The 47,792-nt window shown below is 70.1% G+C and carries 40 protein-coding genes (1 of these 40 cut by a window edge); 22 read left to right on the top strand and 18 right to left on the bottom strand.

All coding sequences use genetic code 11. The annotated features are described in order from the left end of the window. Positions 1-260: 260 nt before the first annotated feature. The 3 genes from istA (at position 261) to ACWD0F_RS30065 (ending at position 4,381) form a co-directional block, all read left to right on the top strand. The gene (istA, locus tag ACWD0F_RS30075) at positions 261-1,739 is read left to right on the top strand and encodes an IS21 family transposase (protein WP_449881151.1); all 1,479 of its coding nucleotides are present in this window, start codon (positions 261-263) and stop codon (positions 1,737-1,739) included. Then, positions 1,736-2,515 carry an IS21-like element helper ATPase IstB gene (gene istB, locus ACWD0F_RS30070; RefSeq protein ID WP_449881149.1) on the top strand — a complete coding sequence of 260 codons (780 nt, stop codon included), beginning with the start codon at positions 1,736-1,738 and terminating at the stop codon, positions 2,513-2,515. Before istA ends, istB begins: the two co-directional genes overlap by 4 nt. A gap of 528 nt (positions 2,516-3,043) precedes the next feature. Next, complete coding sequence (locus ACWD0F_RS30065) at positions 3,044-4,381, top strand: helix-turn-helix domain-containing protein (protein WP_449881147.1); 1,338 nt, start codon at positions 3,044-3,046, stop codon at positions 4,379-4,381. A 64-nt stretch (positions 4,382-4,445) separates the two neighbouring features. Here ACWD0F_RS30065 and ACWD0F_RS30060 read toward each other — a convergent pair whose 3' ends face one another. Further along, entirely contained in the window at positions 4,446-5,591 is a 1,146-nt protein-coding gene (locus tag ACWD0F_RS30060) for an RNA polymerase sigma factor (RefSeq protein WP_449881165.1), read from the bottom strand. 6 nt (positions 5,592-5,597) lie between these two features. Further along, positions 5,598-6,005, bottom strand: coding sequence for a YciI family protein (locus ACWD0F_RS30055; RefSeq protein ID WP_449881163.1), 408 nt, complete (start codon positions 6,003-6,005; stop codon positions 5,598-5,600). Positions 6,006-6,229: 224 nt separating this feature from the next. On the opposite strand from ACWD0F_RS30055, the gene ACWD0F_RS30050 reads away from it, so the two are divergent. After that, positions 6,230-7,222 carry a magnesium and cobalt transport protein CorA gene (locus tag ACWD0F_RS30050; RefSeq protein WP_449881145.1) on the top strand — a complete coding sequence of 331 codons (993 nt, stop codon included), beginning with the start codon at positions 6,230-6,232 and terminating at the stop codon, positions 7,220-7,222. A gap of 389 nt (positions 7,223-7,611) precedes the next feature. Beyond that, complete coding sequence (locus ACWD0F_RS30045) at positions 7,612-8,739, top strand: methyltransferase domain-containing protein (protein ID WP_449881143.1); 1,128 nt, start codon at positions 7,612-7,614, stop codon at positions 8,737-8,739. Positions 8,740-8,892: 153 nt separating this feature from the next. On the opposite strand, the gene ACWD0F_RS30040 is transcribed toward ACWD0F_RS30045, so the two are convergent. Beyond that, positions 8,893-9,495 carry a flavoprotein gene (locus ACWD0F_RS30040; protein ID WP_449881141.1) on the bottom strand — a complete coding sequence of 201 codons (603 nt, stop codon included), beginning with the start codon at positions 9,493-9,495 and terminating at the stop codon, positions 8,893-8,895. Positions 9,496-9,499: 4 nt separating this feature from the next. Between ACWD0F_RS30040 and ACWD0F_RS30035 the strand changes: the two genes are divergently transcribed. Together ACWD0F_RS30035 and ACWD0F_RS30030 are read left to right on the top strand one after the other, a co-directional pair. Then, on the top strand, positions 9,500-10,291 hold the full coding sequence (locus tag ACWD0F_RS30035) for an integrase (protein ID WP_449881139.1): 792 nt from the start codon (positions 9,500-9,502) through the stop codon (positions 10,289-10,291). 132 nt (positions 10,292-10,423) lie between these two features. After that, on the top strand, positions 10,424-11,251 hold the full coding sequence (locus ACWD0F_RS30030) for a phosphotransferase (protein ID WP_449881137.1): 828 nt from the start codon (positions 10,424-10,426) through the stop codon (positions 11,249-11,251). A gap of 36 nt (positions 11,252-11,287) precedes the next feature. Here ACWD0F_RS30030 and ACWD0F_RS30025 read toward each other — a convergent pair whose 3' ends face one another. Continuing rightward, a complete protein-coding gene (locus tag ACWD0F_RS30025; protein ID WP_449881135.1) occupies positions 11,288-13,225 on the bottom strand; it encodes a class I SAM-dependent methyltransferase in 1,938 nt (645 codons plus the stop codon). A gap of 36 nt (positions 13,226-13,261) precedes the next feature. Continuing rightward, on the bottom strand, positions 13,262-14,050 hold the full coding sequence (locus ACWD0F_RS30020; protein WP_449881133.1) for a maleylpyruvate isomerase family mycothiol-dependent enzyme: 789 nt from the start codon (positions 14,048-14,050) through the stop codon (positions 13,262-13,264). 206 nt (positions 14,051-14,256) lie between these two features. Between ACWD0F_RS30020 and ACWD0F_RS30015 the strand changes: the two genes are divergently transcribed. Then, positions 14,257-15,936, top strand: a complete 1,680-nt coding sequence (locus ACWD0F_RS30015) for a PQQ-dependent sugar dehydrogenase (protein WP_449881131.1) — start codon at positions 14,257-14,259, stop codon at positions 15,934-15,936. Position 15,937: 1 nt separating this feature from the next. Here ACWD0F_RS30015 and ACWD0F_RS30010 read toward each other — a convergent pair whose 3' ends face one another. The 5 genes from ACWD0F_RS30010 to ACWD0F_RS29990 form a co-directional block, all read right to left on the bottom strand. Beyond that, positions 15,938-16,183 carry a hypothetical protein gene (locus ACWD0F_RS30010; protein ID WP_449881129.1) on the bottom strand — a complete coding sequence of 82 codons (246 nt, stop codon included), beginning with the start codon at positions 16,181-16,183 and terminating at the stop codon, positions 15,938-15,940. A gap of 315 nt (positions 16,184-16,498) precedes the next feature. Beyond that, positions 16,499-16,972 carry a VOC family protein gene (locus ACWD0F_RS30005; RefSeq protein WP_449881127.1) on the bottom strand — a complete coding sequence of 158 codons (474 nt, stop codon included), beginning with the start codon at positions 16,970-16,972 and terminating at the stop codon, positions 16,499-16,501. A gap of 85 nt (positions 16,973-17,057) precedes the next feature. Next, positions 17,058-19,736, bottom strand: coding sequence for an MGH1-like glycoside hydrolase domain-containing protein (locus tag ACWD0F_RS30000; RefSeq protein WP_449881125.1), 2,679 nt, complete (start codon positions 19,734-19,736; stop codon positions 17,058-17,060). A gap of 34 nt (positions 19,737-19,770) precedes the next feature. Further along, positions 19,771-20,220 (bottom strand): GNAT family N-acetyltransferase, encoded by a 450-nt coding sequence (locus tag ACWD0F_RS29995; protein WP_449881123.1) that lies wholly within the window; start codon positions 20,218-20,220, stop codon positions 19,771-19,773. Positions 20,221-20,260: 40 nt separating this feature from the next. Further along, entirely contained in the window at positions 20,261-21,373 is a 1,113-nt protein-coding gene (locus ACWD0F_RS29990) for an ROK family protein (RefSeq protein WP_449881121.1), read from the bottom strand. Between the two features lie 90 nt (positions 21,374-21,463). Here ACWD0F_RS29990 and xylA point away from each other — a divergent pair, with 90 nt between their 5' ends. The 7 genes from xylA (at position 21,464) to ACWD0F_RS29955 (ending at position 29,690) form a co-directional block, all read left to right on the top strand. Then, positions 21,464-22,615, top strand: a complete 1,152-nt coding sequence (gene xylA, locus ACWD0F_RS29985; RefSeq protein WP_449881119.1) for a xylose isomerase — start codon at positions 21,464-21,466, stop codon at positions 22,613-22,615. Continuing rightward, on the top strand, positions 22,612-23,355 hold the full coding sequence (locus ACWD0F_RS29980; protein ID WP_449881117.1) for a sugar phosphate isomerase/epimerase family protein: 744 nt from the start codon (positions 22,612-22,614) through the stop codon (positions 23,353-23,355). The genes xylA and ACWD0F_RS29980 overlap by 4 nt, the downstream gene beginning before the upstream one ends. Further along, positions 23,352-24,455: a Gfo/Idh/MocA family protein gene (locus ACWD0F_RS29975; RefSeq protein ID WP_449881115.1), complete on the top strand. Its 1,104-nt coding sequence runs from the start codon at positions 23,352-23,354 to the stop codon at positions 24,453-24,455. The genes ACWD0F_RS29980 and ACWD0F_RS29975 overlap by 4 nt, the downstream gene beginning before the upstream one ends. Before the next feature lie 161 nt (positions 24,456-24,616). Next, positions 24,617-25,954, top strand: coding sequence for a S8 family serine peptidase (locus ACWD0F_RS29970; RefSeq protein WP_449881113.1), 1,338 nt, complete (start codon positions 24,617-24,619; stop codon positions 25,952-25,954). Between the two features lie 51 nt (positions 25,955-26,005). Then, on the top strand, positions 26,006-27,607 hold the full coding sequence (gene lysS / locus ACWD0F_RS29965) for a lysine--tRNA ligase (protein ID WP_449881111.1): 1,602 nt from the start codon (positions 26,006-26,008) through the stop codon (positions 27,605-27,607). Positions 27,608-27,979: 372 nt separating this feature from the next. After that, positions 27,980-28,708, top strand: a complete 729-nt coding sequence (locus tag ACWD0F_RS29960) for a glycosyltransferase family 2 protein (RefSeq protein ID WP_449881109.1) — start codon at positions 27,980-27,982, stop codon at positions 28,706-28,708. A 19-nt stretch (positions 28,709-28,727) separates the two neighbouring features. Beyond that, complete coding sequence (locus tag ACWD0F_RS29955) at positions 28,728-29,690, top strand: ketopantoate reductase family protein (RefSeq protein ID WP_449881108.1); 963 nt, start codon at positions 28,728-28,730, stop codon at positions 29,688-29,690. A gap of 66 nt (positions 29,691-29,756) precedes the next feature. On the opposite strand, the gene ACWD0F_RS29950 is transcribed toward ACWD0F_RS29955, so the two are convergent. Beyond that, complete coding sequence (locus ACWD0F_RS29950; protein ID WP_449881106.1) at positions 29,757-30,284, bottom strand: DUF6886 family protein; 528 nt, start codon at positions 30,282-30,284, stop codon at positions 29,757-29,759. Between ACWD0F_RS29950 and ACWD0F_RS29945 the strand changes: the two genes are divergently transcribed. Beyond that, entirely contained in the window at positions 30,283-30,759 is a 477-nt protein-coding gene (locus ACWD0F_RS29945; protein WP_449881104.1) for a hypothetical protein, read from the top strand. The two genes, ACWD0F_RS29950 and ACWD0F_RS29945, sit on opposite strands and share 2 nt — an antisense overlap. Before the next feature lies 1 nt (position 30,760). Here the strand turns inward: ACWD0F_RS29945 and ACWD0F_RS29940 are convergent, their stop codons facing one another. After that, complete coding sequence (locus tag ACWD0F_RS29940; protein ID WP_449881102.1) at positions 30,761-31,189, bottom strand: hypothetical protein; 429 nt, start codon at positions 31,187-31,189, stop codon at positions 30,761-30,763. Positions 31,190-31,251: 62 nt separating this feature from the next. On the opposite strand from ACWD0F_RS29940, the gene ACWD0F_RS29935 reads away from it, so the two are divergent. Continuing rightward, complete coding sequence (locus tag ACWD0F_RS29935; protein ID WP_449881100.1) at positions 31,252-33,153, top strand: sensor histidine kinase; 1,902 nt, start codon at positions 31,252-31,254, stop codon at positions 33,151-33,153. Here the strand turns inward: ACWD0F_RS29935 and ACWD0F_RS29930 are convergent. From ACWD0F_RS29930 to ACWD0F_RS29915, 4 genes are read right to left on the bottom strand one after another with little or no spacing between them, the layout of a single operon-like run. Then, the gene (locus tag ACWD0F_RS29930; protein WP_449881098.1) at positions 33,112-33,594 is read right to left on the bottom strand and encodes an NUDIX domain-containing protein; all 483 of its coding nucleotides are present in this window, start codon (positions 33,592-33,594) and stop codon (positions 33,112-33,114) included. The genes ACWD0F_RS29935 and ACWD0F_RS29930 overlap by 42 nt on opposite strands. Before the next feature lie 7 nt (positions 33,595-33,601). Further along, positions 33,602-34,465 carry a hypothetical protein gene (locus ACWD0F_RS29925; protein WP_449881096.1) on the bottom strand — a complete coding sequence of 288 codons (864 nt, stop codon included), beginning with the start codon at positions 34,463-34,465 and terminating at the stop codon, positions 33,602-33,604. A gap of 36 nt (positions 34,466-34,501) precedes the next feature. Continuing rightward, on the bottom strand, positions 34,502-35,242 hold the full coding sequence (locus tag ACWD0F_RS29920) for an MBL fold metallo-hydrolase (RefSeq protein WP_449881095.1): 741 nt from the start codon (positions 35,240-35,242) through the stop codon (positions 34,502-34,504). Positions 35,243-35,251: 9 nt separating this feature from the next. Next, on the bottom strand, positions 35,252-35,395 hold the full coding sequence (locus tag ACWD0F_RS29915) for a hypothetical protein (RefSeq protein WP_449881093.1): 144 nt from the start codon (positions 35,393-35,395) through the stop codon (positions 35,252-35,254). A gap of 336 nt (positions 35,396-35,731) precedes the next feature. On the opposite strand from ACWD0F_RS29915, the gene rho reads away from it, so the two are divergent. From rho to ACWD0F_RS29900, 3 genes are all read left to right on the top strand, one after another. Further along, positions 35,732-36,898 (top strand): transcription termination factor Rho, encoded by a 1,167-nt coding sequence (gene rho / locus ACWD0F_RS29910; RefSeq protein WP_449881091.1) that lies wholly within the window; start codon positions 35,732-35,734, stop codon positions 36,896-36,898. An 85-nt stretch (positions 36,899-36,983) separates the two neighbouring features. Next, on the top strand, positions 36,984-38,027 hold the full coding sequence (locus ACWD0F_RS29905; RefSeq protein ID WP_449881089.1) for a putative RNA methyltransferase: 1,044 nt from the start codon (positions 36,984-36,986) through the stop codon (positions 38,025-38,027). Between the two features lie 146 nt (positions 38,028-38,173). Then, the gene (locus ACWD0F_RS29900; RefSeq protein WP_449881088.1) at positions 38,174-39,940 is read left to right on the top strand and encodes a prolyl oligopeptidase family serine peptidase; all 1,767 of its coding nucleotides are present in this window, start codon (positions 38,174-38,176) and stop codon (positions 39,938-39,940) included. 212 nt (positions 39,941-40,152) lie between these two features. On the opposite strand, the gene ACWD0F_RS29895 is transcribed toward ACWD0F_RS29900, so the two are convergent. Continuing rightward, positions 40,153-41,355: a PP2C family protein-serine/threonine phosphatase gene (locus tag ACWD0F_RS29895; protein ID WP_449881086.1), complete on the bottom strand. Its 1,203-nt coding sequence runs from the start codon at positions 41,353-41,355 to the stop codon at positions 40,153-40,155. Between the two features lie 462 nt (positions 41,356-41,817). Between ACWD0F_RS29895 and ACWD0F_RS29890 the strand changes: the two genes are divergently transcribed. Further along, entirely contained in the window at positions 41,818-45,996 is a 4,179-nt protein-coding gene (locus tag ACWD0F_RS29890; protein WP_449881084.1) for a HAMP domain-containing protein, read from the top strand. Positions 45,997-45,999: 3 nt separating this feature from the next. Further along, positions 46,000-46,629: a response regulator gene (locus tag ACWD0F_RS29885; RefSeq protein ID WP_449881082.1), complete on the top strand. Its 630-nt coding sequence runs from the start codon at positions 46,000-46,002 to the stop codon at positions 46,627-46,629. A 230-nt stretch (positions 46,630-46,859) separates the two neighbouring features. Here the strand turns inward: ACWD0F_RS29885 and ACWD0F_RS29880 are convergent, their stop codons facing one another. Then, on the bottom strand, positions 46,860-47,792 hold the 3' portion of the coding sequence (locus ACWD0F_RS29880; RefSeq protein ID WP_449881080.1) for an NYN domain-containing protein. Its footprint extends 315 nt past the window's final position; 933 of the gene's 1,248 nt are visible here — the last part of the coding sequence; its start codon lies off the right edge, out of view; the stop codon is at positions 46,860-46,862.

Here is a 47,792-nt window from a genome sequence, read left to right as displayed (position 1 = left end):
CTTTACGAAGCGGCCGCCCTCATGCGCGGTCAGTTGCGGAACCGCGACCGTGATCACGCGCTGTCACGGCATCACGATCTTTGTGCCAGAGCCGTAAAAGTCCCCACAGGTGGCCAGTTCGAGGTCACCACTGATGGCCGGGTTAGGTCCCCATTTCTCCTTCGTGCTGTTCGCGTGTCGTGAGGAGGGGTGTGCCCTGAGCGGTGATCGTGACGGTGTCAGCCAGTCACGAGATCACCGCTCAGGGGGTCTGCCCGGCCATGAAGTCTTCGGGGGAAGTCATGGACATCATCGCCGCCTACCGCGAGGTAGGCACCTATCGCGGGGCCGCCGAGATGTGCGGCACCACGCACAAGACCGTCAGACGCATCATCGAGCGGGCGCTGGCCGGGGACAAGCCGCCGGGCCGCAGACGACGGGAGCACAACTTCGATGCGGTCGCCGATCTGGTGGCCGAGAAGGTCAGAAGCACGGCAGGGAAGATTTCCGCCAAACGGCTGCTGCCGCTGGCCCAGGCCGCTGGGTATGCCGGGTCGGCGCGTAACTTCCGGCGTCTGGTCGCCGAGGCGAAGAAGACGTGGCGGCGCGGTCATCATCGCGGGCGGCGGCCGGCGGTCTGGACGCCGGGCGAGATGCTGGTCATCGACTGGGGCGATGCGGGCGGCGGGCTTCATGTGTTCTGCGCGGTGCTGGCCTGGTCAAGGGTGCGGTTCGTCCGCTTCGCCGACAACGAGCGGGCCGCCACCACGCTGGCCTTGCTGGCCGAATGCTTCGAGGAACTCGGTGGGGTGCCCAAGATGGTGCTGGCCGATCGGATGGGCTGTCTGAAGGGCGGCGTGGTCGCCAACAAGGTCATCCCCACCAGCGACTACGTGCGCTTCGCCACCCACTACGCGTTCCGGCCCGACTGGTGCGAGGCGGCTGACCCGGAATCGAAGGGCATCGTGGAGAACCTGGTCGGCTACGCCAAACGTGATCTGGTCGTGCCGCAGGCGCCGTTCGACGACCTGATCGCCGCCAACGTGGCCGCCCGCCAGTGGTGCGCCGAGGTCAACACGGTGACGCATTCGGAGATCTGCGCCATCCCGGCCGAACGGCTGGCCGGCGAGCGCGGGCTGCTGACCGCGCTGCCATCGCTGCGGCCGGCGATCGGCAAGCCTGCGGTCACCCGCAAGGTCGACCGGCTCTCCTGCGTGCGATTCGGCTCGGCCCGCTACTCGGTGCCCACCCGGCTGATCGGCACCCGGGTAGCGGTGAGCGAGGAAAGCGGCAAGCTACTCATCTGCGACCTGGCCACCGGCGAGATCGTCGCCGACCACCTGGCGGTCGCGCCCGGCGAGGCATCGGTGGCCGATGAGCACTACGGCGGCCCCCGGCCCGCGCCCCGCCGCGCCGCCCGGCCCCGCACCAGCGCGGAGAAGACGTTCCTGGCGCTCGGCCCTGCGGCCGAATCGTTCCTGACCGGCTCGGCCGCCTCCGGCAACACCCGACTGGCCGGCGACCTGACCGAGCTGGCCGGCCTGCAGGCCGCGCACGGTGAGCAGGCGCTGATCGCGGCGCTGGAGCGGGCGGTGAGCTTTCGCCGCTGGCGGGCCGAGGACGTGCGCTCGATCCTGGCCGCCGGCACCGGAACGCCACAGCCGACGCTCGCCGGCGAAGCGCTGGTCCTGGAACTGCCGCCGGTCCCGACCCGATCGCTGACCGAATACACCATGGACAAGATCGGACAGGTGTCATGACCGCGCCCGCACCTGCCCCGCTGCCCGCCGACCTGGATGGCGGCTTGCGCCGGCTGAAGCTGTCCACGATCCGCCGACTGGCGCCCGAGTTGCTGGTCACCGCCCGCACGCAGCGCTGGAATCCTGAGGAGTTCCTGCGCACGCTCATCGACGCCGAATTGGCGGCGCGTGATGCTTCCAACGCCCGCGCCCGGATGAAGGCCGCCGCCTTCCCGATGCTCAAAACGGTGGAGGAGTTCGACGTCGCGGCCTCCTCCATCCCGAAGGCGACGTTCGACTACCTCGCCTCGCTGGAGTGGATCCGGGCGGCGGAGAACTACTGCGCGGTCGGCCCGGCCGGCACCGGCAAGTCCCACAGCCTCATCGCGCTCGGCGTCGCCGCCATCCAGGCCGGGCACAAGGTCCGCTACTTCACCGCCGCCGAACTGGTCGAAACCCTCTATCGCGGGCTGGCCGACAACTCCGTCGGCCGGGTCATCGAGAACCTGCTCCGCGCCGACCTGGTCATCATCGACGAGGTCGGATTCGCCCCGCTCGACGACACCGGCGCCCAGTTGCTGTTTCGGTTCGTCGCCGCCGCATATGAGCGGCGCGCGCTCGGCATCGGCTCGCACTGGCCCTTCGACCAATGGGGACGCTTCCTGCCCGAACACACCACCGCCGTCAGCCTGCTGGACCGACTCCTGCACCACAGCATCGTCGTGGTCACCGAAGGCGAATCCTTCCGGATGAAACAGGCACGAACCAGGACACCAGCACGCCTGATCAAGAAGTAGTCAACTACGAAGAGGTGGGGACATCTACATGGCCACCAGCGGCGACACGCACTTGGCCGTTGACATAGGGCGTCAGTCCGCCCGAGCACATCTCGGGCGTGACGTCATGGCATAGGCGCGCCGTCCACCACCACACGCCTCCCGTGAGATCTCTGACGCGCTCGACATACCATAAGGGATAGGTGTTGCGAAGCACCGATAGTTGCCGTTCCGTCCAGTCCCGCACGAGCATCGCCTGAGCGACAATTCTGCCCAGCTCTTGGTCGGCCGGTATTAGCGCATATGCGTTCGTATCATTCAGTACCATATCGGCTATCACCCCGTGAGCCCATTCGTGTCGGTTGAATTACGGTCGATATCGGGAATCACTTCGCGGCCTCCCTGAACAGGGGTCAAGCATCGTCCAGCGGTTTCGCGGATCCGCGGACCGCGCAATGTCATAGTGAAAGAGTCCGGGGACGACATCCAAGAGGCCGGTTGGTGGATCCCGACTTTCCACCAACCCCACCGACGAGGAGACAGATCGCGATGCCCCGCCGCCCTGACGCCGTCGATCCGGCAGCGTCGCCCTGGCACTTGCTGGGCGCTGATCTGCGGTACTGGCGCGATGAGATCTGCGACCTCAACCAACGCGACGCGGCGGCGCGGGCGCTGTGCGACCATGGCGACCTGTCCAAGTGGGAACGCGGTCTCGCGCGTATGCAACCGGACGTGATCGCACGCTTGGATGAGGTGTACGGAGCCAATGGTCGGCTTACGGCGCTCCATGCCGCCATGACCGAGTTGGACTCTTACCGCAAGGGTAATGTTGTTAGTCCAGATCCCTCATCTCGTGACGAGGATGACGATATGGAACGGCGTGCTGTCATGCAGATCTTCGCCGCTCTCGGCGCGGGTGCTGCTATATCGCCTGATACTTGGGATTCTCTGTTTTCCGGCGTTGAACGCACTATTGCCGGGCGCAGCGGCCTCGGCGTGGACGACTGGGCGGAGATCGCCTGGGAGCATGATTTCGCCTACTACACCAACCCGCCCGGCACGGTGTTCCGAACCATCGCCGCGGACTTCGCCGAAGTCTCCACCCTCCTCAAGCGCACGTCCACGGCCACGGCCCGCTCCGGCCTGCTGAGAGTCAGCGCACAACTCGCGGTCCTCATGGGCATGGAGCTGTCCGACATCGGCGATCACGGGTCGTCGCTGCGATCCTGGCGGCTGGCCCGCCGCGCCGCCGACGCCACCGGTGACCGCGAACTGCGGGTGTGGGTGCGAGGCTGGGAAGCCGAGTACGGGTATTGGGTGGGGCGGCCGGCGCCGGTGGTGGCCCGGCTGGCGAACGAGGCCATCGAGATCGCCGGCGGCGTGCCGAGCCGGAGCCTCGCCGAGGCGCACATGGTGAAGGCGTTCCTCCTGGCCTCGCAGGGCGACGTGCAGAGAACGCATGCGGTGCTCGGCGACTTGCGGAGGACGTTCGACGGGCTTCCGGACGCGGTCGACAGTGACGAGACGTCACCCCTGTGGTCGTTCCGTACGTGGGCGCAGTCGTGGGCGCTCGCCTACCCGTACGCGCTGATCGGCGAGACGCGGCAGGCGTTCGAGGCGGCCGAGCACGCCCGGGCACTGTGCCCGCCCGCCTTCCACGGCAACATGGCGAACCTGTCGCTTGTGCACGCCCTCACGCAAACCCGGGACCGCGACGTCGACCACGGTCTTCAGCAAGCCGTCACGACGGCTCAGGCGTGGCCGGTCAGCACGATCCGGACGCGCATCATCGGCCAGCTGCTCGACGGCCTGCCGGAGAGCGGCCGCGAACTGGAGTCCGCCCAGGAGCTGCGCACCCTGACGGCAGGGCCTGCCGGCGACGCCTAGCGGCGGCGATCCACAAGAGCAGTTGACGGGTCCATCGAAGCAGCAGGCGGTGAATACCCGCCGCTCAACCGCGCAACCGCGCGTTGAGCCGGGCGGCCTGGCGCGTGAGGTGGTCGCGTTCGGGGAGGCTGGGCGCCGATCGGGCGGCTTCGGCGTAGAGCCGTGCTGCCGTCACCGGGTCGCCGTCGCGTTCACGCAGGTACGCCGCGACGGCGGTGTGGCGGGGCAGGGCGGGGTCGAGTGCCGCCAGGGCGGCCAGGCCGGCCCGAGGGCCGTCGGCCTCGCCGACCGCGACGGCCCGGTTGAGACGGGCCACCGGGCTGTCGGTGAGGCGCACCAGTTCGTCGTACCACTCGACGATCTGCACCCAGTCGGTCTCCTCGGCCGTCTGGGCGTCGGCGTGCAGCGCGGCGATGGCCGCCTGGGCCTGGAACTCGCCCAGGCGGTCGCGGGCGAGGGCCGCCTGGAGCACGTCGACGCCCTCGGCGATCAGGCGGGTGTTCCACAGGCCGCGGTCCTGCTCGGCGAGAGGCACGAGCCTGCCGTCGGGGCCGGTACGTGCCGGGCGCCGGGCGTGGTGGAGCAGCATGAGTGCGAGCAGGCCCGCGGCCTCCTCATGGGCGGTCTTGGCCGCTATCTGGCGCGTGAGCCGGATCGCCTCACCGGCCAGGTCCACGTCGCCGGAGTAGCCCTCGTTGAAGACCAGGTAGAGCACGCGCAGCACCGTGGCGACGTCACCGGGCTGGTCGAACCGGACACCCGAGACGGTCCGCTTGGCCCGGCTGATCCGCTGGGCCATGGTCGCTTCCGGCACGAGGTATGCCTGCGCGATCTGCCGCGTGGTCAGGCCGCCGACCGCGCGCAGCGTGAGCGCGACGGCCGACGCCGGTGTCAGGGACGGGTGGGCGCACAGGAAGTACAGATGGAGCGTGTCGTCCACCGCCTCTGCCTGGCCGGGCACGGGCTCGCCCTCGACGCGTACCTCGCGGTGCCGCCGTGAGGTGTCGGCGCGGGCGGCGTCGAGGAACTTGCGCCAGGCCACGGTGACCAGCCAGCCCTGCGGGTCGCGCGGCGGGTCGTCGGACCACCCGCGTACGGCCTCGATCAGGGCGTCCTGCACGGCGTCCTCGGCCGCCGCGAAGTCGGCTCCGCGGCGGACGAGGATGCTGATCACGGTGGGGGTGAGGGTCCGCAGCAGGGCCTCGTCCACCATGCGTCACTCCGTGATGGTGTGGGACGCGGTCAGGAACGGGCGCACCTCAAGCCACTCGTGGATCGGCTTCCCGCCCGCACCCGGAGCCGCGGACAACTCGCCGGCCAGCTCCAGCGCCCGCTCGTAGGTCTCGACGTCGATCACCATCCAGCCGGCGATCAGGTCCTTGGTCTCCGCGAACGGGCCGTCGGTGACCGGCGGCCGCCCCTCGCCGTCGTAGCGGACGAACGTGCCCTCCGGGGAGAGCGCCTGACCGTCGACATACTCGCCGGTGCCCTCAAGCCGGTCGGCGAAGTCCTGCATGTACTGCAGATGGGCCGAGACCTCCTCCGGCGTCCACTGGTCCATCGGCACGTCATTGACCGCTGCCGGCGCGCCTCGGTAGTGCTTGAGCAGCAGGTACTTGGCCATCATGTTCTCCTTGGTGCGGTACGGCCCATTGTGGCCGCGTTCACTCCAGGGACGGAGCCGCGGGCGGGTTCTCGACATCCCACCGCGACATTTCCTGGCGAACTTCGAAGACACACTGACACGACCAACCAGCCGCCGCGAGCGCAGCTCAGGTCCTGACTGTTGCGAGCGCGGCCATCCGTACGCAGATGGGCGACTTGTTCGGATACGCGAGAATGCCCGATGTGATTGTGAACAAGGCGATCTACTGCAACGGCGTGCGTGAGACCATCGGCGGCGACATCAGCGACGCCTTCAACGCAGCCCGGGCCACAGGCGACTGTTTCCTATGGATCGGCCTGCATGAGCCCACGCAGGAGGAGTTCGATCTGATCACCAGCGAGGTGAAGCTGCATCCGCTGGCGGTGGAGGACGCCATCCACGCCCACCAGCGGCCCAAGCTCGAACGCTACGACGACACCCTGTTCATGGTGCTCAAGCCGCTGCTGTACGCCGACGAGACCTCCGACATCGAGGTCGGCGAGATCAACCTGTTCCTGGGCGTCGACTTCATCATCACCGTCCGTCATGGCCAGGCCAACCCGCTGAGCGGGGTACGTCAGCGGGTCGAATCCGATCCCGACCTGCTGGCGGCCGGGCCGGCCGGGGTGCTGTACGCGATCTGCGACCAGGTCGTCGACACCTACTCTCAGGTCTCCCACGAGGTCGAACACGATCTCATCGCGCTTGAGCGCCGTGTGTTCAGCGGCGAGCACGCTGATGTCACCGCCGACATCTACTCCCTCAAGCGCGAGGTCCTGGAGTTCCGGGCCGCCCAGGACCCGCTGGTACCGGTCCTGGAGGAGATCGTCAAAGGCCGGGTGACGTTGTGCGACGGCACCCGTGATCAATTCCGTGACGTCCTGGACCACCTGCTGCGCGTGGACGCCCAGGTCGACGAGCACAACGAACTGCTCACCAGCGCCTTGAGCGCCCACTTGGCCCTGGTGGGTCGCGAGCAGAGCACGGTGGCCATGCAACAGAACGCCGACATGCGCAAGATCTCGTCATGGGCGGCCCTCATCGCCGTCCCCACCATGATCGCCGGAATCTACGGCATGAACTTCGACCACATGCCCGAACTGCACTGGCTGCTCGGCTATCCCTTAAGTCTGAGCGTCATGGTCATCGCCGTGATCATCGTCCACCGGTTGCTGCGGAAGAGCGGATGGTTGTGAGGACGCCCAGGTTCTGCCACCGCAGGCCCTCCCCGAGCAAGCTCGTTCTTGCCACGATCATCGCCTGGATCGTTCTGCTGACCATCATCATCCTGCTCGATCCCCATGGCTCCGGCCCGGTCCCATGAGTCCGCACCCCCGCCTCAATCGCCGCGGTTGCCTGCGGAGCGAGGGCAGGTAAGGCTTTCCACCCCTTGCTTGCTCGCGAATCGTAGCTCTACGGTCACGATAAGCGATCATCTGAGATGGGGGGGCGGAATGGGCGGCAAGCACGAGGGAGAGGAGCCCCGATTGGTGCCCTTCGTACCCCCTGAGGAGAAGAACACGACTGATGGTGACGGCAGCCGCGGCACGCGAGGCAACGGGAACGAGGACGGGAAGAAGGGCAAGTGAGCCCTGAGCTCGACGCCCGCATCGACCACTTGATCGACGTGATCAGGGTGGACCGTCCGGTCAGCGCCACCATTGCCGACGCGCTCCGGGCCGCGCCCCGGCACGTCTTCGTGCCCTCGGTGGCGGTGGCTGATACCGATGAAGGGTTCCGCCTGATCGACCAGGACGCCGATCCGCAAACGTGGTGGCGGACGGTCTACGGGCCGGCCGCCATCGTGACGCAGCTCGACCGTGGCGCTACCGACCTACGCGAGATCAACGGCCGCTGCACCTCGTCCAATTCCGCCCCAGGGACCGTGGTCGACCTGCTCACCTGGCTCGACCCTGAGCCGAAGCACCGGGTGCTGGAAATCGGCACGGGCACCGGCTGGACCGCCGGGCTGCTGGCTCACCTGGTCGGCGAAGGCGGGAGCGTGATCTCGATCGAGGTGGACGAGGCGGTCGCCGAACAGGCCGCGAAGAATCTGGCCGCCGCCGGCGCACAGCCGCGCCTGGTCGTCGGCGACGGTGCCCTCGGCTCACCCGAAGGAGCGCCGTATGACCGGGTTCATGTCACCTGCGGCGTCCACACGGTGCCGTACGCGTGGGTGGAGCAGTGCCGGCCCGGCGCGGTGATCGTCGCGCCGTTCTTCACCGGCTTCGACTTCGACCTCTCCGTGCGGCTCGTGGTCATGCCGGGCGGCACCGCGGTGGGGCGGTTTCCCGGCACGGCGTCGTACATGATGATGCGCGCGCAGGAGGGAAGTTCTCTCGTTGCCGACGACGGCAGCGGCCGCCGGGCCCACACCCAGGTGGACCCGCGCACCATCGCCTACGCGCCGGCGGGTGCCGGCCTGGCCATGTCGGCTCTCACGGGTCTGCGCCTGCGCGTCGACAACGGCGACCGGTTCGTGCTTTACGTGACGGATCCCGGCGACCGGGGCCGCTGGACTGCCGCCGTGCATCAGCCGGACGGCGAGCACCTGACGTACCAGCTCGGCGACCGCGACCTGTGGGGCGAGATCACCGGCGCTTACTTCCAGTGGGTGTCGTGGGGGCAGCCTGGCCCGGACCGCTTCGGGATGACCGTCGGTGCCGGAGAACAGCGCATCTGGCTGGACATCCCAGGCCGGCCGCTCGGGTAGACCGTCCAGGAGAGCGACGTACGGCCTCCGAACGTCACTTGCCGCTATCGAAGACGCCGCGCCGGTGAACGTTGTTGTGAAAGGCCGCGCCGTCGCCGTTGCCTGGCGATGCGGCGGCCGATTTCGTGCTGAGCGTCCACGCGGCCCCCACCCCTAGGCGGACGTGCCGCCGATCAACTGATGCAGCTCACCAAGGACATCGTCCCAGCTAGGCATACGCTTGTCATAGGGCGCTGCGGGCTTGACCATGGGCACGGCCACGATCGGGACACCGTAGCCGGTCAGCTCACACAGCAGGTCGAGGGCGAAGTTGTCCGTGATGCCGGCCGCCCATTTGTTGATCGTGTTGACCGTCGTCGGCGCGGCGATTACGGCGTCCGCCTTCGGTAGCTCCTTGCCTTCCCCTGGCATCCGGAAATCCTTGCGCACCGGCTCACCGGTCAGTTCCTCAAGCCTGGACTGGTCGAGGAACCGTACGCCCATGGGAGTGGAGACGACTGACACCCGCCAATGAGCGTCCTGTGCCTTGACCACAAGATCTGCGACAGGTCCGGCGTGGGACGGAGCCGCACTGGTGACGACGTACAAGACGGGCACGAACGCCAGCCTAATTCGACTGCACCGTTTGTCTTTCTGCCAGGGCGGTACGCGAGGTGGTTGCCGGGACTTCCGGCCGCCGCGTCCACTGTGTGCGTCAGAAGGATCGGCGCCTATAGGGTCGACGCCTTGAGCGGCGAGAGAGCGGCGGCGGAGCATGCGGGTGACGATGACGAGCAGCGCCGCGGCAAGGGCCGGCCGCGTCAACGAGGATTTCACCGGTGCCGTGCCGACGGCGGCCGTGCTGATTGACGGCGCCGGCATCCCCGGCAGCGAAGCGATCTGCCGGCACGGCGTGGCCTGGTACGCCCGCCGCCTCGGAGGCGGCCTCCTCAGCCTCTTGTCCCACGTACGGGACCGCAGCCTTCCGGAACTGCTCGCCGAGGCCATCCAGCAGGCAACCGACGATCACCGCGACACCTGCGACGTCGCCGACCCCATCAGCCCGTCGGCGACCGTGGCCATCCTGCGCCTGTCGGACCACCTCATCGACTACCTGGTGCTCGGCGACTCGGTCATCGTGCTCGACAGAGCAGCCGATGCGCCGCTCGTCGTCTCCGACCCGCGGGAGGTGATCATCAGCCAGTCCTACCAGCCCGCGATCGAGGCCGCCGCCAAGGGTGGCGACGAGTACCACCGGCTCCTGCGAGAGTTGCGCGCCCACCGGAACCAGCCGGGTGGCTTCTGGCTGGCCAAGGACGACCCGCGGGCGGCGGACGAGGCGATCACCGGAAGCTGCCCGATCGCCAAGCTGACCGGCGCCGTCCTGCTCAGCAATGGAGCCAGCCGCATCGTGGACCGGTTCCGGCTCGCCGATTGGCCGGCGGTCCTGGCCATCCTGGCGTCGAGCGGACCCGCCGAGATCATCCATCGTGTCCGGCAGGCGGAGGCGCGCCACGCGGTGGCGGCGGACGATGCGACGATCACCCACTGCACCGGCCTCGGCGCGGCCTGACCGTCGCCGGCGGAGCCTGGGCCGGTGGTCGTTTCTGCTGGGCCGACCGGTCCCGCCGATCGGAAGTGGCCCTACCGTGGGCGGGTGACCAATGCCCCAGAAAGCGGCAACCCACCCCAAGAGGGAAGTCCGGTGCCGCCCACGCTCGCCGCCGAACTGCTGGAGATCGCCGACGCCCTCCTTCCCGGCCACTCCCTCGACTCCGCGCAGGTCACCGCGGGCAATCTCCACCACGTCGTGCTCATCCCGGGCATAGCGGCCGTACGAGTGAGCAAAAGGCCGTCGTCGGCCCAGGAGATGCCGCGCCGCATGGCGGTGCTGCGGGAGATCGCCGGCGCCGGGCTGTCCTTCGCGGTGCCGGAGCCGCTCACCCCCGTGACGCGGCTCGGCCGGCACACGGCGGTGGCCGTCTCCTGGATCGACGGTGCGCCACAGCCTGAGGGTCAGGGGGGCGACCCGGACCAGATCGGGAAATTGCTGCGCGAAGTACGCGAGATCACCGTCACGCCGCGCTTGAGGCGGCTGCTCAACTCCCCCAGGGAGAAGGGCTGGGCCGAGGTCCTGGCCGAGGGGGTGGTGCCGTACCTGCCGGACCGATGGCGGGACGAAGTCCGCGGGCGGCTGGAAGCGGCGAGTGCCTTGGAAGCCGTGCCGGATGCGCTGGTCCACGGCGACCTGGGCGGCGGCAACGTGCACTGGAGCCGGGACGGCGCGCTGATCGGCGTCCTCGACTGGGACCAGGCCCATCTGTTCGACCCGGCCGTCGACGCCGCCCTGATGGCCTGGCACGGCTGGGACATCCTCAGGAAGGCCGTGGATCCCGAGACCTACCGGCGCGCCCGCGTCTACGACGCCGTGTTCGGCGTCGGGCATCTGGTGGGGGTCCTTGACGGCCGTCCGCTGGTGAATGTCGAGGGTTTCGTGGGCAGCATCGTCGCCTGGCTTGAGCAGAACGCCTAGCTTGCGAGGGAACCCGGCTCCGGCGCCGCGTGTGGTTCAGGCCAAAATGGGACGGCGGAACGTCGCCCGCCACCGACGCCGCTCTCCGGTGCGCAGGTTCTCGATCTCACCGACCTCCAGCCCGCCGGTCGCGAACCCCGCGATCTCGGCCGGCGTCAGCGGCCACGGCGGCGGCGCGAGCACCGGCTCGCCCTCCGCCCGTCCCGACGCGATCACCAGCAGTGTGCCTCCGGGCGCCACGAAGTCCGCGATCCGCCCGATGGCCTTCTCGTGCAGCGGCTCGGGCAGCACTTGCACGGTCATGGTCTCGATTACCAGGTCGAACGCCTGCTGCCACTCCGCCGGCGGGTCCAGCAGGTCAGCGGTCACGTAGTGCACCTGACTGCCGGGGAAGCGCTCCTGCGCCAGACGTACGGCCGAGTGGCTGATGTCGAACGCGACGGTCTCGTAGCCGAGTCCCGCCACGTACTCGGCGTCGTCACCCAGCCCGGCCCCGACGACCAGCGCCCGCCCGGTGCCGGGTGTGCCCCATCCGGTCAGCAGGAGGTGCGGGGACCGCGAGTCCCAGGGCACGATCGCCTCACCGATGGCCGAAGCGGCATACAGCCGCTCGAACCACCCCGTCGCGTCGTCCTGGGCAAGGGACTCGGCGGCCAGCCTGATGGCGTCCTCGTCCGGGTCCCTCCCCGTCATCGGCAGCCCCAGGAGCACGCCGTACGGCTCGCCGCGCGCGGCCGCCACGGCCAGCTCCACCACGTCGACCCGATCGCCGAGCGGCCCGACCAGCAAGCGCTGGGCGAACACCTGCTCGTACACGTACCCTCTGCGCCGCAGCGCCACGTAGAACAGCGGCACGAGCACGCACACGCCGAGGCCGGGATGCGGGCAGAACCCGTGCAAGTGCGGCCAGTCAAGCTCCCCCGCCCGCCCGGTGACCGCGAGGGTGACGACGTCGAGGGCGGTGGCCGGCTTGCCGTGAAACTGAGTGGCCGCCGCGATGACGGCCTCGCGCTCGGCCTCCATGACGGCGCTCCATTCACCGTCCGCGATCTCATCCAGCCGGTACGACTTCCGCGCGGGCTCATCCGTCAACCGCCTGCTGACCTGCTGCGCGAGCCGCCGTTCGAGCTTGTCGCCCACCTGAACCCCCATCCCGCCGGCCAGCTCGGTGGCGTCCCAGGGCTCATCGCCGAACAATTCCGGGAGATCCTGGCTCGTCACATAGGACAGGAGGCGGCGCAGCAACCCGTCGTGCTGGATCTTCCATCGGAAGCTCTCATACAGATCACGAGCGCCACCGAGATGCGCGAAGGGGATCACGTACCGGGTCAGGTGCCAGGAGAAGGCGTACCGGACGAAGAGCTCGGCCCGTGAGGCCGTCTTCAGTCGATCGGCGCCGACGAGGGAGCGGGCCTCGGCCCAGAGCGAGTGGCGCAGCGGCCGGCACGCCTCCTCCAACCAGGTTGCCTCGCGATGCAGGAGCAGGAACATGGCCCAGTGCTCAAGCCGCCGCCACCGCCGGACGGCCAGCAGCTCCCGCACCAGGACGGCGTGCATGTCTTGCTCGCTCATCCCGATGAGCATGGGCAGTCCTACTTGGACCAGCGGCTTGCCGTTCCACGCCTTGACTGCGGCGATGCCGTACGTGGACGTCAGGCGCACCCGTGGCATGGCATCGATGCCTGCCACTCGTGCCGCGTCGGCGATCATCGCCGCCACCTGAGGGTGACCCTCCGGAGAGAACCGGAACGTCTTGTGACGGGTCCACCGCTGCCAGCGGCCCTCCACCATGAACACTGTTGCCAGCCCGGCGCCGGCGGCCACGAACCACGCCACCCAAGTAAGGCGGAACGTGACGGCCAACAGCGCCACCAGGGCGGCGAAACTCGCCATCCGGATCAGTTCGGCGAGTAACTTCACGCGGTCGGCCAGCCAGAGCGGCCACCAGAACTCCTTCAGCCAAAGCCAGGACACCCGCAACCGCGGTAATCTCACGCCGGTTTCCGCCCCTCAGAAGCCGGGGAAGAGGCGGCGAAGGTCGTCCAGGGTGAGGTCGTCGGCGACCAGGCGCACCGCGGGCGGCGTGTGCTCGGCGGCGTGACGGCCGTAGACCAGGCGCAGCCACCACTCGGCAGGGGCGGTGAGTACGGCGTCAGGCTGGGCCGGTGCGTCGGTGAGCGTCACCGACGAGCCCACCTCCAGCCCGAACGACCGCTCCGGAGCGGTGGTGCGCACGGCGATGACCGCCTGGCGGCCCCCGAGCCCTTCGGGCTTGCCGAGGAAGCCCAGCATGCCGCCCACCCGGTCCACCAGGAGGTCGGCGGCCCCCGGCGCGAGGGTCGCCGCCGGGTCGAAGGCCACCTTGACGTCCCAGGTGTGGTGGGCGAACTCGGCGAGCCGCATGCCCGCCAGCGTCTCCACGCTGGCCGGAGCGCTGGGGAACCACAATTCGACGCGGAGATCGTCGTCGGCGGTCAGCTCCTCGAAGCGCCGCACCACGTCCTCGTTCGCGGTGACGAACGCCTCCGCGCGCTCGGCGGCCGACATGCCGTCCCAACGGGCCCAGACCCCGCGGATGAACTCCATGGCGAGCGGGCCGGTGTCGTTCGCCGCGCCGTCCAGCGCGGCCAGGTTGATCTCGGCGCTGCTGCCCAGGTGGCTCAGCACCTGCGACACGTCCCACTCCGCGGCTCCGGACGGGCGAGCCAGGTCGTCGGCGCCGAAACCCCGGACCAGCGCGGTCAGCTGGCCGAGCTCGGCCCGTAGTTCCTTGACCAATTGCTCTGCCTGGTGGGTCATCGTGATCTCCTGTCAAGACGTCGGCTCCGTCACCGTATACATGGGAGCGCCGGGGGCAGGCTACTCCTGGCCGTTGAAAGTTTCACCGCCGCGAAAACAGTCATCGCAGATGGCCGGGGTCGTGCCGGTCGCGGCCATTGAGGTTCCGTGGCCGCGATGCCTACGGTGCTGGCATCCGCACGGTGATCCGCTGCAGGGAGTCCGTCATGCGCGCCCGCGTCATCCCGATTCTGATCATGGCCCTGCTCGCGCTGGTCATCCACGCTCCCGAGGCGCGCGCCCAGGTGGTGGGCGGCTTCGACTTCGCCAGAGCCGAGGTCTCGGTCACAGGGCTGCAGGTCCCGTGGGCCTTGGCGTTCCTGCCGGACGGCAGCGCGCTGGTCTCCGAGCGGAACACGGGCCGCATCATGCAGGTACGCCCCGGTCAGACACCCGCGCCGGTCGCCACGGTCAACGGGGTGAGCGCCTCGGGCGAGAGCGGCCTGCTCGGCATCGCGGTGTCGCCCTCGTACGCGCAGGACGGCTGGGTGTACGCCTACTTCACCAGCACCAGCGGAGACAACCGCCTGATCAGGCTCCAGCTCAGCGCCCCTCAGACGCAGACCGTGCTCTTCTCCGGCGTCCCGAGCGCCACCTTCCACGACGGCGGCCGCATCGCGTTCGGACCGGACGGCATGTTGTACGTCGCCACCGGCGACGCCGGCACCACCAGCAACGCCCAGAGCCTCACCAGCCCCGCCGGAAAGATCCTGCGCATGACGCCGACCGGCGGGGTCCCGTCGGGCAACCCGTTCTCCGGCTCACGCGTCTGGAGCTATGGCCACCGCAACGTGCAGGGCCTGGCCTGGGACTCCCAGGGCCGGATGTACGCCACCGAGTTCGGCCAGAACACCTGGGACGAGGTCAACCAGATCGTCGCGGGCGCCAACTACGGCTGGCCGACGTGCGAGGGCACCTGCGGCAACTCCTCCTTCCGCAACCCGATCGTCACGTGGACGACCGCCGAGGCGTCGCCGAGCGGGCTGGCGTACGCCAACAACACGCTCTTCGCCGCCGGGCTGCGGGGGCAGCGGCTCTGGGCGGTGCCCCTGACCGGCAGCGGCACGGCGGGCACCCCGGTGGCCGAGTTCCAGTCCGCGTACGGGCGGCTGCGCGCGGTCGCGGTGGGCCCGGACGGCTGGCTCTGGGTGTCGACCAGCAACCGGGACGGCCGCGGCACTCCGGTCGCCCAGGACGACCGCATCGTCCGCGTCCCGCCGGCCACGAGTGGCGGCGACACCAGCCCGCCGACCGCGCCGGCCGGCCTGACCGCGTCGGCGACGACCGCCACCGGCGCCACCCTGACGTGGACCGCCGCGACCGACAACACGGGCGTGACCGGCTACGACGTCCTGCGCGCGCCGGGCGCGTCCGGTGGCGCCTTCACGCAGGCGGGCAGCTCGGCGACCACCTCGTTCACCGACACCGGGCTGTCAGCGAGCACCACCTACCGCTACCAGGTCCGCGCCCGGGACGCGGCGGGCAACCTGTCCCCGGTGTCCGGCACGGTCACGGTCACCACCTCGGGCAGCGGCGGCAGCGGCGGATGCACGGCGACGCCGGTCACCCAGACGCAGTGGGGCGGCGGCTACGTGGTCCAGCCGGTCACCGTGACCAACACCGGCACGTCCGCGATCAGCGGGTGGACGGTGACGTTCACGCTGCCCAGCGGGCATGCCGTCACCGGCTCCTGGAACGCCGTGCTGACCACCGCCGGCCAGACGGTCACGGCCAGGAACGCCGGGCACAACGGCTCGCTCGCGCCCGGCCAGAGCACCACGTTCGGCTTCCAGGCCACCCGCCCCAGCGGCAACTCCCAACTGCCGTCCGGCTACTCGTGCGCCTGAGTCAGTCCGATCCCACGCTGATCGCCACGATGGCGTCGATCGCCAGGTTGTGCTCGTACGTCTTGCCCTCGCCGGCCGCCTCGACGGTGACCAGGGAGTCGCCCCTGCGGGTGATCTGGCCGGCGAATAGGGCGCCACTGGACAGGTGAACCTCCACCGGCCGGTCGCGGTGGCGGGCGTCGTCGAGGATCGCCGCCCACGACGTGGCGAGGCCCAGTCCCGGCGGTTCGAACGGATCGGTGTCCATCGTGCTCCTTCGTCGTCCCCGGCGCCGGGGGTCGGACGCCGTCCGTATCCCCTGCCCGCCGGAGCGGGGCACGACACGGAAAGATCGCAGAAGCGTATCCAGCGCAGGGTCGCGGCGGCGGAGCGGAAGTCGGGGTGCTTGCCCACGTCGTCGAGCGAGTGGCCGGCGATGATCTCGTTGGAGGTCGCGCACTGCTGCTCATAGTCGTCGAGCAGCCGCGACAGCGGGACGCCCTCGACCCGCATGTCGGCGTCGCGACGCATTTACTCCCTGCCCCGGCGTGAACCGGCACACCGGGGCGAAGCAGGGCGCGGCTCAGCCGGCGGCGGCGTCCTCCAGGCCCTGGATCTCGATCTTCCGCATGCCCAGCATGGCCTTCATCGCACGCTGCGCCCTGGCCGGGTCGGGGTCGCTCAGCAGCTCCTGAAGCCGGCCGGGGATGATCTGCCAGGACAGGCCGTACCGGTCCTTCAGCCAGCCGCACTGCGACTCCTCGCCGCCGTCGGTCAGCCTGGCCCACAGCTCGTCGACCTCCTTCTGCGAGCCGCAGTCCACGTACAACGAGATCGCCTCCGTGAACCCGAACTCCGGGCCGCCGTTCAGCGCGTGGAAGTGCTGCCCGGCCAGCTCGAACGAGACCACCATGGCCGTCCCTGCGGGACCGGGCCCGGCGTCGCCGTAGCGCTGGACGCTGACGATCCGCGAGTCCTCGAAGAGCGAGGTGTAGAACTCGGCCGCCTCTTCGGCCTGGTTGTCGAACCACAGGTACGTGGTGATCTTCTGTCCCATGACGCGTCTCCTCGGTGCTGATCGGTGCTTTCACGAACGCGTCGAACGAGGTCTCGCGGAATCGACAGAGCCTTCAGCGGATTTCTCAGCCGAGTTCCTCCGTCTGCCGGCTCTCCAGGAAGTCGGCGGCCGAGAGCCGCCCGTACATGATCATGAGGACGGCCACGACGGCGGTCCATCCGGTCTGGTGGGGGGCGCCCAGCCCGGCGCCGTCGTCGCCGTGGAAGTACTCGTGGAACTGGACGAGGTCGCGCCAGTGCGGGTCCTCCTGGAAGGTGCGCTGGCCTCCGTAGACCGGTCGCCGCCCGTCCTGGCCGCGCAGGAAGATGCTGGTGAGCCGGGTGGAGATCTCCTCGCTCACCTCGTAGAGATTGAGCCGCCGGCCGGAGCCCGTGGGGCACTCGACGGTGAAGTCGTCGCCGTAGAAGGCGTACAGGTGCAGCAGCGCCCGGATGATCAGCGCGTTGATCGGGAACCAGACCGGTCCCCGCCAGTTGGAGTTGCCGCCGAACATCCCGGAGTCGGACTCTGCCGGCAGGTACGCCACGCGGTACTCCCGCCCGTCCACGAAGAACGCGTACGGATGGTCGGCGTGGTGGCGCGAGAGCGACCGGATGCCGTACGGGCTCAGGAACTCCTTCTCGTCGAGCATGCGCGCCAGCACCCGCCTGAGCTTGCGCTCGTCGAGCAGGGACAACAGCCGCCGGTTCGCCACGCCGGGCCTGTCGGCGGCCGACATGCCCTCGGCCAGCGACGGATGCCGCCGCGCGAACGCCCTGACCCGGTTGAGCAGCCGGGCGTCCTGCCCTTCTGGCCGGGGCGTGAAGACGCTGGACGCGCAGAGCGGCAGCAGGCCGACCATCGAGCGCACCTTCAGGCGGGTGGCGTCGCCGCTCGGGTAGCGCAGCACGTCGTAGAAGAAGCCGTCCGTCTCGTCCCACATCTCGCCCTTGACGTCGCCGACCCGGTCGATGGAGGCGGAGATGCGCAGGAAGTGCTCGGCGAACCTGACGGCGAGATCCTCGTACGCCGGCGCCCGGTCGGACAGCTCGGCGGCCATCTGCATCATCGTCTGCGTGGAGAACGCCATCCACGCCGTGCCGTCGGCCTGGTCGAGCGTTCCGCCGGTCGGGAGCGCCGCGCTGCGGTCGAACACGCCGATGTTGTCCAGGCCGAGGAACCCGCCCTGGAAGACGTTGCGGCCCTCGGGATCCTTGCGGTTGACCCACCAGGTGAAGTTGACCACCAGCTTCTGGAAGACCCGCTCCAGGAAGTCCAGGTCGCTGTGGCCGGTGAGCCGCCGGTCCATGCTGTTGATGAAGCGCGCCGCCCAGGCGTGCACGGGCGGGTTGACGTCGCTGAACTCCCACTCGTAGGCCGGGATCTGGCCGTTCGCGTGCAGGTGCCGGTCGCACAGCAGCACCTCGATCTGGTGTTTGGCCAGGTCGATGTCCACCATGGCGAGCGCGACGGCGTGGAAGGCCAGGTCCCAGGCGGCGAACCAGGGATACTCCCACTTGTCCGGCATCAGCAGGACGTCGTCGGCGTGCAGGTCGAACCAGGAGTGGTTGCGGTTGGTCGTGCGCGTCCACGCGTCGGCGCCGTGCTCGGCCAGCCAGGTCTCGACGTCGAAGTAGTAGTACTGCTTGCTCCACAGCAGGCCGGACAGGGCCTGGCGGAGGACGAGCGTCTCGTCCTGGCTCGCGTTCGCGGGGGTGAGCGCGGCGTAGAAGGCGTCCGCCTCGGCCCGCCGCGTCCGCAGCGTCTCGTCGAAGCCGGCGCCGAGCGGGTCGCGGACGGCGTGCTCATCGTCGACGGCGCTCAGCCGCACCCGCACGGTCGCCTCCCCGTGCGCGGGGACGGTCAGCGTGTGGTGGACGGCGGCCTTGGTGCCGGTGCGGCCGGGGTTCACCGCGCCGTCCTCGCCGCCGACGACGTGCCGGCCGATGCCGTCCTTGACGTACGGCCCGGCGTTCGCGCCGCCGAACAGGCGCTCGTTGTTGCTCTCGTTCTCGGTGAACAGCAGCGGCACGTCGGCCGCGCAGTACAGCCGGTACGCCCCCAGCTCCTGATGCTCGGCCCGGATCACGCCGGGCTCGGCGGCCCGCATCGCCGGCTTGGCCGTCCCGTGCGCCCACGACCAGGTGTTGCGGAACCAGAGCGTCGGCAGGACGTGGACGGTGGCCGCCTCGGGCCCCCGGTTGGCCACCGTGACCTGGACGAGCAGGTCACCGGGGTCGGCCTTGGCGTATTCGGCGAAGACGTCGAAGTAGCGGTCGCCGTCGAAGACGCCCGTCTCCAGCAGCTCGTACTCGAAGGCGTGCCGGTCGCGGGCCGCGCTGGTGGCGACGAGGTCGTTGTAGGGGAACGGGGCCTGCGGATACTTGTACAGGTAGCGCATGTAGGAGTGGGTCGGGGTGTTGTCGAGGTAGAAGTAGTACTCCTTGGGGTCCTCGCCGTGGTTGCCCTCGCCGTTGGTCAGTCCGAAGGGCCGCTCCTTCAGGATCGGGTCCTTGCCGTTCCACAGGGCCAGCGACAGGCACAACCGCTGCTTGTCGTCGCTGACCCCGCCGAGGCCGTCCTCGCCCCAGCGGTAGGCCCGGGAACGGGCGTGGTCGTGCGGGAAGTAGTTCCACGCGTCGCCGTTGAGGCTGTAGTCCTCGCGGACCGTGCCCCATTGCCGCTCGCTCAGGTAGGGCCCCCACTGGCGCCATGGCGCGTCCGGAGCGGGCGACTGCCGTAGTCGTTCTCGTTCTGCATCCATGGGCGCAGCATGCGCCGCCGACGGGGGGCTGTCATCAGTCGCGAGCGCCACCCGGCAGCGCCTTTTCGTAACAGCGGGTCAGCGGGGCGTCGACGTATGTGCCGTACGGCTCGGTCAGCGTGTACGCGTACTTCTCGTACAGCGCGATGGCCTCGGGCTGCCGCACCCCGGTGGCCAGCCGGAGCCGCAGGTAGCCCTGCTTGCCGGCCAGCTCCTCCAGCGCCGACAGCAGTGTCCTGGCGATGCCCCTGCCCCGGTATCCGGGCACCACGTACATCCGTTTGAGCTCACCGGTGACCGCGTCCACAGGCTGCACGGCTCCGCACCCGACGGCGCGGCCGTCCACGGACGCCACCAGGAACCTGGCCTCCGCCCGCACCTGCGAGCGCCCCTCCAGCCCGTAACGGGCCACCAGCTCGGCGAACGCCGCGTCGAGCAGCACGCCGAGCTCCCCGTCCGTGGCCGCTCGCTCCTCGATCAGCATGCTGGCATGGTACGAGCCGCCCGGCTCGCGGCACATGTCATCAAAGGCCGAGCACCCGGGCGGGCTCGGCGATGACCTGCTGGATGATCAGGCCGGCGGCGCCCAGCACGGCGGCGTCCGCGCCGATCCCCGAGACGACGAGAGGGGGCGGTGTGCCGCGCATCAGCCCCAGACGGGCGGCCAGGCCATCCCCGACCGGCCCTTCGAGCCAGGCGAACAGCGGCGCGAAGATCCCGCCGAGCACGATCCGGCCGGGATCCAGCAGGTGGACGGCCGAGGTGAGCGCCACGCCGAGCGCGTGCCCGGCCCGCTCGCACGCCTCCAGGGCGCGCGGGTCACCCGACTCCAGCCGCTCCACCAGCGACGCCACCGAGGCCGTCCCGCCGAGCAGGGCGTCCTGTCCCGCGTACACCTCCAGGCAGCCCCGCCCGCCGCACCGGCACGCGGGCCCGTCGGGCACGACGACGACGTGGCCGAGCTCGCCCGCCAGTCCGAACGTGCCCTTGAACAGCGTCCCGTCCACCACGAGCCCGGCGCCGACGCCGATCTCGCCCGACACGTACAGGAAGTCCGTCGCCCGGGAGCCGAACCACAACTCGCCGAGCGCCGCCAGGTTCGCCTCGTTGTCGATCGCCAGGGGCAGGTCGAACAGGTCCGCCACGCGCACGTCCCGCCAGCCCAGGTGCGGCGCGCTGCGCAGCACGCCGCCCTCGACCGTGCCGGGGACGGCCAGGGCCGCGCCGATGACGGTCAGCCCGGCCTGCTCGGCCTCCTCCGTGATCTCCTTGACCAGCTCGCGCAGCCCCCGCAGGATGCCGGCCGGGTGGGAGTTGCGGTTGTCGGCGGGCCGGGTCCTGCGCAGCCGTACGGTCCTGGTGACGTCGACCACGCACGCCGCGAGGTAGTCGATGTTGATCTCCAGGCCGAGCGTGGCCACCCGGTGCCCGCTCAGGGTCACCGCCACGCCGGGCCGCCCGCGCTCGCCGGCCCGCACCGCCCCGCTCTCGCTCACCACCCCCGCCTCCAGCAGGTCGGAGACCAGGCTGGACACGGTGGTCTTGGTCAGCCCGGTCATCTCAGCGAGCGCCGCGCGGGTGTGCGGTCCTGATCGGTGAAGTGTCCCCAAGACTACGGCCAAGTTTCGGGCGCGCATGGAATCATGCCGCACACCTCTTGACGACACTGTGCTCACCTCCTCAGGATTATGTACAGATTATGGACTAAACACTCGGAGCGCAGCTAGATGACCTCATTCACCCCGACCACCGACGACCGCTTCACCTTCGGCCTCTGGACCGTGGGCTGGCAGGCCCGCGACCCGTTCGGCGACGCCTCCCGGCCCGCGCTCGACCCGGTCGAGAGCGTGCACCGCCTGGCCGAGCTGGGCGCGCACGGCGTCACCTTCCACGACGACGACCTGCTCGCCGTCGAGCCCGACCGGGACAAGGCCATCGCCGCGTTCAGGAAGGCGCTGGACGAGACCGGCATGAAGGTGCCGATGGCCACCACGAACCTGTTCACCCACCCGGTGTTCAAGGACGGCGCCTTCACCAGCAACGACCGCGACGTGCGCCGCTACGCGCTGCGCAAGGTGATCAGGAACATCGACCTGGCCGCCTCGCTCGGCGCCACCACCTACGTCTGCTGGGGCGGGCGCGAGGGCGCGGAATCCGACGCCGCCAAGGACGTCAAGGCCGCTTTCGAGCGCTACAAGGAGGGCCTCGACCTGCTCTGCTCGTACGTCCGCGAGCGCGGCTACGACATCCGCTTCGCCATCGAGCCCAAGCCGAACGAGCCCCGCGGCGACATCCTGCTGCCGACCATCGGCCACGCCCTGGCGCTCATCAACGAGCTGGAGCACCCTGAGATGGTGGGCCTCAACCCCGAGGTCGGCCACGAGCAGATGGCCGGGCTCAACTTCGTGCACGGCATCGCCCAGGCCCTCTGGCACGGCAAGCTCTTCCACATCGACCTCAACGGCCAGCACGGCCCGAAGTACGACCAGGACCTGATCTTCGGCCACGGCGACCTCAAGAGCGCCTTCTTCCTGGTGGACCTCCTGGAGAACGGCGGCTACGACGGCCCGCGCCACTTCGACTACAAGCCGCTGCGCACCGAGGACGCGCAGGACGTGTGGGACTCGGCCGCGGCCAACATGCGCACCTACCTGATCCTCAAGGAGAAGTCGCGCGCCTACCGGGCCGACCCCGAGGTGCAGGACGCCCTGCGCGCCTCCCGGGTGGACGAGCTCGCCCAGCCCACCCTCGCGGCCGGCGAGACCTGGCGGGACCTGGCCAAGGACGACTTCGACCCCGAGGTGGCGGCCAAGCGCGGCTTCCACTTCACCCGGCTCAACCAGCTCGCCCTTGAACACCTCATGGGGGTACGTGGATGATCCAACCCATCAGCGTCCAGCTCTACACCGTCAGGGAGTCCTTAGCCGCCGACCGCGACGGCACCCTGCGCATGATCGCGGAGGCCGGCTACCGCGCCGTGGAGCCCTTCGATCCGACAACCGATCCCGAGGGCTTCCGGCGGGTCGCCGACGACCTCGGGCTGAGCGTGTCGAGCACGCACGCGTACGCGCTGCTCAGCCAGGAGCCCGCGGAGGTCTTCGACGCGATCGCCACGGTCGGCACCGACCTGGTGATCGTGCCCGGCGGCATCGCGGAGGAGGAGTTCACCGGCCACGACGGCCTCGCGCGCACCGCCGACCTGCTGAACGGCCTGGCCGAGCAGGCCGCCGGGCACGGGATGCGGATCGGCTACCACAACCACTGGTGGGAGATCGAGCCCCAGGTGGACGGCCGGCACGCGCTCGAAGTGCTGGCCGGCCTGCTCGCCCCTGAGGTGTTCCTGGAGATCGACACCTACTGGGCGGCGGTGGGCGGCGCCGAGGTGCCCGGCCTGCTCGGCCGCCTCGGCGACCGCGTGCTGGCGCTGCACGTCAAGGACGGGCCGGTGGTCAAGGGCGAGCCGCACACCGCGGTGGGCCGGGGCGTCATGCCCGTGCCCGAGATCCTGGCCGCCGCGCCCGGCGCCTGGCGCGTCGTCGAGCTCGACGAGTGCGCGACCGACGTCTTCACCGCGCTCGCGGACAGCCACGCCTACCTCACCTCCTTGGAGGGCTCTTGAGCAACGGCCCCGTCGGCGTCGCCCTGGTCGGCGCCGGAGTGATCAGCGGGGAGTACCTCCGCAACCTCGGCGCCTTCCCCGACGTGCGCGTGCTCGGCCTGGCGGACCTCGACACCGGCCGGGCCGCCCAGGTCGCGCGCGAGCACGGCGTGCCCGTGTCCGGCGACCTCGCCACGGTCCTGGCCGTGCCCGAGGTCGAGATCGTGGTCAACCTGACCGTCCCGTCCGCGCACGCGGCGGTCGCGCTGGAGTGCCTGCGCGCGGGCAAGCACGTGTACGGCGAGAAGCCCCTGGCGATGGACGTCGACGAGGGCGCCAAGGTCATGGCGGAGGCCGCCGGCCTCGGCTTACGGGTCGGCGGCGCCCCCGACACCTTCCTCGGTCCCGGGCTCCAGTCGGCGGTGCACGCCCTGCGCTCCGGCCTCATCGGCGAGCCGGTCGCCGTCACGGCGGCTACGCAGAGCCTCGGCCCCGAGTCCTGGCATCCCAATCCCGAGTTCTTCTACCAGCCCGGCGGGGGCCCGCTCTTCGACCTGGGCCCCTACTACCTGACCGCCCTGGTGTCCCTGCTCGGTCCCGTCAGCCGGGTGGCGGCGAGCACGCGCAGGGCGCGCGCCGAGCGGGTCGTCGGCTCGGGCCCCAAGGCGGGCACCGTCTTCCCGGTCGACGTCCCGACCCACGTCAACGCCCTGCTGGACTTCCCCGGCTCGGCCACGGCGGCCGCCACGTTCAGCTTCGACTCCTCCGTCAGCCGCCGGATCATCGAGATCATCGGCACCGAGGGCGCCCTGTCCCTGCCCGACCCGAACACCTTCGCCGGCCCGCTGCTGGTCCGTGACCTGTACGAAAGCGACTGGCGCGAGCTGCCGGTGCCCGCCACCACGGCGAGCCGGGGCATCGGCGTGCTGGACCTGGCCAGGTCACTGCGCGCGGGCACGCCGCACCGCGCCTCCGGCGATCTGGCCCACCACGTGCTGGAGCTCATGTCCGCCATCGCGGAGTCGAGCGAGCGCGCCGAGTTCCGCTCCATCGCCTCCACCACGACCGCCCCCGAACCGCTGCCGGCCGACTGGGATCCGTACGCCGCGACCCTGTCCTGACCCCCGGGCTGCGGCGGCGGGAGCGCCGCCCAGCCCTTCTCTTCGAGCAGGATTGATTACCTTAAGTTATATCAGCCTTACACAGGGGCATCTTCCACAGACCTTGGGGCATGACTACTTTACGTAATCGCGTGATTACGCATAAGCCCGAAGGTGGTCCCATGCGTGTCCTGATCCAGCTCCGCCCCGCCGCCGGCGTCGTCGCCTCGGTGATCGATCCAACCGTCGCCTCCACGGTCGCCGATGTTGTCACCGACCTGCCAGGGGTCCAGCTCGACCAGGTGTTCACCCCCGTGCCGGTGCCACGTCCCGTCTCCCCGCACGGCCTGTCGCCGCACCAGCGGGTGCGCTTCTCCTTCGCCGCCGAGGACGCCTCCGTGCTGGTGCGCGGCGAGATTCCCGACGCCGAGGTGGCGACCAGGGCCTCGTTGCTGCAGTCGGCGGTCCGCGAGGTGACCGGTGTGTTCGCCGACCCGGCCGTCGAGCCGGTCATCACCTGCGGCGGCGACCGGCCCGTCGGCGACTGGCGCGACGTCCGGCGGCTCCTGCACGTCTCCGACCTGTGGGCGAAGGGCCACGACGGCTCCGGCGTGGCCCTCGCCATCGTCGACACCGGCATCAACGCCGAGCACGTCGGCGCGCGGCTCGGCGAGGACGTCATCATCGACGCGGAGCGGAGCTGGAGCCCGCCCGGCGTGGCCAAGACGCCAGGGGCCTACGAGGTCGACCACGGCTCCATGTGCGCCTTCGACGCCTTGCTCGCCGCCCCCAAGGCGACCCTGCTCGACATCGCCCTGCTGCAGAGCCAGGGCTCCGGGCTCGGTGGGTTCCTGTCCGACGCGATCGCGGCCTACGCCCACCTGCGCGGCGTCATCGACGCCATGCCGGAGGCGTCGAGGTCCCTGGTGGTCAGCAACAGCTGGGGCACGTTCTCGCCCGCCGGCGACTTCCCGCCCGGGCATCCGGGCAACTACTCCGACAATCCCGCGCACCCGTTCAACGTGATCGTCGGGAGCCTGGAGGACGCGGGCGCCGACATCCTGTTCGCGGCGGGCAACTGCGGCCGCGAGTGCCCCGACCGCAGGTGCGGCTACGCCGACCGCCCGATCATCGGCGCCAACAGCCACCCCGGCGTCCTGTCCGTCGCCGGCGTCGACACCCGCAGGCGGCGGGTCGGCTACTCCTCGCAGGGCCCCGGCCGGCTCTCCGACCGCAAGCCCGACATCGCCGCCTACACGCACTTCGCCGGCTCGCAGGCCGTCGGCGCCGCCGACACCGGCACCTCCGCCGCCTGCCCCGCGGCCGCCGGCGTGGTCGCCGCGCTGCGCACCCACCGGGCCGCCACCCGGCTCTCCCCCGACCAGCTCCGCACGCTGCTGCACCGCACCGCCGACGACCGCAGCACGGTGGGCTTCGACCACGACTACGGCTATGGCGTCATCGACCCGGCCGGCGTCCTGGCCGCCCTCGGCAGGCAGAACAGCCCGCGCGCGGCCTGAGCCCGGGGCAACGCGTTGGCTTGAGCCGGGCGGACCCGCAAGAATGGCGCGATGGCTGAAAGTGCCGAGACCGACTGGGTCTCTAGGTTCGCGGACGAGGTGATCTCCGAGGCGGAGAGACGCGCTCCCGGCAAACCCATCGTCTGCGCCTCCGGGCTGAGCCCGTCGGGCCCCATCCACCTGGGCAACCTGCGCGAGGTCATGACGCCCCACCTGGTCGCCGACGAGATCCGGCGGCGCGGGCTGGAGTGCGTGCACCTGCTGTCCTGGGACGACTACGACCGCTTCCGCAGGGTTCCGGCGGGCATCGACCCCGGCTGGGCCGAGCACATCGGCAAGCCGCTCACCTCGGTGCCCGCTCCGCCCGGGAGCCCGCACGCCAACTGGGCCGAGCACTTCAAGGCGCCGATGACCGAGGCCCTGGCGGCGCTGGGCGTCGACTACCGCGGCATCAGCCAGACCGAGCAGTACACGTCGGGGGCCTACCGGGAGCAGATCCTGCTGGCCGTGCGCGAGCGGGCGGCGATCGACGGCGTGCTCGCGCGTTACCGGACCAAGCAGGTGGAGACGTACTTTCCGTACAAGCCCTACTGCGACCTGTGCGAGCGTGACCTGACGACGGTCACCGCGTACGACGAGGAGACGACCGAGCTGGCCTACACCTGCGAGTGCGGGTTCGGCGAGACCGTGCGGCTGGCCGAGCACGACCGCGGCAAGCTCGTGTGGAAGGTCGACTGGCCGATGCGCTGGGCGTACGAGGGGGTGGTGTTCGAGCCGTCAGGGGTCGACCACCATTCTCCCGGCTCGGCGTGGATCGTCGGCGGGGAGCTCGTGGGCGCGGTGTTCGGCGGCACGCGGCCCATCGGCCCGATGTACGCCTTCGTCGGCATCACCGGCATGGCCAAGATGAGCAGCTCCAAGGGCGACGTGCCGACGCCGGCCGACGCGCTGCAGATCATGGAGGCGCCGGTGCTGCGCTGGCTCTACGCCCGCCGCAAGCCCGCCCAGTCCTTCAAGGTCGCCTTCGACCAGGAGATCCAGCGGCTCTACGACGAGTGGGACGCCCTGGGCCGCAAGGTCGCCGCCGGCCAGGCCCAGCCCGCCGAGCTGGCCGCCCACCACCGCGCGGTGAGCACGGACGCGGGCCCGCTGCCTGCCACCCCGCGCCCGCTCCCCTACCGGACGCTGGCCTCCATCGTGGACATCACGACCGGGCACCCCGACCAGACCCTGCGCATCCTGCGCGACCTCGACGGCGTCGAGGCCCTCGACGAGGCCCGCCCCCGCCTGGACCGGGCGCAGCGCTGGGTCGACGACCACGTGCCCGCCGACCAGCGCACCCGCGTGCGCGAGGCGCCGGACCAGGAGCTGCTCGACTCGCTCGGGGGCGGCGAGCGCGAGTCGTTGCGGCTGCTGGCCGACGGCCTGGACGACTGGTCGCTCGACGGCCTCACCACGCTCGTCTACGGCGTGCCGAAGCTCCAGGCCGGGCTGGCGGCCGACGCCGCGGCGACGCCCGAGCTGAAGGCGGCGCAGCGGGCCTTCTTCGCGCTGCTCTACACCCTGCTCGTCGGCCGCGACACCGGGCCGCGGCTGCCCACGCTGCTGCTGGCGGTGGGCGCCGACCGGGTCCGCAAGCTCATCGGGGCCTGAACGTACCGAATTGCTGTGAACACAGCGGGCTTGTATTTCGAAGCCGGATTCACAGCAATAGTGCATGACGTCATTATTGGGAAGGGTTTGGAACGGTTTACACAATTGATATGCGCTCGTCCTCTTCGCGTGATCGTGCTCGCCCCAATCCGGCCGCCGCGAGCACGGCCACGCCAAGATCGAATGGACGATTGCCCAGCTAGATGCGGTGAGGCCCCGCGCCTCGGCCGCCGGCTCCACACCTCCGGAGAAACCGGCGAAGAGATCATTTGGCGGGCCCAAGAAGCCCTGATCCCGACAGGTCCGCCATAAAATCGATCTATGCAAGGCAGCTTCAAGTGGGTTGCATGTAGGGCGAGGCATCTTGATGCCATGAACAAGCAGCTCTTCGCCGCCAGCGTCAGTGTCATCGTTCCCGCGATGAACGAGGCCGAGAATCTTCCCCACGTCTTCGCCACGCTGCCCGACTGGATCGACGAGGTGGTCCTGGTCGACGGCAACTCCATCGACGACACCATCGCCGTTGCGCGCAGGCTGCGTCCCGACCTCCGGGTCGTCGTGCAGAGCCGGCGCGGCAAGGGCAACGCCCTCATCGAGGGCTTCGCGGCCGCCCGGGGCGACATCATCGTGATGATCGACGCCGACGGCTCCACCGACGGCAGGGAGATCGCCTCCTTCGTCACCACGCTCGTCAACGGCGCCGACTTCGCCAAGGGCTCCAGGTACGCCCCCGGCGGCGGCTCCGACGACCTCAGCCCCGTGCGCTCGCTCGGCAACAAGGTCCTCACCGGGCTGACCAACCTCATCTACGGCACCCGGTTCACCGACCTCTGCTACGGCTACAACGCCTTCTGGGCCCACCACCTCGACGCCCTCGACCTCGACTGCGACGGTTTCGAGATCGAGACCCTGATGAACGTCCGCGCCGCCCAGGCCGGTCTCGTCATCCGGGAGGTCCCCAGCCACGAGCGTTCGCGCATCTACGGTGCGAGCAACCTGCACGCCGTGCGCGACGGCTGGCGCGTCCTCAAGACGATCCTGCGGGAGCGTACGCGGGGCACGGCCATGGCAGGCCAGACCCAAGTGGCGCTGGCCAAATAGAGGGTGACATCCTCGGACAATGCGTTACATAGTGATCGGGGCAGGGGCAGTCGGCGGCACCATCGGCGCCCGCCTGTTTCAAGGCGGGCACGATGTCGTCCTCATCGCACGCGGAGCCCACTACGAGGCGCTGAAGCGCGACGGCCTGCGTCTGATCACCCCTGACTCGACCGAGACCCTGCCCATCCCCGCCGCGGACGGCCCCGTGCCCACCCGCGGCGACGACGTGCTCATCCTGGCCACCAAGTCACAGGACACGATCGCCGCGCTGGCCCCCTGGCCGGCCTCCCTGCCCGTGGTGTGCGCCCAGAACGGCGTGGCCAACGAGCGCATGGTCCTGCGGCGGTTCGAGCACGTCTACGGCATGTGCGTGTGGCTGCCCGCCCAGCTCCTGGAGCCCGGCGTCGTGGCGGCGGCCGGCCATCCCTACTCCGGCATGCTGCACGTCGGACGTTATCCACAGGGTGTGGACGACGTCGCCCAGCAGATCGCCGACGACCTCGGCAAGCGCGGCCTCGTGGGACGCGCCTCCTCCGACGTGATGCGCTGGAAGTACGGCAAACTGCTCGGCAACCTGGCCAACGCCGTCGAGGCGCTCATCGGGCACGTCCCCGGCCTGTCCGACGTGGCCGCGCGGGCCAGAGCCGAGGCCAGGACCGTGCTCGACGCGGCCGGCATCGCCTACTCCACCGACGAGGACGAGGCCGAGGTGCGCGGCCACCAGGTGGACGTACGGCCCATCGAGGGCGTCGCGCGCGGCGGCGGCTCGTCGTGGCAGAGCCTGGCCAGGGGCAGCGGCTCCATCGAGGCCGACTACCTCAACGGCGAGATCGTGCTGCTCGGCCGCCTGCACGGCGTGCCCACCCCCGTCAACGAGGTGCTGCGGCGCGAGGCCGGCCAGGCCGCCCGCGAGAAGCAGCAGCCCGGCGCGATGCCGGTGGAGCGGCTGCTCGCCCTCATCGACGAGCGCGCCACGGCCTGACCTCACTCATCGACGCGCGCTCCACGCGGCGCGACCTCGCTCATCCGCGCCAAGGCCTGACCCTGCTCATCGACGCGCGTTGCGCAACCTGATCCCGCTGAACTCCAGCGAGCTCCCCGTCACCTCGTTCCAGAACGGCCACAGGTTGTCCAGCACCCGGAGCTGGATCCCCGCCTCCTCGTGCAGCTCGAACAGGTCGCCGACCGGCTCGGGCGGGCCCAGCGGCAACACGGCGACCCTGGCGACCACGGCGTGCGGCGGGTCGCCGATGGGCACGAAGTCGGCGGCGGGCAACCGGTAGGCGTACAGCCGCACGTCCATGAGGGCCTTCAGCCAGCCGTACTCGATGGCGTGCACCCGATCGCCGCAGCCCGCGCCGATGATGCGCACGGTGTCCGCCTCGGTGGTGCGCGGACCGACCCATGCCATCGCCCGCGGGCAGGCGCGCGGAAACCAGTAGTCGGGGCAGCGGTCGTGACCGACCGCCCACACGTACGGATCGGACAGGGCGGTCGTCACCGCGACGTGCGGCACGAACCGCTCGATGGTCGGATCCTCCGAGAAGTGCAGCACCTCACCGGGCTCGGGTCTCATGAACGCCATCATCGCGCATATCCAGCCGATCGCCGGGCAGGGGAAACGCGCTCTTCGACGACAAGGGGTGAGTTGGATGATCTTGTTAGGGCTGGTTCTGGTCCTGCTCGCCGGCGGCGCGGTAGCTTTGGTCGCCACCGAGGAAAGTGCCAGGTACATCCTGTTCGGATACACCTTCGAACTGAACCACGTGCAGATGTTCCTCGCGGGCGCGGCGGCGGCGGCCGTCCTGCTGCTGGGCATCTGGATGATCAAGGCGGGCTCGCGCCGGGGCGCGCTGCGCCGCCGTAAGCAGCGCAGCGCGCGGGCCGAGGCCTCCAGCCGGGTGGCCCGGCTGGAGGACGAGAAGCGCGATCTGCAGCGGAAGCTCGAACGCGAGAAGGCGCACGAGCCGACACCCGAGCCGGCGCCCGAGCCGGTCAAGGAGCCTGGCGACCGCCTCGTTGCCCGTGGCAGCGAGGACACCAGGCCGTGAATCAGGCGGTCTGCACGCTCTGGCGGGAGGGCAGCAGGTTGCCCTCCCGCCAGAGCGCGAAGCCGGTGATCAGTGCGCCGACCCCCTCCCAGAGGCCGACGCCGAAGAACTTGCCGGGCGCCGCCCCGGTCAGTACGAGCGTGCTGAAGACGACGAACGTCACGAGCCTGAACGGGACGGTCCACCGGAAGAACGGGGTGTAGTTCGCCGACGCGGCGAACAGGTAGTAGACGCCCATGTTCACTGCCGCCATCGACGAGGCGGCCATATAGACCAGCGTGTAGTCACCGGCGGGCCGCGTGTCGAGCACCTCGAAACCGAGCATGGCCAGCAGGGTTCCGGGCGAGATCAACCCGAGCAGGCCGAGCACGAAAGCGAGGAAGCCGAAGACCGCGATGGTCCAGCCGGAGAAAGAACGCGGAAGACGCACAGAAATCCTTTCAAAGGGGGGTGTACTCTGCGAGGCGATCTCATCATGCACCCGGAGGTCGCATGCCCCCCACGCGTGGCCGTCCCATCGCGCTGAAACTGCTCATCCTCCTGCTCGTCCCGCTCCTGTCCCTCGTGGGGCTGTGGGCGTTCGCGGCAGGCCTCACCGGCGGCGACGGTCTGCGCCTGCTGCAGATCAACGAGCTGGCCACCAACTTGGCCACGCCTTCGGAACAGGTCAACATCGAGCTCCAGAGCGAGCGGCTGGCCTCGGTGGAGTTCCTGGTCACCGGCCGGGGCGTCGACAAGCTCGCCAGACAACGCGGCGAGACCGACCGCGCCGTGAAGACCTTCCGCGAGCTGACCAAGCGTCTGCGTGACCTGACGCCCGAGATGACCACGCAGCTCCTCGCGGTCAACGGCAAGATCGACCAGCTCACGGACGTGCGCCGCGAGGTGGACGGCACGCTGGTCGCGCCGCTCGACGTGATCGACGGCTACAGCCAGATCGTGGACGCCTCCTTCCGGATGTACGACGCCATGATCCTGGTGCCCGACATGACCCTCTACCAGCAGGCCCGCGCGGTCACCATGCTGGGCGAGGCCAAGGACGTGCTGTCCAGGGAGCGGGCGGTGATCGCCGTGGTGCTCGCCAAGGGCCGGGTGGAGGCCAGGGAGCGGGAGAAGTTCACCGGGATGGTCGCCACCAGGCGGCTGCTCTACTCCCAGGCGCTCTCGCACCTGGAGGGCGACCTGCGCCGCCCGTACGCGTTGCTGACCAACGCGCCGGCCTACGAGGAGTTCCTGAAGGCCGAGGACGCCATCAAGGGCCAGGCGGCCACGACCGGCCTGCCCGCCGCCGCGGCCACCTGGCCCATCGACGGCCAGAACCTGTGGGCGGCGGTCGAGCGCAACCAGGCCCTGGCCGTGCAGGGCATCTCGACCAAGGTCATGCCCACGGCCATCGGCATGCTGGTCAAGATCGGCGTGGCGGGCGGCGTGGGCCTGCTCGCCGTCATCGCCTCGATCGTCCTGTCGCTCCGCTTCCGGGGACGCCTGGTGCGCGAGCTGGCCGGCCTCCGCGACGTCGCCACGGAGCTGGCGGAGATCCGGATGCCGGGGCTGGTCAAGCGGCTGCGCACCAACGTCGAGCCGCCGACGCCGGCCGAGGTCGCGCCGCTGGTGGTCAAGACGTACACCTCCGAGGTGGACGACATCGTCGAGGCGTTCAACAACGTGCAGTCCACGGCGGTCGAGGCCGCGGTGAGCCAGGCCAGGCTGCGCCACGGCGTCAGCCAGGTCTTCGTCAACCTGGCCCGCCGCAACCAGTCGCTGCTGCACCGGCAGCTCCTCCAGCTCGACGGCATGGAGCGGGCCACGGAGCAGCCTGAGACGCTGGCCGACCTGTTCAAGCTCGACCACCTGACCACCCGCATGCGGCGGCACGCCGAGAGCCTCATCATCCTGTCGGACCACGCGCCCGGCCGTGGCTGGCGCAACCCGGTGCGGATCCTCGACGTGCTGCGTGCGGCCGTCGCGGAGGTCGAGGAGTACGAGCGGGTGGAGGTGCTCCAGCCGCCGCCGGTCGCGCTGCTGGGCGCGGTGGTCACCGACGTGGCCCACCTGGTGGCCGAGCTGGTCGAGAACGCCACCCTCTTCTCACCGCCCCAGACCAAGGTGGACGTGCGCAGCGCCCTCACCCCGCACGGCCTCATGGTGGAGGTCGAGGACCGCGGGCTCGGCCTGCCCCGCGCCGAGCTCGACGAGCTCAACGAGCGGCTGGCCAAGATGCCGGAGTTCGATCTGGCGCAGAGCGACCGGCTCGGCCTCTTCGTGGTCGGCAGGCTGGCGGCCCGGCACGGCGTCAAGGTGACCCTCACCCCGTCGCCGTACGGCGGGCTGACCGCGATGGTGGCCCTGCCCTCAGTCCTCCTGGCCGACCAGCCCGTGCTCAGCGGGCGGTAGGTAGGCCATGCCGCCGGAGGCGCGGGCGGCCGCGGCGGCGAGCAACCGCTGGTGGGCGAAGCCCGCCAGCAGTTGCTCCGCCTCCGCGACGGTGAAGAAGCCGTAGTCGTCGAGCTCCTCGGTCTGCAGCGTGATCGGCGTGCCCGAGGATGTCTCACCGCAGTCGAACATGAAGTTGACCAGCGGATGGGGGATGTCGGGCCGGCCGTCCACCCAGCTCACCGCGAGCAGCCTGCCGACCTCCACGACCAGCCCGACCTCCTCGGCCACCTCCCGGGCGCACGCCTGCGCGGGATGCTCGCCCGCGTCGATGATGCCGCCGGGGAACGACCAGTGCTCACGGTAGTTGGGATCGACCAGCAGGACCCGGTCGTGCTCATCCGTGATGTACGCCGCCGCTCCGGCGATCACCCGATTGACCGTGGCCCAGAAATCGTTCACACAGGCACTATGGCAGAACCTGCAGCAGCGCCTGCTTCTTCGCCTTGGCGGGCTCGGCGACCCGCTGGAGCTCCTTGCCCGCGCCGTCGAACACGACGAGCGTGTTGTGCGACGCGCCCGCGACCCGCACGACCAGCCGGCCGTCGGCCAGGTAGGACGCGCCGATCAGCTTGCCCTTGACGGTCGGCGTGAGCTTCCGGCCGGTGACCAGGTCCACGACGACCGGCTTGAACGCGCTGGGCCAGCCACCGTCTCCCAGCATGTCGGAATTCTGCGGGAACTCCACGATCGCGTTGCGGCCGTCGGGCGACAGGCTCTGCACGTGGGTGACCAGCTTGACGCCCTTGGCCCTGACGGACTTGCCCGACTTGACGTCGAGCCGGTAGACGGCGTCGGCCTCGCCGGTGTAGCCGGCGACGTAGCGGCCGTCGGCCGACCAGGCCAGGTGACAGACGCCCTTGGACCGGCCCAGCTTGCGCGGGGCGCCACTGCCGTCGGCCTTGACCGCCATGATCGTTTCACCCTGACCCGTGTAGGCGACCTGCGCCGAGTCGCCGGACCAGACCGGGGTGAGGCAGGGCGTGCTGCCCTGCAGACCGCTCACGAGCGTGGTGGTCTTGCCGGCCTGGCTGACCCGCAGGGCACCGCCGCTCGTCACCCAGGCGGCCTTCTTGCCGTCCGGGGAGGCGGAGAACTGCTGCATGGTGCCGATCTTGGCGAGGGTGCTCCATTTTCCACCCTCGTACCGGTTGAGCTGGCTGCCGGCATAGACGCCGGCGCCGGACAACTTAGGAGCGGCGGCGGCGGTCGCGGTGGAAGGAACGAGCAGAACGGCGCCGAGCGCGACGCCGGCGACAACATGGATCTTCATGACAGACCATGGTGCCCGATTCGCGGCCGCCGCTGATCAAAGACGCAGAAACGGCTCGCTGAAGTGAGCCGTGGAGAGAACGGCCCCCTCGGCCCGCAGACCGGCGAGCACCTCGGCCCTGGTGCGCGCGGCCGTCTCCTGGTCGTCGTCGTAGAGGTAGCGCACGCTGGGATCGTCGAGCTGGACGGGGTGGAGCACGAGGTCGCCGGTCATGGCCACCTCACCGACCCGGACGATCTGGTGCCCGGGGGTGTGGCCGGGCGCGAAGTGCACGTGAACGCCCGGTGAGACCTCCGCGTGGCCCTCGACGACCTGCAACTGCCCCTTGATCGGGGTCACGAGGCTGTCGAGCGCCGGGCCCTGCGCGGCGTCCAGCTCGGCCCGCTGGAGCACGTAACGCGCGTTCTCGAACGCGGGCGCGCCGCCGGCCACCACGCCGCCGGCGTGGTCGCTGTGCAGGTGGGTGAGGACGACGGTGCCGATGTCGGCGGGCGTGACGCCCGCTGCGGCCAGCTCGCCGGCCAGCGTGCCGGGGACTGGCGCCCACGTGGACGCCGGCGAGTCCGTGCCGCCGATGCCGGTGTCGACGAGGGTCAGCCGCCCGGCCGCGTCACGGAGCAGGTAGCAGTGGAAGTGCAGGACCCACGGCTCGTCCTGGAGCCCGGAACCGGGGAACATCTCGGCGAGCGGGCGGCGGATGGCCGCCCCCATGGGGCCCACGGCGTCGCAGAGTGGTGTCACCTCGACGCCGGACACGTTCATCGGTTGGTGCGGCACCCGGCCAGACTACGCGGCGACGGGGTGGCGCGGGACGTACTCGTTCTCGAGGTCGGCGGCGTAGACGGCGCGGCAGCAGTGCGCGCACCGGTACATGATGGGGCCTTCGTCGAGCTCGTGGTGGCACTGCGGGCAGTGGTTGACGGTCTTCATGGTGCTCCCCCAAGGAGTCTTTCGTTCGTCCTATGGAACCCTCACCGAGTTGCAGGGGTCCTGCATGTCACTTGACATACGATGACGCCGCGCCGCAGCGGGTTCTGTGCTGTTCGCCACACGCTGCCGCGGTAATTTTCCACGCGGCACGGCGGCGAGAAGAACATTGTCATGTCCTCTGCCCTCGTCCCGGGCGAGAACACCCCGGAACCGCCCGGGAATAGTCCAAGAGGGCTAGGCGTTGCATGACTCGGAGGCGTGGTAGGTTGCCACCAGCGTTGAGCTTCCGCTCCGCTGATCTCCAGTGAAGCCCAGCCCCATTCTTGAGGGCCCGGCTTGTTCTCATTGCTCGCCGGTGCCCTGTGGGCGCGGCGCATTTCCCCCAAGGAACTCATCATGTCTGTGCAAACCATTCCGGAACAGCGCTCCGGCGTGCCCCTACGGCAGGTCCACGGCCTGCTCGACGTGCGGGACAACGCCGCCTTCATCCGCGCCGGGCACCTGCCCGGCCCCGGCGACGTCCGCCTGACGCCCGACAAGGTCCGGCAGTACGACCTGCGGCCCGGCGACAAGGTCGCGGCCTCCTTCGCCGGCAACAAGCTCGTCGGCGTCGACGCGGTCAACGGCTCCGCCGACTGGCGCGGCCGGCCGGACTTCGCCGCCCTGACACCCATCCACCCCACCGAGCGGCTCACCATCGAGACCGAGTCGCTCAGCACCCGGGTCATCGACCTGTTCGCGCCCATCGGCAAGGGGCAGCGCGGCCTCATCGTGGCGCCGCCCAAGGCCGGCAAGACCATGGTCCTGCAGGCGCTGGCCGCCGGGATCGCCCGCAACCACCCCGAGGCGCACCTCATGGTGGTCCTGGTGGGCGAGCGGCCCGAGGAGGTCACCGACATGCGGGCCACGATCCCGGGCGAGGTCTTCTCCTCCACCTTCGACCACCCCGACCGCGACCACGCGGCCATCGCGGAGCTGGCCATCGAGCGCGCCAAGCGGCTCGTGGAGGCCGGACAGGACGTGGTGCTGCTGCTCGACTCGCTGACGCGGCTCGGGCGGGCCTACAACAACCTGGCGCCCGGCGGCGGGCGCATCCTCACGGGCGGCATCGACGCCCGCGCCCTCTACCCGCCCAAGCGCTTCTTCGGCGCCGCCCGCAACGTCGAGGGCGGCGGCTCGCTCACCATCCTCGCCACCGCGCTGGTGGACACGGGGTCGCGGATGGACAACAGCCTGTACGAGGAGTTCAAGGGCACGGGCAACATGGAGGTGCACCTGACCCGCGAGCTCGCGGAGCGCCGCCTCTTCCCGGCCATCGACCTGGACGCCTCCGGGACGCGGCGCGAGGAGATGCTGCTGCACCCGCAGGAGCGGCAGGTGGTCTGGCGGCTGCGCCGGATGTTCAGCGCGCTGGAGAAGCGGCAGGGGCTGGAGATCCTCGTCGACAAACTGCGCTCCACCCCCTCCAACGCCGCCTTCCTCCTTGAGGCCGCCACCGCCTGACGGGCTCACGACACATGCGGCTTACGGCCTGACACGCATACGGCCCCTCCGCCTGACACTTCGCGGGTGCACCAGAATGGGCGCCATGCTGGCCGACATCGCCGAATACCTCATCTGCCCTGTCTGCGGCACCGACGTGCGACTCGACGAGCGAGCCCTGCGGTGCGCGCGGGGGCACACCTTCGATGTCGCCAAGCAGGGATACGTCAGCCTGCTCACCGGGTCCAAGGCGCCCGGCACCGCCGACAGCGCCGAGATGGTGGCCGCGCGGGCCGCGTTCCTGGACGCCGGGCACTACGCTCCGCTGGCCGACGCGGTCGCGCGGACCGTACGAGAGCTGGTGGGCGGCGAGAACGCTCCCGCAGAACATGAGTCCTCTACGGAAACCAATGACGGCGCAGAGCTCAGGGCGTACCGTGGGGCGGGAATGGAGGCCGGTCATGGCCTGGGACCAGCGACGGGTCCTGTGCCTGGCCGGAAGTCCGTCGATGATCGTCACGCGGAGAGCAGGGCCGCGCCGGTGATCGTCGACGCCGGCGCGGGAACCGGGCACTACCTGGCGACCGTGCTCAACACCGTGGACGACGCCATCGGGATGGCCTTCGATGTGTCCAAGCACGCAGTACGCCGGGCGGCGCGGGCGCACCCGAGGGCGGGGGCGTTCGTGGCGGACGTGTGGCTGCCGCTGCCGATCAGAGGCGGGGTGGCCGACGTGGTGATCGACGTGTTCGCGCCCAGGAACGGGCCGGAGTTCGGCAGGATCCTGCGGCCCGGCGGGGTGGTGGTGGTCGTCACGCCCGCGAAGGCGCATCTGAGCCCGCTGGTCGGGGAGCTGGGTCTGCTCTCCGTCGACGACGACAAGGAGCTCAGGGTCGCGCGCAGCCTGGAGGGCTTCACCGAGATCGGGCGGAGCTCGATCGCGTTCGACATGGAGTTGTCGCCTGGCGAGGTGGCCCAGGTGGTCGGGATGGGCCCGAGCGCGTGGCACACCGACGTGGCCGAGTTGGAGGAGCGAATCGCGGCATATACCTCCCGAAATGTGGCGAAAGGACAGCACAAAGTAAGAGTGCGGGCGGCCTTTCGTCTGTCTATCTTCGAGCCTGCGGCCCGATCAAGTTCTGTTCCTTGACGGACATGTGTGACCGGTGTTACAGATGGGGCATTTAGTCCGAAATTCCCCCACATTCTCTGAGAAATTCCGCCACGCAGGCGCAATACTGGACGGCATCCCGGACCCGGAGGGGCGCGGGACATCATAGGGAGGGGGCGCGCCGGATGAAGGCGGAGGAACGCTGGCAGGCCAGGTTCCGGGCGTCGCGCATGACGCTGCCCTCCTGGGCGCGCCAGGCCCCGAACCGCTCCATCTACCGCTCCAACGCGACCGGCACGTGGGAGGTCTACGCCTGGGACCGGGTGACCGGCACCACCCGCCAGGTCACCGACCGGCCCAAGGGCACCGCCTACGCCGCCATCGACCCCACCGGCCAGTGGATCTACTGGTTCGCCGACACCGGGGGCGACGAGTTCGGCGTGTGGTGGCGCCAGCCGTTCACCGGAGGCCCCGACGAGCTGGTCGCCCCCGACCTGCCGGCGGGCCAGCCCGGCGGCATCGCGCTGTCCACGACGGGCGTCGCGGCGATCAGCCTGGCCAGCGAGGGCTCCTTCCGCGTGCACCTCGTCCGCGAGGGCGAGCCGGCCCGTGCGCTCTACGAGCACACCGAGGCCGCGTGGGTCTCCGCCATGTCACTCGACGGCTCCCTCATCGCGCTCAACCACGGCGAGTACGGCGACTTCCGCCACCCCGCGCTGCGCGTCCTGCGCCCGAACGGCGACACGGTCGGCGAGCTGTACGACGGCTCGGCCAAGGGCGTCGTCGGGCTCAGCTTCGCCCCGGTCATGGGCGACCGCCGCCTGCTCGCCCTGCACGAGCGCCGCCAGCGGCACGAGCCCCTGGTCTGGGACCCGGCGACCGGCGAGCAGCGCGAGATCTGGCTCAAGGACCCCGGCGACCTCGACGCCGAGTGGTACGACGACGGCCGCGGCCTGCTCATCCTGCGCGACGACCGGGCCCGCAGCTACCTGCACCGCTACGACCTCGCGGGCGGCGGCCTGACGCTCATCGAGACGCCGCACGGCGTGATCGACGAGGCCGCGCCCAGGCCCGGCGGCCACGTCGAATACTCCTGGTCCAGCGCCTCGCGCCCGCCGGTCATCCGATCGAGCAACGGCCAGGTCGTGCTCAACCCCAGCGGCCCGGCCGCCCCGCCGAGCGTCCCCGTCGAGGACATCGACGTCGAGGGCGAGGGCGGGCGCGTCCACGCCCTGGTGTCCAGGCCGGAGTTCGGCTCGGCGCCCTATCCCGCCGTCTTCCTGCTGCACGGTGGCCCGACGGCGCACGACCGCGACGTCTTCTCACCGGAGGTCTCGGCCTGGGTCGACGCCGGCTTCGCCGTCGTCCGGGTCAACTACCGGGGCTCCACCGGCTACGGCTCGGCCTGGCGCGACGCGCTGCACGGCGACGTCGGGCACATCGAGCTCGCCGACGTGGCGGCCGTCCGCCAATGGGTGGTCGATCACGGCATCGCCGATCCGGACCGGATGGTGCTGGCGGGCTCGGCCTGGGGCGGCTACCTCACGCTGCTCGGTCTCGGCACCCAGCCCGACCTCTGGGCGGCCGGCATCGCGGCGGTGCCGATCGCCTGCCATCAGACCTCGTACGAGGACGAGGCCGAGAGCCTGCGCGCCTACCACCGCGCGCTGCTCGGCGGCTCCCCCGACGAGCAGCCCGACAGGTACGCCGCCAGCTCCCCGATCACGTACGCGGACCAGGTGAAGAGCCCGTTGCTGATCCTCGCGGGCGAGAACGACACGCGCTGCCCGCTGCGCCAGATCGAGAAATACGTGGCCAAGCTGGCCGAGCACGGGCAGGAGCACGAGGTCTACACCTACGACGCCATTCGCGGGTCCCTCGTGGTGTCCGAGCGGATCACGCAGATCGCGCTGCAACTCGATTTCGCGAGAAAGCACGCGAATCAACACTGATCTCGACATGTCGTAAGAAGATGTCCGACTTTATGTCTTGATCGTCGGGCCCTTCCGCTGTCAGCATGCGCCGACGCTGTCGCTGGGAGGCGCCGATGAGCCGCACGTGCGCGAGCCCGCGAGAGACGCGGGGGTCAGCGGGGACGCAACACTACTGCGCGAACCCACGGGGGTCAGCGGCACCGCAACACGACTGCGCGAGCCCACGGGAGTCAGCGGGCACGCAGCACGACGATCGCGAGGTCGTCGGCGCTCGGCTCCGAGGCGAACTCGGCCGCGCCCCTGCGGATGCGCTCGGCGACCGCCCTGGCCGACAACCCGGCGCACTCGGCCAGCAGCTTGGCCAGGCCGCCCTCGTCGTCGAGCAGCCGCCCGCCCGAGCGCCGCTCGGTGACGCCGTCGGTGACCGCCAGCAACACGTCGCCGTGATCCAGGTGCACGGTGTCGGCCTCGAAGAAGACCTCGTGGAAGACGCCCAGCAACGACTGCGGCGTGGTCACCGCCTCCACCTTGCCGCTCGGCTTGAGCCGCAGCGCCTCGGGGTGCCCGGCGGACACCAGGCGGACCTCCAGCCCGCTCTCGACCGGCGTGATGTCACCGTGCAGCAGGGTGAGGAACCTGGCCCGCTCCCCCTCCTCCAGGATCGCCTGGTTGAGCCGGCCGAGCACCGCGGCCACGCCGTAGCCCTCGCGGGCCAGCAACCGCAGCGTGTGGCGGGCGAGGCCGGTCACGGCCGCGGCCTCGGGGCCCGTGCCGCAGACGTCGCCGATCGCGAAGCGCCAGGAGTCGTCTCCCGCCTTGAACAGGTCGTAGAAGTCGCCGCCGACCTCGTTGGCCTCGCCGGCGGGCTCGTAGATGACGCCGTAGTCGAGCCCGGGGACCTCGGGCTCGTTGGGCGGCAGCAGGCTGCGCTGCAGGGCCCGGTTGGCGGCGGCCTGCTGGGCGTAGAGCCGGGCGTTGTCCGTGGCCAGCGCGGCGCGCCTGCTGATGTCCTCGGCGAACTGGATGACCTCGTCGGGGAAGCGGTCGGACCGGCCGAGGCACATCATGCCGAGGCTGCGGCCGCGCGCCGTCAGCGGGACCGCGAGCACCTGCGAGTCGACCAGGTGGATCAGAGAGGTGACCCGGGTGTCGGCGGCGGAGACGTCCATCTCCACGACCTGCTCACGCAGGCCGTCGATCTTGGCCTCGTCGGCGTGCCAGAGATAGACCAGCCGCAGCGCGCCGCTGGAGCTTTCGGTGGTGTAGACGGCACACCAGGTCGCCAGCCTGGGCACGACCACCTGAGCGATGATCGCGGGCACCATGTCGGGATTTAGCGTGCCCGCGAGCAGGTCACTGGCGTCAGCCAGGAACCCCAGCCAATGGGGGCCTCTGGCGCTCTCCTCCAGCCATTCGGCCGCCACCCTGTCCACAGAGCCAGGTAGCGTGAGTCTTGCCCAATGGACACGAGAATCGCCCGCAAAGGTGACTCCCCACTCTTCAACGTTGACGGAAGGAGCTTTTGGATCGCTCTGGGAAAGATTGCGCTGGCGTAGTTCAACCTGCACAGCATCCCCAAAATGCTTCCAAATCACCTCAAATGGCTCATCAGCGACCTGTGCGGTGAGGTCTCCCGCCACCTGCTCGGCAGTGTGGAGCATGCCGCCGGTGGCCCACGCGGTCATCACCTCGCGCGTGAACCTCATCGCAGCGGTCACAGCGGTCTCGCCTGGCGCGAACGTCGCGGCGAGCACCGCGTGGGGAGAAGCAGTCATCCTCACGTGCCTACCACACTTACCGTTGACTTGGGGTAAATCCAAGGACAGGACTACGAGCTACTCATCGTGACAGACTTGAATCACTCGCCGGAGCCCTCAGCGAGTGAAGGAGGCCCCATGACCACGGCCAAGGCCGCGCTAAGCCCGGAGGAGAGGACGTACACCGAGTCGGATCTCGTTCCCATCCTGGAGACTCTGTTCTCCTGGCGTGACGGCGATTTCCGGCGTCGGGTCCCTCACGCGCCTCCTGGAATCATGAGCGAGGTGCGGCTGCTGCTCAACGAAGTGGCCGATCGTCGCGAACATCTCGCCAACGAGCTGGTTCGCGTACGCAAAGAAGTCGTCAAGGAAGGCCGGTTCAGCGAACGGCTGACCCCGGGGCCCGGCGTCGGCGCGTGGGCCGAGAGCGTCGAGTCGGTCAACATGCTGATCGACGCCCTCGTGAGCCCGGTCAGCGGCGCGGCCGACGTGATCGACGCGGTGGCCAAGGGTGACCTGTCACGGCGCATCGACCTCGACCGGTCGGCCCGCGGCGAGGTGCGGCGGCTCGGCAAGGCCATCAACGGCATGGTCGACCAGCTCGCCCTGTTCAACTCCGAGGTCACCAGGGTGGCCCGCGAGGCCGGCACGGAGGGCCGTCTGGGCGGCAGCGCCAACCTGCGCGGCATGTCGGGAAGCTGGCGCGACCTCACCGAGGCCGTCAACACGATGTCCTCCCGCGTGGCCGCGCAGGTGCGCGACATCGCGGTCGTGACCACGGCGGTGGCCAAGGGCGACCTGAGCCGCAAGGTCACGGTCGACGCCGTGGGCGAGATGTTCGAGCTGAAGAACACCGTCAACACGATGGTCGACCAGCTCTCCGGCTTCGCCGAGGAGGTCACCAGGGTCGCCCGCGAGGTCGGCACCGAGGGACAACTCGGCGGCCAGGCGCAGGTGACCGGCGTGTCCGGGGTCTGGAAGGACCTCACCGACAGCGTCAACTTCATGGCCAACAACCTGACCTCCCAGGTGCGGAGCATCGCGACCGTGGCGACGGCGGTGGCCCAGGGCAACCTGTCGAAGAAGATCACCGTTGACGCGCAGGGCGAGATCCTGCAGCTCAAGGACACCCTCAACACGATGGTCGACCAGCTCTCGTCCTTCGCCGACGAGGTGACGCGCGTCGCCCGCGAGGTGGGCACCGAGGGCAAGCTGGGCGGCCGGGCCGAGGTGAAGGGCGTGTCGGGCGTCTGGAAGGACCTCACCGACAACGTCAACTCGATGGCCAACAACCTGACCTATCAGGTCCGCAACATCGCCCAGGTGACCACCGCGGTCGCCAACGGCGACCTCACCCGCAAGATCGACGTCGACGCCCAGGGCGAGATCCTGGAGCTCAAGTCGACCATGAACACGATGGTGGAGCAGCTCTCGTCGTTCGCCTCCGAGGTAACCAGGGTCGCCCGCGAGGTCGGCACCGAGGGACAACTCGGCGGCCAGGCGCAGGTGCGCGGGGTGTCCGGGGTCTGGAAGGACCTGACGGACAACGTCAACTCGATGGCCAACAACCTCACCTCCCAGGTGCGCCAGATCGCCGCCGTCTCATCGGCCGTGGCGCAGGGCAACCTGTCGAGGAAGATCACCGTTGACGCGCAGGGCGAGATCCTGCAGCTCAAGGACACCCTCAACACGATGGTCGACCAGCTTTCGTCCTTCGCCGACGAGGTGACCCGCGTCGCCCGCGAGGTCGGCACGCAGGGGCAGCTCGGCGGCCAGGCCCGGGTGAAGGGCGTGTCGGGCGTCTGGAAGGACCTCACCGACAACGTCAACTCGATGGCCAACAACCTGACGTACCAGGTGCGCAACATCGCCGAGGTGACCACCGCGGTCGCCAACGGCGACCTCACCCGCAAGATCGACGTGGACGCCCAGGGCGAGATCCTGGCGCTGAAGACCACCATCAACCGCATGGTGGACCAGCTCTCCTCCTTCGCCTCCGAGGTGACCCGGGTCGCCCGCGAGGTGGGCTCGGAAGGACAGCTCGGCGGCCAGGCGCGGGTCGAGGGCGTCGAGGGCACGTGGAAGCGGCTCACCGAGAGCGTCAACGAGCTGGCGGGCAACCTCACCACGCAGGTGCGCGCCATCGCGACCGTCACCAGCGCCGTCGCGCGCGGCGACCTGACCCGCTCGATCGCCGTCGAGGCGCAGGGCGAGCTGGCGGAGCTCAAGGACAACATCAACTCGATGGTGGCCAACCTCCGCGAGACCACCCAGGCCAACCAGGAGCAGGACTGGCTCAAGTCCAACCTGGCCCGCATCTCCAGGCTCATGCAGGGCCACCGCGACCTGCTGGAGGTCGCCAAGCTCACGATGAGCGAGCTGACCCCGCTGGTCTCGGCCCGCTACGGCGCCTTCTACGGCATCGAGCCCGAGGGCGACCACGAGCTGATCCTGATCGGCGGCTACGGCGTGCGCCCCGACTGGGGGCCGCGCCAGCGGTTCCGCATCGGCGAGGGCATCGTCGGGCAGGCGGCGGCCGAGGGCCGGCACATCATCCTCGACGACGTGCCGCCGCAGTTCATCACCATCGACAGCGGGCTCAGCCGGTCCACGCCGGCGCAGATCGTGGTGCTGCCGATCCTGTTCGAGAGCCGGGTGCTCGGCGTGCTGGAGCTGGCCTCGTTCACGCCGTTCGGCGAGGTGCACCTCGACTTCCTGACGCAGCTCGTCGAGACCATCGGCGTCACGATGAACACCATCATCGCCAACTCGCGCACCGAGGACCTGCTGACGGAGTCGCAGCGGCTCACCACGGAGCTGCAGGAGCGCTCCGACGAGCTGCAGCGCCAGCAGGAGGAGCTGCGCAGGTCCAACGCCGAACTGGAGGACAAGGCGGCGCTGCTGGCCAAGCAGAACCGCGCCATCGAGATCCAGAACTTCCAGATCGAGCAGGCCCGGCGCACGCTGGAGGAGCGCGCGGAGCAGCTCGCGGTCTCCTCGCGCTACAAGTCCGAGTTTCTCGCCAACATGTCCCACGAGCTGCGCACGCCGCTCAACAGCCTGCTGGTGCTGGCCAAGCTGCTGACGGAGAACGCCGAGGGCAACCTGACCTCGCAGCAGGTCGAGTTCGCCCGGACGATCCACAGCGCGGGCTCGGCGCTGCTGCAGCTCATCAACGACATGCTCGACCTGTCGAAGGTCGAGGCGGGCCGGATGGACATCCATCCGATCCAGGTGTCGCTGCCCAAGATGGTCGATCTGCTGGAGGCGGCGTTCACGCCGCTGGCCCAGGACAAGGGCCTGTCCTTCAGCGTGGAGGTCGAGTCCGACGTGCCGCAGGAGCTGCGGGCCGACGAGCAGCGCCTGCAGCAGGTGATGCGCAACCTGCTGTCCAACGCGGTGAAGTTCACGCCCAGGGGCGAGGTGAAGTTGCGCGTCTCGACGGCGCCGCCCGGCGTCGACTACGACGACGACACCCTGCACGACGCCCGCGACCTGCTCGCCTTCTCGGTGGTCGACACCGGCATCGGCATCGCACCCGACAAGCGCGACGTCATCTTCGAGGCGTTCAGGCAGGCCGACGGCACCACGAGCCGCAAGTACGGTGGCACCGGCCTGGGCCTGGCGATCTGCCGCGACATCGCCCGGCTGCTCGGCGGCGAGATCCACGTGGACAGCGAGCTAGGCAACGGCAGCACGTTCACGCTCTACCTGCCGGCCTCCTACGTCGGCCCGCTGGCCGCCACCGACGGGGGCGCGGCGCGCAGGCCGCTCATGTCCCCGCCGTCGGAGGACTCCTCGTCCCAGACGCCCGAGCCGCCGCTGCCGCTGGACCTGCCGATGCCCGAGCTGGTCGAGCCCCCGATCGAGACGCCCAGCCAGTGGCAGGGCGACGACCCGCTCAACGGGGCGAAGATCCTCATCGTCGACGACGACATCCGCAACGTCTTCGCGCTGACCAGCGTGCTCGAACGCCACGGCTCCACGGTCGTCTACGCTGAAAACGGCAGGGAGGGGATCGAGCAGCTCGAACGGAACGAGGACGTCGCACTCGTGCTGATGGACATCATGATGCCGGAGATGGACGGCTGGGCCACCACCTCGGCCATCCGGCGCATGCCCCAGTTCGCGGATCTGCCGATCATCGCGCTGACCGCCAAGGTCATGCGGGGTGATCGCGAGAAGAGCATCGCCTCGGGCGCGTCCGACTACGTGCCCAAGCCGGTCGACGTCGACCGGCTGCTCGAACGCCTTCGCGGCTGGCTCAGCCGCGGCCGTGGAGCCGCCGCTTCCGAGTCCCCAGCCGAAGGGTCGTGATCGATGCCGGATCGTGCCAAGATCCTCCTGGTCGATGACCGCGAGGAGAACCTGATCGCCCTCGAAGCCATCCTCAGCTCCCTGGACCTGGTGCCCGTACGGGCCAGGTCGGGTGAGGAGGCGCTGAAGGCGCTGCTCAACACCGAGTTCGCACTCATCCTGCTCGACGTCCGCATGCCGGGCATGGACGGGTTCGAGACGGCCGCGCACATCAAGCGGCGTGAGCGGACCAGGAACATCCCGATCATCTTCCTGACCGTGGTCGACAGCGCTCCCGACTACGCCTTCCGCGGCTACGCGGCGGGCGCGGTCGACTACCTGACCAAGCCGTTCGACCCGTGGGTGTTGCGGGCGAAGGTCTCGGTCTTCAGCGAGCTGTACAACATGAACAAGCGCCTGGCCGAACAGGCGTCGATGTTGCGTGAGCGCCTGACCGGCGAGCTGCCGCCCGGCGCGGGTGATCACGCTTCGGTGCTGCCCGAGTTGTCGCGGCGGCTGACCGCGGTGGAGGACGACCTCGACCGGGTCAGGGAGCTGGCTCGTAAGTCGCAGGATCCGGCACTGGCCGTGCCGCTGTCCGATCTGACGGACCGGGTGACACATCTGCGCGCCGGGTTCGACGCGCTGTCCTGACGGCCGGATCTCTGACGCAGGGCGAACGGCCGGGCGGCCCCATCAACGGGCGCCCGGCCGCCTGAAGCCGGCCACCCTGAAGCGGACCCCCTCGAAGCTGGTCACCTGAAGCCGGCTGCCCTGAAGCGCACCCCCTCGAAGCCGGTCACCCTGAGCGGGTCACCTGAAGCCGGCCGCCCTGAAGCGCACTCCCTCGGAGCCGGTCGCCCGGCCGCCGGTCGGTTGAGTGGTCAGTGGCGGGCGCGTTCCAGAGCGTCCCAGAAGCCGCGCCGCAGCGCGTGGCGTACCTCGTCGTGCAGCAGGAAGTCGATCGGCAGCGAGGAGCCCTGGAGCAGCCGTGCCTCCAGGTCGGAGGGCATGCGCGGCTTGCGGGCCAGCACCGCCTCCAGCCAGAGCGCGGGGGCGTCGCGGGCGACGGACTCGCCGAAGTCGTGGCCCTCCCGGTGGGCGGCCTTGACGGCGTCCGCCAGCGTGGTGGCCCCGGCCGTGGCGGCCGACGGCGGCGTGATCGGCGCGGGCTGCGGCCCGGTGTAGGGCCCGAGCTGCGAAGGCTGGTAGGACCCGGTGCTGGACGGCGAGGCGAACTGGCCGGTGCTCGGCGACGGCGACTGCGCCTGCATGGGACCGGTCGCCGGGGCCACGGGCGGCGGCGTGACCGGCGGTTGCTCCGGCTGGTAATGGGAGTAGGAGGGCAGCGAGTGCGGCGCGGGCGGCTGGCCGCGCGACGGCCCGTTGGACGACGGCTGGCTCGGCGTCGAGGGGGCGGCGGAGTTGCCGGCGGCGTGGCTGCCGGTGGACGTCGGCGGCTGAGGCGGCGACGACGGCAGTGACGGCGGAAGCGAAGGCTGCAGGGAGGGCAGCGACGGCTGGGCCACCGGCAGTGAGTGGGCGGAGTGGCCGTTGCTGATCGGCTGGTGGTGGCCGTTGGAGGACTCGCTGATGCCTGTCAGGAGGTTGACGTACGGCCGCAGGTGGACGCCGCCCAGCTCGACGAGGTCGTCGCACTCCTGCCTGAGCGAGCGCGAGACGGCCCAGCCGCCGTCGGCCGCGATGTGGATGACGCTCACCCGGATGCCGAGGTCCTGCGCGTCGCACACGACCTGCGCCAGGTCCTCGTCACCGCTCACGACCACGGCGTCGCAGATGGCGTTGTTGCGGGCGAG

The sequence above is a fragment of the Nonomuraea sp. NPDC002799 genome (genome assembly GCF_053592075.1).
This window is presented reverse-complemented; position numbering and strand designations above follow the sequence as displayed.

Coding starts and splice junctions, on each gene's coding strand:
- ACWD0F_RS29885 (WP_449881082.1), top strand. CDS start 46,000: ATGCCGGATCGTGCCAAGATCCTCCTGGTCGATGACCGCGAGGAGAAC.
- ACWD0F_RS29900 (WP_449881088.1), top strand. CDS start 38,174: ATGAAGGCGGAGGAACGCTGGCAGGCCAGGTTCCGGGCGTCGCGCATG.
- ACWD0F_RS29915 (WP_449881093.1), bottom strand. CDS start 35,395: ATGAAGACCGTCAACCACTGCCCGCAGTGCCACCACGAGCTCGACGAA.
- ACWD0F_RS29955 (WP_449881108.1), top strand. CDS start 28,728: ATGCGTTACATAGTGATCGGGGCAGGGGCAGTCGGCGGCACCATCGGC.
- ACWD0F_RS29945 (WP_449881104.1), top strand. CDS start 30,283: ATGAACGCCATCATCGCGCATATCCAGCCGATCGCCGGGCAGGGGAAA.
- ACWD0F_RS29970 (WP_449881113.1), top strand. CDS start 24,617: ATGCGTGTCCTGATCCAGCTCCGCCCCGCCGCCGGCGTCGTCGCCTCG.
- istA (WP_449881151.1), top strand. CDS start 261: ATGAAGTCTTCGGGGGAAGTCATGGACATCATCGCCGCCTACCGCGAG.
- xylA (WP_449881119.1), top strand. CDS start 21,464: ATGACCTCATTCACCCCGACCACCGACGACCGCTTCACCTTCGGCCTC.
- ACWD0F_RS30015 (WP_449881131.1), top strand. CDS start 14,257: ATGCGCGCCCGCGTCATCCCGATTCTGATCATGGCCCTGCTCGCGCTG.
- ACWD0F_RS29995 (WP_449881123.1), bottom strand. CDS start 20,220: ATGCTGATCGAGGAGCGAGCGGCCACGGACGGGGAGCTCGGCGTGCTG.
- istB (WP_449881149.1), top strand. CDS start 1,736: ATGACCGCGCCCGCACCTGCCCCGCTGCCCGCCGACCTGGATGGCGGC.
- ACWD0F_RS30040 (WP_449881141.1), bottom strand. CDS start 9,495: ATGCTCCGCCGCCGCTCTCTCGCCGCTCAAGGCGTCGACCCTATAGGC.
- ACWD0F_RS29990 (WP_449881121.1), bottom strand. CDS start 21,373: ATGCGCGCCCGAAACTTGGCCGTAGTCTTGGGGACACTTCACCGATCA.
- ACWD0F_RS30000 (WP_449881125.1), bottom strand. CDS start 19,736: ATGGATGCAGAACGAGAACGACTACGGCAGTCGCCCGCTCCGGACGCG.
- ACWD0F_RS30010 (WP_449881129.1), bottom strand. CDS start 16,183: ATGGACACCGATCCGTTCGAACCGCCGGGACTGGGCCTCGCCACGTCG.
- lysS (WP_449881111.1), top strand. CDS start 26,006: ATGGCTGAAAGTGCCGAGACCGACTGGGTCTCTAGGTTCGCGGACGAG.
- ACWD0F_RS29950 (WP_449881106.1), bottom strand. CDS start 30,284: ATGAGACCCGAGCCCGGTGAGGTGCTGCACTTCTCGGAGGATCCGACC.
- ACWD0F_RS30020 (WP_449881133.1), bottom strand. CDS start 14,050: ATGACCCACCAGGCAGAGCAATTGGTCAAGGAACTACGGGCCGAGCTC.
- ACWD0F_RS29905 (WP_449881089.1), top strand. CDS start 36,984: ATGCTGGCCGACATCGCCGAATACCTCATCTGCCCTGTCTGCGGCACC.
- ACWD0F_RS30065 (WP_449881147.1), top strand. CDS start 3,044: ATGCCCCGCCGCCCTGACGCCGTCGATCCGGCAGCGTCGCCCTGGCAC.
- ACWD0F_RS29935 (WP_449881100.1), top strand. CDS start 31,252: ATGCCCCCCACGCGTGGCCGTCCCATCGCGCTGAAACTGCTCATCCTC.
- ACWD0F_RS30005 (WP_449881127.1), bottom strand. CDS start 16,972: ATGGGACAGAAGATCACCACGTACCTGTGGTTCGACAACCAGGCCGAA.
- ACWD0F_RS29960 (WP_449881109.1), top strand. CDS start 27,980: ATGAACAAGCAGCTCTTCGCCGCCAGCGTCAGTGTCATCGTTCCCGCG.
- ACWD0F_RS29980 (WP_449881117.1), top strand. CDS start 22,612: ATGATCCAACCCATCAGCGTCCAGCTCTACACCGTCAGGGAGTCCTTA.
- ACWD0F_RS29925 (WP_449881096.1), bottom strand. CDS start 34,465: ATGAAGATCCATGTTGTCGCCGGCGTCGCGCTCGGCGCCGTTCTGCTC.
- ACWD0F_RS29890 (WP_449881084.1), top strand. CDS start 41,818: ATGACCACGGCCAAGGCCGCGCTAAGCCCGGAGGAGAGGACGTACACC.
- ACWD0F_RS30055 (WP_449881163.1), bottom strand. CDS start 6,005: ATGGCCAAGTACCTGCTGCTCAAGCACTACCGAGGCGCGCCGGCAGCG.